37 protein-coding genes are annotated in these 42,633 nt (G+C 54.9%); 29 read left to right on the top strand and 8 right to left on the bottom strand.

The window, feature by feature from the left end:
- Positions 1-293 precede the first annotated feature (293 nt).
- Complete coding sequence (locus ACFFNA_RS39770; RefSeq protein ID WP_378925828.1) at positions 294-986, bottom strand: antitoxin Xre/MbcA/ParS-like domain-containing protein; 693 nt, start codon at positions 984-986, stop codon at positions 294-296.
- A gap of 400 nt (positions 987-1,386) precedes the next feature.
- Between ACFFNA_RS39770 and ACFFNA_RS41405 the strand changes: the two genes are divergently transcribed.
- On the top strand, positions 1,387-1,761 hold the full coding sequence (locus ACFFNA_RS41405; RefSeq protein ID WP_514132028.1) for a Y4lK-related protein: 375 nt from the start codon (positions 1,387-1,389) through the stop codon (positions 1,759-1,761).
- A gap of 365 nt (positions 1,762-2,126) precedes the next feature.
- Here ACFFNA_RS41405 and ACFFNA_RS39765 read toward each other — a convergent pair whose 3' ends face one another.
- Together ACFFNA_RS39765 and ACFFNA_RS39760 are read right to left on the bottom strand one after the other, a co-directional pair.
- Positions 2,127-2,414: a PilZ domain-containing protein gene (locus ACFFNA_RS39765; protein ID WP_378925826.1), complete on the bottom strand. Its 288-nt coding sequence runs from the start codon at positions 2,412-2,414 to the stop codon at positions 2,127-2,129.
- A 121-nt stretch (positions 2,415-2,535) separates the two neighbouring features.
- Positions 2,536-2,877 carry a hypothetical protein gene (locus ACFFNA_RS39760; RefSeq protein ID WP_378925824.1) on the bottom strand — a complete coding sequence of 114 codons (342 nt, stop codon included), beginning with the start codon at positions 2,875-2,877 and terminating at the stop codon, positions 2,536-2,538.
- Between the two features lie 228 nt (positions 2,878-3,105).
- Between ACFFNA_RS39760 and ACFFNA_RS39755 the strand changes: the two genes are divergently transcribed.
- From ACFFNA_RS39755 to ACFFNA_RS39745, 3 genes are all read left to right on the top strand, one after another.
- Positions 3,106-4,293 (top strand): tyrosine-type recombinase/integrase, encoded by a 1,188-nt coding sequence (locus tag ACFFNA_RS39755; RefSeq protein WP_378925822.1) that lies wholly within the window; start codon positions 3,106-3,108, stop codon positions 4,291-4,293.
- Positions 4,294-4,375: 82 nt separating this feature from the next.
- The gene (locus ACFFNA_RS39750; protein ID WP_378925819.1) at positions 4,376-4,771 is read left to right on the top strand and encodes a hypothetical protein; all 396 of its coding nucleotides are present in this window, start codon (positions 4,376-4,378) and stop codon (positions 4,769-4,771) included.
- Positions 4,772-5,746: 975 nt separating this feature from the next.
- Positions 5,747-6,094 carry an exopolysaccharide production repressor protein gene (locus tag ACFFNA_RS39745; protein WP_378925816.1) on the top strand — a complete coding sequence of 116 codons (348 nt, stop codon included), beginning with the start codon at positions 5,747-5,749 and terminating at the stop codon, positions 6,092-6,094.
- A gap of 156 nt (positions 6,095-6,250) precedes the next feature.
- On the opposite strand, the gene ACFFNA_RS39740 is transcribed toward ACFFNA_RS39745, so the two are convergent.
- Both ACFFNA_RS39740 and glmS read right to left on the bottom strand, forming a co-directional pair.
- The gene (locus tag ACFFNA_RS39740; RefSeq protein WP_378925813.1) at positions 6,251-6,607 is read right to left on the bottom strand and encodes a VanZ family protein; all 357 of its coding nucleotides are present in this window, start codon (positions 6,605-6,607) and stop codon (positions 6,251-6,253) included.
- Between the two features lie 83 nt (positions 6,608-6,690).
- A complete protein-coding gene (glmS, locus tag ACFFNA_RS39735) occupies positions 6,691-8,514 on the bottom strand; it encodes a glutamine--fructose-6-phosphate transaminase (isomerizing) (RefSeq protein WP_378925811.1) in 1,824 nt (607 codons plus the stop codon).
- 870 nt (positions 8,515-9,384) lie between these two features.
- Between glmS and nusG the strand changes: the two genes are divergently transcribed.
- The 18 genes from nusG (at position 9,385) to ACFFNA_RS39645 (ending at position 29,958) form a co-directional block, all read left to right on the top strand.
- Complete coding sequence (gene nusG, locus ACFFNA_RS39730) at positions 9,385-9,948, top strand: transcription termination/antitermination protein NusG (protein WP_378925809.1); 564 nt, start codon at positions 9,385-9,387, stop codon at positions 9,946-9,948.
- Positions 9,949-10,398: 450 nt separating this feature from the next.
- Positions 10,399-11,682, top strand: a complete 1,284-nt coding sequence (locus tag ACFFNA_RS39725) for a sugar transferase (protein ID WP_378925806.1) — start codon at positions 10,399-10,401, stop codon at positions 11,680-11,682.
- Positions 11,683-11,724: 42 nt separating this feature from the next.
- Complete coding sequence (locus ACFFNA_RS39720) at positions 11,725-13,017, top strand: lipopolysaccharide biosynthesis protein (RefSeq protein WP_378925830.1); 1,293 nt, start codon at positions 11,725-11,727, stop codon at positions 13,015-13,017.
- Positions 13,018-13,047: 30 nt separating this feature from the next.
- Positions 13,048-14,208, top strand: a complete 1,161-nt coding sequence (gene pseC / locus ACFFNA_RS39715) for a UDP-4-amino-4,6-dideoxy-N-acetyl-beta-L-altrosamine transaminase (protein ID WP_378925804.1) — start codon at positions 13,048-13,050, stop codon at positions 14,206-14,208.
- Positions 14,205-14,906: a pseudaminic acid cytidylyltransferase gene (gene pseF, locus ACFFNA_RS39710; protein WP_378925802.1), complete on the top strand. Its 702-nt coding sequence runs from the start codon at positions 14,205-14,207 to the stop codon at positions 14,904-14,906. The genes pseC and pseF overlap by 4 nt, the downstream gene beginning before the upstream one ends.
- Positions 14,907-14,937: 31 nt before the next feature.
- Positions 14,938-16,041: a UDP-2,4-diacetamido-2,4,6-trideoxy-beta-L-altropyranose hydrolase gene (pseG, locus tag ACFFNA_RS39705; RefSeq protein WP_378925800.1), complete on the top strand. Its 1,104-nt coding sequence runs from the start codon at positions 14,938-14,940 to the stop codon at positions 16,039-16,041.
- The gene (gene pseH, locus ACFFNA_RS39700; RefSeq protein ID WP_378925797.1) at positions 16,038-16,592 is read left to right on the top strand and encodes a UDP-4-amino-4,6-dideoxy-N-acetyl-beta-L-altrosamine N-acetyltransferase; all 555 of its coding nucleotides are present in this window, start codon (positions 16,038-16,040) and stop codon (positions 16,590-16,592) included. Before pseG ends, pseH begins: the two co-directional genes overlap by 4 nt.
- Position 16,593: 1 nt before the next feature.
- Entirely contained in the window at positions 16,594-17,658 is a 1,065-nt protein-coding gene (gene pseI / locus ACFFNA_RS39695; protein ID WP_378925795.1) for a pseudaminic acid synthase, read from the top strand.
- Complete coding sequence (locus tag ACFFNA_RS39690; protein ID WP_378925793.1) at positions 17,655-19,118, top strand: capsular polysaccharide export protein, LipB/KpsS family; 1,464 nt, start codon at positions 17,655-17,657, stop codon at positions 19,116-19,118. Before pseI ends, ACFFNA_RS39690 begins: the two co-directional genes overlap by 4 nt.
- A 70-nt stretch (positions 19,119-19,188) precedes the next feature.
- On the top strand, positions 19,189-20,355 hold the full coding sequence (locus tag ACFFNA_RS39685) for a glycosyltransferase (RefSeq protein ID WP_378925791.1): 1,167 nt from the start codon (positions 19,189-19,191) through the stop codon (positions 20,353-20,355).
- A gap of 18 nt (positions 20,356-20,373) precedes the next feature.
- Positions 20,374-21,402: a polysaccharide biosynthesis protein gene (locus ACFFNA_RS39680; RefSeq protein WP_095204565.1), complete on the top strand. Its 1,029-nt coding sequence runs from the start codon at positions 20,374-20,376 to the stop codon at positions 21,400-21,402.
- Between the two features lie 133 nt (positions 21,403-21,535).
- Positions 21,536-22,474, top strand: a complete 939-nt coding sequence (locus ACFFNA_RS39675) for a dTDP-4-dehydrorhamnose reductase family protein (protein WP_378925787.1) — start codon at positions 21,536-21,538, stop codon at positions 22,472-22,474.
- A 109-nt stretch (positions 22,475-22,583) separates the two neighbouring features.
- Entirely contained in the window at positions 22,584-23,714 is a 1,131-nt protein-coding gene (wecB, locus tag ACFFNA_RS39670; RefSeq protein WP_378925785.1) for a non-hydrolyzing UDP-N-acetylglucosamine 2-epimerase, read from the top strand.
- Between the two features lie 10 nt (positions 23,715-23,724).
- On the top strand, positions 23,725-24,918 hold the full coding sequence (locus tag ACFFNA_RS39665) for a glycosyltransferase family 4 protein (protein ID WP_378925782.1): 1,194 nt from the start codon (positions 23,725-23,727) through the stop codon (positions 24,916-24,918).
- A gap of 283 nt (positions 24,919-25,201) precedes the next feature.
- Positions 25,202-25,597, top strand: a complete 396-nt coding sequence (locus ACFFNA_RS39660; RefSeq protein WP_378925779.1) for a hypothetical protein — start codon at positions 25,202-25,204, stop codon at positions 25,595-25,597.
- Between the two features lie 179 nt (positions 25,598-25,776).
- The gene (locus ACFFNA_RS39655; protein WP_378925777.1) at positions 25,777-26,577 is read left to right on the top strand and encodes an AAC(3) family N-acetyltransferase; all 801 of its coding nucleotides are present in this window, start codon (positions 25,777-25,779) and stop codon (positions 26,575-26,577) included.
- Entirely contained in the window at positions 26,570-27,913 is a 1,344-nt protein-coding gene (locus tag ACFFNA_RS39650) for a DUF4910 domain-containing protein (RefSeq protein WP_378925776.1), read from the top strand. Before ACFFNA_RS39655 ends, ACFFNA_RS39650 begins: the two co-directional genes overlap by 8 nt.
- A 773-nt stretch (positions 27,914-28,686) precedes the next feature.
- Positions 28,687-29,958 (top strand): hypothetical protein, encoded by a 1,272-nt coding sequence (locus ACFFNA_RS39645; protein ID WP_378925773.1) that lies wholly within the window; start codon positions 28,687-28,689, stop codon positions 29,956-29,958.
- Between the two features lie 3 nt (positions 29,959-29,961).
- Here ACFFNA_RS39645 and ACFFNA_RS39640 read toward each other — a convergent pair whose 3' ends face one another.
- A complete protein-coding gene (locus ACFFNA_RS39640; RefSeq protein ID WP_378925771.1) occupies positions 29,962-31,836 on the bottom strand; it encodes a hypothetical protein in 1,875 nt (624 codons plus the stop codon).
- A gap of 763 nt (positions 31,837-32,599) precedes the next feature.
- Between ACFFNA_RS39640 and ACFFNA_RS39635 the strand changes: the two genes are divergently transcribed.
- From ACFFNA_RS39635 to ACFFNA_RS39605, 7 genes are all read left to right on the top strand, one after another.
- Positions 32,600-33,109 carry a hypothetical protein gene (locus ACFFNA_RS39635; protein ID WP_378925768.1) on the top strand — a complete coding sequence of 170 codons (510 nt, stop codon included), beginning with the start codon at positions 32,600-32,602 and terminating at the stop codon, positions 33,107-33,109.
- 339 nt (positions 33,110-33,448) lie between these two features.
- A complete protein-coding gene (locus ACFFNA_RS39630) occupies positions 33,449-34,261 on the top strand; it encodes a tyrosine-protein phosphatase (protein ID WP_378925766.1) in 813 nt (270 codons plus the stop codon).
- Complete coding sequence (locus tag ACFFNA_RS39625; protein ID WP_378925764.1) at positions 34,258-35,034, top strand: polysaccharide biosynthesis/export family protein; 777 nt, start codon at positions 34,258-34,260, stop codon at positions 35,032-35,034. The genes ACFFNA_RS39630 and ACFFNA_RS39625 overlap by 4 nt, the downstream gene beginning before the upstream one ends.
- Positions 35,035-35,079: 45 nt before the next feature.
- Positions 35,080-37,455: a GumC family protein gene (locus ACFFNA_RS39620; RefSeq protein WP_378925762.1), complete on the top strand. Its 2,376-nt coding sequence runs from the start codon at positions 35,080-35,082 to the stop codon at positions 37,453-37,455.
- Positions 37,456-37,462: 7 nt separating this feature from the next.
- Positions 37,463-38,602, top strand: coding sequence for a tetratricopeptide repeat protein (locus tag ACFFNA_RS39615; RefSeq protein ID WP_378925760.1), 1,140 nt, complete (start codon positions 37,463-37,465; stop codon positions 38,600-38,602).
- Positions 38,599-39,912, top strand: a complete 1,314-nt coding sequence (locus ACFFNA_RS39610) for an O-antigen ligase family protein (protein WP_378925757.1) — start codon at positions 38,599-38,601, stop codon at positions 39,910-39,912. Before ACFFNA_RS39615 ends, ACFFNA_RS39610 begins: the two co-directional genes overlap by 4 nt.
- A 76-nt stretch (positions 39,913-39,988) precedes the next feature.
- A complete protein-coding gene (locus ACFFNA_RS39605; RefSeq protein ID WP_143748446.1) occupies positions 39,989-40,225 on the top strand; it encodes a hypothetical protein in 237 nt (78 codons plus the stop codon).
- A 470-nt stretch (positions 40,226-40,695) separates the two neighbouring features.
- Here the strand turns inward: ACFFNA_RS39605 and ACFFNA_RS39600 are convergent, their stop codons facing one another.
- Both ACFFNA_RS39600 and ACFFNA_RS39595 read right to left on the bottom strand, forming a co-directional pair.
- Positions 40,696-42,042 carry an LLM class flavin-dependent oxidoreductase gene (locus ACFFNA_RS39600; protein ID WP_378925754.1) on the bottom strand — a complete coding sequence of 449 codons (1,347 nt, stop codon included), beginning with the start codon at positions 42,040-42,042 and terminating at the stop codon, positions 40,696-40,698.
- Positions 42,043-42,090: 48 nt separating this feature from the next.
- Positions 42,091-42,633: ABC transporter ATP-binding protein (locus tag ACFFNA_RS39595; RefSeq protein ID WP_378924970.1), on the bottom strand; the 543-nt coding region annotated here is incomplete at its 5' end.

Genomic DNA, 42,633 nt, shown 5'->3' with positions numbered 1-42,633 from the left:
TCGTTGAAAAAGTCGCGCACCGGCGCGGCTTCTTCGCGCTCGACATGGCCGACTTCGCTGCAGTGCACAAACGGAGATTGAAACTGGAAAGCGGCTCTTTGGCTCTTTAAGAAGTATTGTTGCGGAAATATCACGAATATGCGTCTAAATTTGGCACAGATTGCACAAGAGGGACAAAGGAAACGTGAACTAGCCTGAGTGGATTCTATTTATGACTGTTTTGCAAAGAGACGTTACTCGCAAAGGAAAACTGGTATTACAATTGCAAACTGATCGATTTGAAAATCATAAAGTCAAACTGAAGAGTTGATGCTGCCGGTCGATGAACAGTCGCGTGCGGCCAGTATGACCTCGTGCACCATGTCGTGCTTGAGCATTTCAATGGGAATGCGACCGTCGAGATCTGGCGAAGGGCGGGCCAACCAAAACCAGGCCAGCCTTGGATTGGGAATGAGGGACAGCACCGCACTGATCCCTAGCGCCGGCCTGCCGTCGATGAACTGGGCAAGCGGGAAGACATGCTTGCGGCCGCCCTTGCGCAAGGCAATGACTTCGTTGCGCCTTTGCCAGCGATGAAGCGTGGAGCGCGGGATGCGGAGCTTCTCTTCCAAATAGGTCGATCCGGCAACTCCGCCCGCCCAGTCCTCGATCACCATCGATTGGAGCTCTGCGGCTCCCTCGGCAACGTGTTGGAACGCAGGCTGGCCGGGTCCGGCCGCCGGCGCTGGCCTTCCCGAAGCGTAGTCCGCTCCGGCGGGGTGGCTGTGCGCGATCTTGTTTGCCATCGTGCGGAAGAACTCGGAGGCGAGCGTAGTCAAGTCGCCCTTGAAAGAGCCGATCGCGTGCCATTGTGCCTGCGGCAGGAAGGGCAGGGCGGCGGCCACACTGCCCGCAATCGCGCTGACGGAAACGAGCGCCTCGGCGTCCAGCAGGACACCATGCTGCGTCAATGCCTGTTGTACCGCCTCGCCCACCAGGCCTGCCAAGGCTTCGTGGGATATCCCAACCATCGGATTTGGAAATCTGGTCATGTATCTGACTTGCCGGCCACGCGCGCTCCTCCCCAATTGCGGCCGATTGAAAGGCTACAGCAGGAAGACGAAATGGTAACGACCATAGACACAGCGACCTGACAGGCAGCTGTCTTGCATTTTTTCATACCCCAACTGGCTGCCCCGAAATGTCAGTCGCGGGACGCCTCAGTGTGCGTGTAGGGGTGGTGTGTGACAGATGCACGACAGACCGCGTTGTTTGATGCCCTTTAGAGTGACGCACCTTTACTATTGCAGTCTTGCTGCTTGCCTTGTGGCGTAGCTTCGGCGCGGCCGCGGAGCTTGGCCACTGGAGGACATCTGAGGGAGCTGATTGGTGGTGTCCCAATGGTCGATGATGGTGGCAGCCGCGGGGGATCTCGAGCGCATAGGCAAAGAGTTTGGCGATCGTGACTTTTTGCTACCTGAGATCATTGCCTACCTGCGCTCGATTGGTCGGTACATAGAACCCCACTCGCCAGCGACGCATTGGTCAGAACATCAGAGAACACAGTACGGAAAGGTGCGCTCAGTCCACCTACGTGGCTTTTCGGCCTGGCTTACACCGTCCACCAAGTGGCGAATGCTATCGCGAAAACGGTTACCACGATCCAGAACATACACGTCTGGTCTCCGTTTCGGCCAGATTCGCCATCTTCGAACACGTCGTAACCCCCCATTCTTACCACAACAGGAACACTATCAAGCTGCTCGCGAGCGAGGGGAGTGACATGGGTTGGGCTAGCATCCGCTAGAAAACTCTCTGGACGAACCACTGGGGTCGGTAACGCGTATCCACGGCTCACCAGGTACGCGACCAGGCTTGAGGGGTCGCGGTATCGCCATCACCACTGCATGAACATGGCTTTGTGCCGCGACTGACACGCTACGGACGATCTTTGAGCCGTCCATCTCTTCGACTTTAAAACGTTCCATCGACCTGCTTTCTCGCAACCGACAATTACCAAAATCCGAAACGAATGGAACTGCCATGGACCGACCTTCGTGAGCGATTGCAAGGCTAAGAGCGGGCAAAAGAGTCCTAGTGTACTGCTGTCTCAAAAATGGAGCTAAGGCCGTTTCGAAAACCTATACTTAACCGTAGTGCCAATGTGGCTTTAGTTCTGTGCTCAAAAACATCACCCCGATCTTGTCTGCTCGTCGCCACTTAACAACAGACTTATAGCCTATGCCGTCAATCGGGATGTAGAGAAGGAATTCATCCGGGACGCGCGCTTCGATTGACACCTGCAACTCCGCACCTTTGGAATGCATATTTCGAACAGTGCACTTCACCTCGGAATTTGATATACCTGTCAGTATCGTCGCTCCTTTGAGAACACGTCGACGCCGCTGTTTTCGCAATTCTTCACAACCGTGCATAAAACACCCATGGACGAGTAACGCCGTATTTCCGCAAGCGCGTCTTTACGTTCGTTCGGCGTGGTCGGCAAGCCATTAGCCGCTTATTCACAGAATAAGTGGAAAGTCGCCTAAAACTGTTCTACTGGCGGCAGTAATAAGGACGGCCATTGACCATCTTCATGGTGCCGTAGGTGGATGGGCCGCAGGTGATGGCGGGGCCATCCGCCAGTTGCAGGACGGTGGCGGAGACGGTGCCGGAGATTTCCAGAGCAACCGCGGGGGTAACGGTCCCTATGCCCACCTTGCCGCCGAAATTGGCGGCGCCCAAATAGGTCTGGCTGACGCCCAGGCGACCCCAGGTGCTGGCGCCGTTTGTGAGGGAGCGCCAACCGTACGACAATTCGAGATTATTGAAATTCGTAATCATTTGTTTTCTGGTCATTTTTGTTGACGTACTCAACATCATTACATCACTGTCCATGTAACATTTGCTATAAATCGGTTACATGGAAGTTACATGAAATGCCTAAATTGTTTTTGACTGACGATCTTGTTTTTACTGCAAGTTGCCAACTTGGGAAAGGCCAGGAAATATACTGGGATTATCCAGTTGGAGTGGACTGTCGTATACGAAGTGACTCCGTTCCGGGCCTGGGGCTCCGTGTTACTGAGTTGGGGCACAAGGCCTTTGTCCATGCTTATAGGTTCAATGGCAGGCGTTATCGAACAGTGCTCGGGTCTACCGTCGTCCTCAACGTATCCTCTGCCCGGCTGGCGGTCGGCAAACGGCAACGCCGCCCTGGAGGTCGGGGATAATCCAGATTTCGACCGAACCGACACTCGCCGTGCTCATCTTCTAACGGTCCGTGAGGCGATCGACCGCTATTGGGAAAGCCATGTGAGCGGCCTCTCCGCCGGCTACCGCTACAATTTCGCGATCTTTGTGGCGCATTGGCTGCGGCCCACGCCGACGGTGGCAAGCAAGCGCGGCCACAACAGTCGGCGTCGTTACAAAGATTTCGGGACGATGTTCGCCGACCGGCCGCTTTCCTCGATCAAACCGCTGAATATCGAGGAATTCCAGAAGCAATTTTCGTCGGGATACGTGTTCAACAGCGCGCTGCGGCACGTACTGGCGCTCTATAACTGGGCCATCCGTATGCAGTTGGTGGACATGCGCAACCCCTGCACTCCTATCCGAGCCCGGAAGGTTATACGCCGACGCCGGGATTACTCAACAGAGCAGATCCGCCAAATCGCAGCTCACATCTTCTATCCGGTGTTCGAGGCGCCGCCTGAAATTGATCACCTGGAAGGGTTCGCCAAACGGAACATGGCTCTGGTCAAGGGGCAGGTGGCAACCGCCAACGACCAGATGGAGGAGCTCTCCAAATTTATGGGCATCCTGTTCCTGACCATGGCCCGCCCCAGCGATCTGACCAAGGCGGAATTCGACCATTTTGATCTGGAGAAGCTTGTCTGGCACAAGCACAACACCAAGGGCATCAAACTGTCGCGTTCGCTCTATGAATACGCATACCGTTCGGTGCCGATCCATCCTAGGGTGGCCGGGATGGTGCAGGCCCAACGCCTCCGCTGGCCTGAAAGCAAGTTACTGTTCCCCTCGCACACCGATATGACCCAGCCCCTCGACAATTTCCGCAAGGGGCTGGACAGGTTCAAAGCGATGCCGGGCGTTCCGGAGTATTTCCAGCTTTACGACCTCAAGAGGATTGCCATCTCCCTGATGTTGACAGCCCAAGGCGTATCGCACGAGGCCGTGTCACACTACGTCGACCACAAAGGAAATCTTGAAACGACCATGATCTACGACCTCGGCCTTGTAGACCCGATGCGCCCGGTGACTGAACGCCTTGGCGTCCTGCTCGGCGTCTAGCGCTTGACGTCATTTTTCGTTTGTGAGGCAATGGGCTTGCGGCGATCTTCAGCCGCGACAATCCACAACGAAAGCTATGCCCATGGAAGCCATGCACGCGCTTGTGTTGACCAGTACCCAGCTGCGCGACATGCTGACGGAAGCTGCTCGAGAGGGAGCGAGTTTGGCCGTCGCGTCATTGCGTGCGGAACTCCATCAGACGCCCGACGACGCCGCCCTCAAGAAACTCCGGGCCTACCTGGCGGACCCGGCCTCGCTTGCCACTCCGCAAGACCATTGGGCGCATAGCGAGCTCATCCGCCGGATTCAGCCGACGGCGCGCGGCAAGCCAAAATCCACGGCGTGGTTTATGCGATTCCAGAGGGAGACCGGACTGAACGAGTGCTTCACCCGTCCAAGTCCTGCCTATGGCCGCCGCAGAGAATGGTCTTTCGCCGATATCAGGCTGGCATGGGATGCCTACTACCGCAAAGGGTAAGCAGCGAGGCTACATCGCTTTATTATTTGTGCAAGGCTCGCGAAACTTCCGCAAAAGCCGAAGTGCTCAAACAAGCGCGCCAAAACTATAAGAGCGCCGGCTCACAAAACATTGCTCACGTACATAACTTACTTTGAAAGGTATGTCTTGACTTTCGGATTGGGAAGCGCTGTCTAGCCGTCTCTTGCTCCCAGGCTAGGGGTTCTTCAGTGACTGTTCGAATAAGGCTTCCCGGTGGCACGTTGAAGGTCAAGAATTATCGTGAACTGCGCGCTCGAGAACGTCAGAGGCGGCTGCCCGTAGTCAAGCTCGGTCCAATCTACCTTATTTGGTGGTCCAATAGGCAAAAGCCAATCAACGATTAACCGCTAGGCTGACGGAGGCATCTGCGATCGCTTCGAAGAGGTAAGCCATGCGTTGTGACTGGGGAAGTACATCATCACCAACGGTGAATGCCACGATCCTCTACCGACAACGCGAAGGGCATGGCGCTTTCGTGCGAATGGCGCGTGCCGCAGTAATGTTATACAGTAGGTCACCTAAGAATAAGCTTGGATGAGGTGAAGCCAAGGCTGACATTAAGATGTTAATGCTTATCTGGCATCCAACCGAAATAATTCCACAGACACGTCTTTAAAAACTATGAACAGCGAAATATGTGTTGACGCTGAGTTCGACTGGAAGCTTTAGCATTATCGACAGAAGTTGGACTTAAGAAGTGACATGGCCAAACAATACGCTGAGTGATAATACCGACGCGAGCAGTAAACGAGTCCAACGTGGTGACACGGAACGCCGCAATAGAATTGGTAGCAAATTTAGTTTCTATGGTGGTCACGTTACGCAGTGCATTGGTTCGGCCATAGAATAAATCAACCTCGCGATCTTTCTACGGAAACAATAAGACATCATGATCCATGATCAGGTCATGCCTCCAATGCTTGAGACAAAAGCAACTAAACGGAGACTGCTTGCTTGCAAGCTCGCGCGAAACATGAATATCTTAGTTCGCTTGTGCGGCCGGCGGGCAGGGCTTCGCGAGAGCGCGACGTTGGGGTTGGGGATATGTATTTTCCAAGGTTTCTTGTCGGTGCGACGATCACTCTGCTGGTCGTCGTGATCTGGGTTTACCATACAACCGATTCGATCTGGCGTACGGTAGGCTGGGCGATGCTCATCGCGACCATTCTCCAGATAGGGTATTTTGCCGCTGTAGTGTTATTGATCTATCTCGACATGTCCAAACCCGCCGAGACAATCGATTCGAGCACAGGCGATGAAACTGGGTCGCTTCCCATCAGGCGGGACGGCATATCTCTCTGATACCGTTGAAGGCGTATGACCTTCGGAACCGTTTTGGCGAGAATGTTCGAGGCAACCACTGCATCCGCCGCGAACGAGGCTGCCTTCCCACTGTCGAGGGCAACAAGCCGGACAATAGCGCGTTTTCCGACGCCCGGGGCATAATACTGTCGATCATCAGGCAGTCCTTTCCCCCCATCTCGCGGCGGCGAGGCCACATGCCACGCCGACGCAATCAGCAACCCAGTCGAGCATATCAACATCGCGAGCTATCAACGGCAACCCCTGGAGAACCTCGATGCCGGCGCCAACCAACACAAGGAAGATAATCAGCCTTATCTTTCGCTCGGGCCAGCCGAGGCTTCCAAGGAACATCAGGACGGCGAACGCCGTGATGTGGTTCAACTTGTCGTAGTGAAAGCCGATGTCGATGCCAAAATCCTTTAGGCGAGGCAACGGAAACAACGCGAGTGCAAGGACGACAACCAGCATAACCCCAAAAGCGACCCGTTCGGCGACTTCATAATATTTCATGCTGCTCCGCCCAAGTCTGAACCCTGACCACCCGTTCGCTACGGGTTAGAAGGTCGACTGCGGTGAACGCTGGGTTGAAAGGATCATTCGACGGTCACCGATTTGGCCAGATTGCGCGGCTGGTCGACATCCGTGCCCATGAACACGGCGGTGAAATAGGCGAGCATCTGGATCGGCAGCGCGTAGATGATCGGCGAGATGATTTCCGGCACGTCCGGCAGCACGATCGTCTCCATCGTCTTGACGCTCACTTGTGCCGCACCCTTGCTGTCGGTGATCAGGATGATCTTGCCGCCGCGCGCCGCCACTTCCTGCATGTTGGACACCGTCTTCTCGAAAATGCGGTCATGCGGCGCAATCACGATGACCGGCATGTTCTCGTCGATCAGCGCGATCGGTCCATGCTTCAGCTCTCCCGCGGCATAGCCCTCGGCATGGATGTACGAAATTTCCTTGAGCTTCAGCGCCCCTTCCATGGCGAGCGGGAAGTTGGTGTCGCGGCCGAGATAGAGCACATCCTTGTGGCGGGAGAGATCGCGCGAGATCCTTTCGATCTGCCCGTCGAGCTTCAGCACCTCGCTGGCGAAGCGCGGCGCTTCGGAGAGTTCGCGCACCAGCATCCGCTCCAGCTCGGGCGAGATGGTGCCGCGGGCGACGCCGGCCCGCACGGCCAGCGAAGCCAGAACCGAAAGCTGGCAGGTGAAGCCCTTGGTCGAGGCGACGCCGATCTCGGGCCCGGCGAGTGTCGGCAGCACGACGTCGGATTCGCGCGCCATGGTCGATTCCCGCACATTGACGACCGCGCCGATCTTCATGCCGGCCTTGCGGCAATAGCGCAGCGAGGCCAGCGTGTCGGCGGTTTCGCCCGACTGGGAGATGAACAAGGCCGCGTCGTTCGAGGATAAAGGCATCTCGCGGTAGCGGAACTCCGAGGCGACATCGATGTCGACCGGCAGCCGCGCATAGCGCTCGAACCAGTATTTGCTGATCAGGCCGGCGAGATAGGCGGTCCCACAGGCCGAGATCGCCAACCGGTCGATTTTGCCAAAATCGAACGGCAGGTCGAGCGGCTTCGAGACGCCGGAGACGAAATCCACATAATGCGCCAGCGTGTGCGAGATCACCTCTGGCTGCTCGTGGATTTCCTTTTCCATGAAGTGCCGGCGGTTACCCTTGTCGACCATGAAGCTGGTCGAGAGCGACTGCTGACGTTTGCGGTCTACCTTGTTGCCGTCGATGTCGTAGATCACGACGCTGTTGCGGCGCACCACCGCCCAGTCACCATCTTCCAGATAGGTGATCGAGTTGGTGAAGGGCGCGAGCGCGATGGCATCCGAGCCCAGGAACATCTCGCCGTCGCCGTGGCCAACGGCGAGCGGCGGACCGTTGCGGGCGCCGACGATCAGATCCTCGTCGCCCTTGAACATGACCGCCAGCGCGAAGGCGCCGTGCAGCCGCTTCAGTGCCTGATGCGCCGCCGCGACCGGCTTCAGTCCCTTGGCCAGTTCACGCGCCACCAGATGCGCGACGACCTCGGTGTCGGTCTGCGAGGAGAAAGTATAGCCGTCGCGCATCAGCTCATCGCGCAATTCTGCGAAATTCTCGATGATGCCGTTGTGGACGATGGCAACCCCGTCGGAAAAATGCGGATGCGCGTTGGTTTCGTTCGGCACGCCATGCGTCGCCCAGCGCGTGTGGCCGATGCCGATCGTGCCGTCGAGCGGCTCTTCCTTCAACCGGCGCTCGAGGTTGATCAGCTTGCCTTCAGCCCGGCGGCGGCCGAGCTCGCCATTCTCGATGGTAGCGACGCCGGCCGAGTCATAGCCGCGGTATTCGAGCCGTTTCAGGGCATCGACAATGAGCGACGCAACCTGCATTTGGCCGACAATTCCAATGATACCGCACATGCAGACAGTTCCTTCAATCCACTACAGAAAGCCGACCTAGTTCACAGCGTTGTCAGTCTTTGGCCACGTGGAAAATTGTGCCCGACCGTACCGTTGCGCAACATGTTGCTACAAATAACCAACAAATGTTAGCAATAGTAACAACAGAACTACACAACAGCCTTAGGAATTCCAGCCTAAACGCCATTCTTAAAACAACAGATAGTTCATGACGTTAACAGAAACGTGACAAGTCGCCTCGCTTTGCGATTATAAAGAATAAACCATCGGGCGCAAAAACACAGCGCTATCAACGATGCTGTCTCACGCGCTGAAACGAGTCACTCACTTTTATCGCTCTATCAGGATCCCTGGGCCTGAGGGCATCATTTTACAACCGACAAGAACGGATGCAAAACAAAGTCAGAGATTGAAGATCTAGTGCTAAGGCAGAGGAGCGAGAGGCGGCGCTTAACAACGCGTGGAAACCCTGTCAAGCCCGCCACAGACCTTCCTTGACGCGATTATTATTTAATCGATTGTAGCGATAAAGCGTATCGGTCAAGACTTGCGTTTAACGCACAAGCATCATATGGCTCCGCAATATCGGCACGGTCCAACTGTTCGTTAGACAAAGCTTTTACGCGCCTGCCATGCGAGAGAGAAATATGACAAATGCGGATATCACACAAGTATGAAATATCTTACATAACAATCGCTACAGCCAATAGATGAAATATTAGTGACGGCTAATTTGCCGTTATAGATAACAAAAGTATTTCATAATCTTTCAGGCAATGCCACTTCTTAGCCAAATCGTTCCTTGCGAGTCTGAAAGATGTAGCATAAATGATCTGCCCATAGCGGCCGAAGAAATGTGGAATCAGTATTGTGACTCTCTTAGGACAGGCGAGCACCGAGCGGAGTGCCTTTCAGAATTCGCCAGCCGCAGATAATGGCGTTAGGTGGTATGTTGCCGGTGTATCTATGGGCAAAGAGACCATAGCTGAACAACATCTCCACAGACAGGGATTTGTTTCGTTCGTGCCGCGCGGCAAGAGAACAGTTCGTCACGCTCGACAGCTCTCGACGCGGACGGCAGCATATTTTCCTGGGTATATGTTTGTCGCCATAGACGTTACCCTTCAACGCTGGCGCTCGATCAACGGAACTATCGGCATTCGTTCTTTGATCATGCGAGGGGATAGGCCATCGCCGGTCCCTATTGGGTTGGTCGAGCGCTTCATTGCATTAACCGGCAAAGATGGCCTGCTTGATTTCAGCGGTGGCCTCAAACCGGGATCTTCTGTTCGAATTCTATCGGGGCCTTTCGCGGAGTTGATAGGTCGCCTTGATCGGCTTGATTCCACAGGGCGGGCCCGCGTTCTTGTCGCCATCATGAATGGCGAAATTCCTATTGATCTGGAATCGAGCGGTCTTGTCGTAATTGCGTGATCAAAGCGCTTTATTGCTCGCTTGCTTGATCCCCCTCGTCGCATGTGAAAACTCCCCGCTTCACCCGGGAGTGCGGTAGCCGTGGTCTTGCACATTCGTCAAAGGACTTTGCCCAGCGTGGCAGAACAAGACCGTTAGTCCGGGCTGGACGGACTACACACTGGTTGGATTTCATTTCAAGATGGCCGAATGGTGCATCATGGATGAGCCTTCAGACGGAGCATGTTGTGCTGGTCGTTTAAGGCAGTAGCTGGAACGTCGTATCTGGTCGACTTGCAAACCGAGACAGATCAGGGTGACAAAAGACGTCAATCGTTCCCACGCTCGTGGCAAAACACCCGAGTGACACTTCTTCGCTGGGCAGAAGTCGGCGAGCGGCTCACGGCGTGTGCCATTTCATGCCGCCATGACGGCAAATATCTCCAGACCAAATAACCGGACATATAGCCTATGAACATGAATGTTCGCGCCATCAATTTGCCGAACCAAAGACATCTCCTGTTGCGGATGCGCTTTCAATTGGTGGGCGGTTTGATGTTTGCCATCGTTGTGCCTGCTCTGATCCGTCTTTCGATAGGGTACGGCGTTATTTATTCATCAAACATGCAGATCACGATCGTCGCTGCGGTTGTCGCACATATCATTGGCTACATGTTATACCGCCGGATCGCGAATTTTCCCGGGGTAGCAGCAACTGGATACATTCTGCCTACCTTTGCGTTAGCCTACGGCCTCGTGTTTTTGACTATTTTCTTTTTGCGAATTGACTACAGCCGGTTCCAGGCGGCCGCCAGCTTCTTTCAGTCGACATTTTGGTACTTTGCGATAAGCGTGGTGACGCGGCGGCTCGATCCGTACCGATTGGCTGTAGTCCCTGGGGGAAACGTCGATCGGCTCGGAAATATACCGGGCGTGGCCTGGCATTGGATACGTTCGTCTGACGAAATTGTAAAACATGCAAGCGGAGTGGTCGCAGACCTTCGGGCTGATCTTTCAGACGAGTGGGAGCGCTATATTGCCGATCGAGCGCTTTCCGGCACGCCGGTCTATCATATCAAGCAGATCAGCGAGTCCCTGACAGGGCGTGTCGAGATCGAACACCTTTCAGAAAACACTCTGGGCTCTCTAAATCCGAATCAGGCCTATATGAAGATAAAGCAGGTGATCGATTGGCTTGCGGCATTGGCTGCTCTGATTCTTCTTTCGCCGGCGCTCTTATTGGTCGCTGCGTTGGTTAGACTTGAGTCAAGTGGAGCTGCGTTGTTTAAACAGGAGCGGATGGGCTACCGAGGCAACGTGTATAGGGTCTACAAATTTAGGACGATGAGAGTTGACGCACGCGGTACTGATGAGAAGGAACAGGCAATTACAAAAGATGGTGACGCGCGGATTACTCGATTAGGGCGGTTGTTGAGAAAATCGAGGATCGACGAACTGCCACAAGTTATCAATATCCTGCGCGGAGAAATGAGCTGGATAGGACCTCGACCCGAGGCCCTCGTTCTTTCGATATGGTACGAGGCGGAATTACCATTTTATAGGTATCGGCATATCGTTCGGCCGGGAATCACAGGGTGGGCACAAGTGAATCAGGGCCATGTTGCCGCCGTGGGAGAGGTCCTAGAGAAACTTCACTACGATTTCTACTATATCAAGAACTTCTCGCCGTGGCTGGACCTGCTAATTGTGTTCCGGACAATTAGGACGGTCCTGACCGGCTTTGGCGCTCGTTGAATGGCTGGGAGTGCAAGGTCAAGCCGAGGCAGGGCGTTGAACATGGTATCGGCGCCCTTGGAGCGGGGAAATGAGCGCTTGGTTGCCGGAGCAGCCCGTCTGCTGAATATTGGTTTGCGTTTCGGCACTCTGTTGACCCGGTTTCTGTTCGTATTCTTCCTGGCCAGGTACATCGATCCGACGTCGGTCGGATACTACGGGCTTTTCACAGCCACCGTCAGTTACGGTCTATATATGGTCGGCTTGGACTTTTATGTCTTCCTTTCGAGGGAAATACTGCAGGTCTCTGACGAGCAGCGAGGGGCCATGCTGAAGGGCCAATTGACGTTATGTGGCCTGCTTTACGTGATTGTACTGCCAGCCTTTGTCCTGATCTTAATGCTCGAGGGCTGGTCAACGTCCCTTCTATGCTGGTTCGTTCCGATTCTGGCACTGGAGCATTTCAACCAGGAAGTGTCCCGTCTGCTCGTCGTGTTGTCGGACCAGGTTGCGGCGAGCATAACGTTATTCGTGCGCCAGGGCAGCTGGGCGATCGCCGTTGTAACCCTGATGATCGGATTTCCAGAAAGCCGGAATCTCAACGTCATTATGGCGCTCTGGGCTTGTGCGGGGCTTGCTGCAGGAGCGCTGGGTATTTGGAGACTAAGGCAACTCCCGATTGGTGGTTGGTCGAAACCGATCGATTGGCGCTGGGTCGGAAAAGGGATCTCGGTCAGCGCGGCCTTCCTGGTTTCGACCCTCGCTTTGCGCGGTATCCAGACAGCCGATCGATATTGGATGGAGAGCCTGGGCGGCATTGAAGCGGTCGGCGCTTATGTGTTGTTCCTCGGAGTTGCAGGAACGCTTATGGTCTTTCTGGATGCGGGCGTGTTCTCGTTCAGTTATCCCGCACTGATCAGTCACAGCCACAAGCAGGAATACAGTCTGGCCCGTAAGACGGTTCAGCAAATGTTTTTTCAGACCGTGGCCATGTCGGTTGCGTTTGGCCTCGTAAGCTGGACGTTGCTGCCTTACCTGCTTCAGTGGGTAGGAAAGGCGGTCTATCAAGATGCCGTCGGTCTATACCCATGGGTGCTACTTGCAGCGATCACCAATGCCGTCGGTATGGTACCTCACTATGCTCTCTATGCCCGTGGGTTCGACAAACCCATCATCTACAGTCATATCGCCGCATTGCCGGTATTTGTCATATCCACCTGGTGCCTCAGCAAAAGCCACTCCGAACTGGCTGTTCCCATCAGCATGACGATCTCGTTCACTCTGATCATGATTTGGAAAGCGGTTGCCTACCACCGCCTCGACACAAATCACTTACCGCCAAAATCGTCGGCATAATTCAAACTTTTGCTAAATACAGGCGAACCTATGATCCGCTACGGACAGCAAGATATTACGCAGGCTGACATCGATGCCGTTGTGGGCGTTCTGACGTCCGCCAACCTTACTCAAGGCCCCAATATCCCGAAGTTTGAGCGGAGTGTAATAGTGCGCACTGGTGCCAGGCATGGGGTGGCCGTCAACAGCGCCACCTCGGCACTTCACATCGCCTGTCTGGCGCTGGACCTCGGGCCTGGAGACTTTCTCTGGACCTCGCCGAACACTTTTGTGGCCACGGCGAATTGCGCGCTCTATTGCGGCGCTCAAGTGAGCTTCGTGGATGTCGACCCGCGTACTTATAACCTCTGTCCTCGGGCCTTGGAGGAAAAGCTCATTGAAGCTGAAAAGGTCGGCCGCCTGCCGAAAATTGTGGCCCCTGTTCACCACACCGGCCAGCCCTGCGACATGGAGGCCATTCACGCCCTTGGTGAAAAGTACGGGTTCAAGATCCTCGAAGATGCCTCGCACGCCATCGGCGCCCGCTACAAGGGAGAGCCGGTCGGAAGCGGCCGATACAGCGACATCACCGTGTTTAGTTTTCATCCAGTAAAGATCATCACAACCGCTGAAGGTGGGATGGCCTTAACGAACAATGATGAGCTGGCAACGCGCTTGAGCCTACTGCGAAGTCATGGCATCACGCGAGAGCCAGCGCTCATGACGCAGGAAATGGATGGCCCTTGGTATTATCAACAGGTGGCTCTCGGCTACAATTACCGTATGACGGACATGCAGGCTGCCCTAGGCGTGAGCCAAGTTGCTCGCCTGACCCATTACGTGAAGCGGCGACACGAGATCGCGGACCGTTACAACAAGCTCTTGGCCAACCTGCCGCTGACGCTGCCGTGGCAACATCCAGATAGCTACTCGGCCTATCATTTGTATGTGATCCGGCTGCAGCTGGAGGAGATAGGCGTGTCGCATCTAGAGGTTTTCGAGGCAATGCGCGCCAGGGACATCATGGTCAACCTGCATTACATCCCGGTGCATACCCAACCTTATTATCAGAAGATGGGTTTCCGGAACGGCGACTACCCGGAGGCTGAGCGCTATTACCGGGAGGCTATCAGTATCCCAATGCACCCGGCATTGACCGACGCGGACCAGGAGTTCGTGGTTAAGGTGCTACGCGAGGCTATGGGGCTATGAGGCTCGCCGTGATTCCTGCACGGGGCGGTTCGAAGCGCATCCCACGCAAGAACATCCGCACCTTTTGCGGGCTGCCGATGGTTGCGTGGTCAATTCGCGCAGCCGTACAGAGCGCCTGTTTCGATCGTATCATTGTCAGCACGGACGATACTGAGATCGCCGAGGTCGCAAAAGAATACGGCGCAGAAGTGCCTTTCTTGCGCCCGAGCGAACTGTCTGACGACCACACTGGAACTGTTCCCGTTGTGGCACATGCCATCCAATGGCATGCGACGGAGGGTGCTCCTGCCAGACAGGTCTGTTGCATCTATGCCACTGCGCCATTTGTGCAGGCGAGCGACCTGCGACAGGGTCTAGAGATCCTTTGGGCGACCGAGGCCGAATTCGCCTTCTCGGTGACGAGTTACGCCTTTCCCATTCACAGGGCGTTGCGTATCACGTCAGGTCAACGCGTGGCGATGTTCCAGCCGGAGCATCTTGGGAGCCGCTCGCAAGACCTTGAGAAGGCCTGGCACGATGCGGGTCAATTCTACTGGGGTCGCGCTGAGGCTTGGCTCGAGAACAAGCCTGTGTTGGGGCAGGGCAGCGTCCCTGTGTTCTTGCCACGCCATCGTGTGCAAGACATCGACACACCCGAGGATTGGAAGCGGGCGGAACTTATGTTCCAGATCCTAAACCAGGACACGGGACCGGAATGATCCAAAAATGTCCCCGCGGCGATTGAAACGCTTGCAGATCGCCTTTCGAACTGATGCCTCGATCGAGATTGGCACTGGTCATGTCATGCGCTGTCTTACGCTGGCTGACGCGCTTCGCGAGCGCGGGGCGGAATGCCAGTTCATTTGCCGTCTACACAATGGCCACCTTATGGATCTCATAGCAGAGCGCGGATACATGGCCGTCGCGCTGCCCAAGCCGCCTAAGGAGGCCATTAAGGCGTGTACGGTTCCACCCCATGCCTACTGGCTGGGGACGGACTGGGCTCGAGATGCGCAAGAGACGTGCCAGGCCATCGCAGCTGTGGATTGTCTGATCGTAGATCATTACGGGCTAGACCGCCGCTGGGAGGAAGAGCTTCGTTCTGCCTGTCGGCTCCTGATGATCATTGACGACTTGGCTGACCGCCCGCACAATTGCAATCTGTTGCTCGACCAGAGCCTCGGTCGCACCGAACAGGACTACAATGGCCTGCTGAGCGCCCACGCCATCACATTGCTCGGACCGGACTATGCGCTACTGCGGCCCGAGTTCGCAGAGTTGCGCGTAGAAAGTCTTGCTCGTCGGCTTCAACCGAAACTCGAGCACGTGCTCGTAACCATGGGCGGTGTAGACAGGGAGAACGTCACGGGCCTTGTATTGGATGCGCTCGATCTCTGCACCTCACCCACTAATCTGCGGTTCACGGTCGTCATGGGGCCGCATGCGCCTTGGTTGCCGCAGGTGCGTGCCAGAGCCCTTAGAATGCAGAGGCCCACCCAAGTACTGACAGGCGTACGCGACATGGCTCGGCTGATGGTGGGCAGTGATCTGGCGATCGGTGCGGCCGGGAGCACCACTTGGGAACGTTGCAGTCTAGGTTTGCCTACAATACAGATCGCGTTAGCTGACAATCAAAAAGAAATGGCTGCAGTCCTTGCCAAAAGAGGTGCGGTCATCGGCACTGCCTCTAAAGAGGACCTTTCAGCCGATCTTCCAAACTTGCTATCTATACTCGGCACAGATCAGTTAAAATCACTCGTAAGCTCTTCAGCATTGGTCTGCGCCGGCGGGGGAGCGGCAACTGTAGCGGACCATCTCTTGCGACTTTCGCTCGAAACGTTGGAGGGCACGTGAGCAGCTTGGGAAAACTCCGAGCCATAGAGGATGACGAGCTTGAACTCATGCGTTCTTGGCGCAATGCACCTGCTGTACGCGCCAACATGTATACCAGACATGAAATCTCACAAGCGGAGCATCTTTCCTGGTGGAAACAAACTAGCGGATGTGACGATCAAAAATACTTCATGTACGAATGCAACGGCATCGGGCATGGTATTGTAGGGATCACGTCAATAGATTTTCTTAATGCCAATTGTTCGTGGGCCTTTTATGCGTCAACGGACGCGCCAAAGGGCGTAGGATCCCGCATGGAATACCTCGCGTTAGAGTATGTTTTTGGTCAGATGGGATTGCACAAATTGCACTGCGAGGTTCTGGCTTTTAACGAGGCGGTGATCAAGTTGCATCAGAAATTTGGTTTTCGGGTCGAAGGTATATTTCGCCAACATCATTCGATCGACGGTAAATATGTCGATATCTACAGGTTAGGGTTACTCGCGCCGGAATGGTCAAGCATGCGTAACAACTTGTACGCCAAGCTATCTGAAACTCAAACGGGGCGGTGAAATGGGCCACGAAATCCAGATCGCCGGGCGCCGGATCGGCCCGGATCAGCCTCCCTATGTCATTGCCGAACTGTCAGCCAACCACAACGGCAGAATAGAAACGGCGTTACGCATCGTCGAGGAGGCCAAGAGGGCCGGAGCAGATGCCGTCAAGCTGCAGACCTACAAACCCGACACGATCACGCTCGATAGCGACGGCGAGGAGTTCCGCATCAAGGGCGGTTTGTGGGATGGGCGCACGCTCTATGATCTCTATCAGGAAGCGCATATGCCCTGGGATTGGCACAAGCTCCTCTTCGATCATGCCCGCAAAGTGGCCATTACCATCTTCAGCTCGCCCTTCGACAGTACGGCGATTGATCTCCTGGAAGACCTGAATGCACCAGCTTACAAGATCGCCTCGTTCGAAGCTGTCGATCTGCCGTTGATCAAATACGCCGCCAGCACAGGCAAGCCGATGATCATCTCGACCGGCATGGCGGATGCGGAGGAGATTCGGGAAGCCATCGACGCTGCGCGGGAAGGCGGCTGCAGGGAATTGGCCATTCTGCACTGCGTCAGCGGTTATCCGGCTCCGGCTGATGACTACAATCTGCACACGATGCGCGACATGATTGAGCGGTTCGGACTGGTCACGGGCCTTTCTGATCATACGCTGGACAATACTACCGCCATTACCAGTGTGGCCTTGGGTGCCTCGATCATCGAAAAGCACTTCACCCTCGACCGCGGCGGCGGTGGGCCAGACGATAGCTTCTCGCTGGAACCTACCGAAATGGCGGCCTTGTGCGCCGGCGCGAAAACGGCCTGGCAGGCGCTCGGCAAGGTGGACTACGGGCGCAAATCGAGCGAGCAGGGGAACGTCAAGTTCCGCCGGTCGCTGTATTTTGTAAGGGACCTAAAGGCAGGGGATGTCATTACGCGAGACAGCGTACGCAGCGTCCGACCCGGGTTTGGGCTTGCGCCTAAGAATCTCGAAGCAGTGTTAGGCCGTACAGTGACCCGGGACATTCGTTCGTCGACGGCCGTACTCCCTGAACTGATCGATAGCTGGCCGCCACGATGAACGTTCTCCTTCTGTCAAATAGCGCGCCGAACTACTTTCATTTCTTCAACGCACTCGCGGCGCGGTTCGGCAACGACGGCGCCACCGTAGCTGTTGCAGTAGACAGCGCGTTTTCTCGCGAAGAGAACGGCTTGGATTCCGCGGGCTTTGCTGCGATCTATGACTTCTCGTCCTTCTTTGCGAACCATCATGTCGATTTCGATATTCTAGCCCGCTATGCCGGATATGATTTGAACTCTGCCCTACTATCCGACTTCGAGCGTGCGCAGGTCTACGGGATCTGGGGAGAGGGTGCCGACCTCGATTTCTTCGATCACCTAAAAAGCGCCCTGCTAACGTATTTCGAGGAGATATTCGACAAGCATGGCACAGAGCTCGTCTTGTATGAAAATGTCTCCAACACGTTTGCGCATTTCGCGCTTTTCGTAGCCCAGGAACGGCACGCCGTTTATTTTGGTTTAGGCGGCTCTCGCCTACCCGGTCGCTTTTCCGTTTCTGCAGATCCTCTGGCGGATGACTCTGTCGAGAAAGCTTTTGCTGGAATTCGAAATGGTCAAAAGACAGTCGCGCCGGATGTTCACCAGTGGGTAGAGAACTACATCACCAACATAGAAACGATCGTTCCCGATTACATGAAAATCAATGGGCTGGAACGTATCACCTTGATTAAACGGTACTTTCGGCGTGGCCGCCTCAGTAGGATCAAGGCACTCATACGCCACGCGTCCGACAGCCGTACCAATTCGTTCCAGATCGGCAATCCCCTGCGCACACATGTAAGCCTCTTTCTGCGCAATGTGCGTCGTCGTCTCAAAGTCGGCAGAGTTCGCGGCATGTATCAAAAAGCGGTGGCTGGTGAACGGTTTCTTTTGTACCCGATCCACTTCCACCCTGAAGCCTCGACATCCATCCTCGCTGGGGCCTACCTCGACGAATATGAAGTCATCCGCAACATTGCCTTCAGTCTGCCCGAGGGCGTCCGCTTGTATGTCAAGGATCATATGAGCGCTTGGGCATACCCCTCGCTCAAATTTTACCAACGTATTCGGTCTCTTCCCAATGTAAGGTTGCTGGGGCCGGACGAACCGACAAAGCAACTGATCAAATCGTCTGTCGGAGTCATCACTCTCACAAGCACTGTCGGTTACGAGGCGCTTCTGCTTAAAAAGCAGGTGTTTCTCTATGGGCGTGTATTTTACGGATTTCACAAGGGCGTCGTCCCGGTAGTAAATCCTGCCAATCTCCGTCGCACTATATCTGACAGCCTGGCCTCTACGACGAGCTGGGACGACCAGTATAATCATGACTTCGTCTGCGCCTATTGGCTGTCGACCTTGCCAGGAGCACTTAATCTTATGCTCGATCGTGAGCCAGCCGCTCAAGCTGCCGAGCACATCTATCGTGAGTTGCTAAAGTCTGGGCGATTGCACGGATACCCACCGGTAAAGAGCGCAGCTTAAAGGGCGCGCCTAAGTAGCTACGGCTCCCGCCTTAAGGTGCGGAGACAGGCATATCGTTGCGTGTGCGGAAATGAAAAAGATCAAAGTTCTTTGTGTCGTCGACTTTTATCTGCCGGGTTTCAGAGGCGGCGGGCCGATCCGCACGCTTGCCAATATGTGTGAAGCTCTGTGCAGTAACGTTGAGTTTTTCATTTTTACACGGGATCGTGATTTGGGCTCCGATGAGCCATATCCGGGGGTCCGTGCCAATAAGTGGCTGCGCTCACCAAATGGTTTTATTTATTATGCCGACCCAAGAAAATTTAACGCCAGCCATATGGTCAAGGCAACGGAGTTGCATAGCTTCGATGTTCTGTATCTGAACAGCTTCTTTGGATACCGATCGTCTATTTCGATTTATCTCAAACAACGTTTGGTCCAGGGAAATGGCCCGAATGTCTGCATTGCGCCACGAGGCGAATTTTCTGGCGGTGCCCTCTCGATCAAGCGCCTCAAAAAACGGATGTATCTAAGCTGCGCCAAGCTGGTGGGACTGTATCGTAGTGTGCATTGGCACGCTTCCACCCCATTGGAGGCTGAAGATATTCAGCGTCAGTTTCCTTATTCAAGGGGGAAAATCCATCTTGCCGCCGATCCGGTGTCCGCGGCAGGTAAATACTCCATGCCCCCTGAACATTCGCGAAAAACAGCGGGCCAACTGGCGATCGCCTTCATATCGCGCATATCACCAATGAAGAATCTGGCTGGCCTGCTCGAGATCCTTTCCCGAGTCGACCGCAAAATCAAACTCACCATTTTTGGCCCTATAGAGGACGCTGCCTACTGGCAGAATTGCCAGGCCATGATTGAACGCCTCCCGTCCCACATAGCGGTCGAATATCGGGGAATGCTGGAGCCCGATGAGGTTTCCGCAACGTTTGCGGCATTTGATCTGTTCGCCTTTCCCACGCTGGGGGAAAATTTCGGGCATGTGATCTTTGAGGCTCTGCGCGCCGGTACGCCCGTTTTGGTTAGTGATCGGACCCCTTGGCGGGCCGTTGCATCTGGCGCAATCACAGTAGTCCCGCTCGGTTCTATCGACATATGGCGACAGCAACTGTCGGTCGCGGCGGACAGAGATTCCCAAGAGCAACGATTGCTCCAAATGGCCGCGATTGAATTCGCCAAACGCTACGCCGCATCAGACGCGGCGCGATCTGACACTCTGGCAATGTTCCGTTCTGTAGCAGCCAGTTGAAGTAGAAAAGGATGCTCGATGTTTACCGGCAAGACCCTCCTCATAACCGGCGGCACTGGTTCATTCGGAAATGCCGTTTTGCGCCGATTTCTCGATTCCGATTTAGCTGAAATCCGCATCTTCAGCCGGGATGAGAAGAAGCAGGACGACATGCGCAAGAAATACAACAACCCCAAGGTCAAATTCTATATTGGGGACGTGCGCGACTATCAGTCCGTCCTCAACGCCGTTCGAGGGGTGAATTTCATTTATCACGCCGCCGCACTCAAGCAGGTGCCGTCCTGCGAATTCTACCCGCTTGAGGCCGTCAAGACCAACGTGCTGGGTACGGAGAACACCCTGGAAGCCGCCATAAACTGCGGTGTGGAGCGTGTGATCTGCCTGAGCACGGATAAGGCGGTGTATCCAATCAATGCCATGGGTATCAGCAAGGCGATGATGGAGAAGGTCATCGTCGCGAAGTCGCGATCGAGCAACAAAACCGCCATATGCGCTACCCGCTACGGCAATGTGATGGCTTCGCGCGGCTCGGTAATTCCATTGTTCACAAACCAAATTCGCGCCGGCCAGCCCATCACAATCACTGACGCGGCCATGACCCGTTTCATGATGACATTGGACGACGCGGTCGACCTGGTGCTTTACGCTTTCGAGCATGGCAATCCCGGTGAGATCTTCGTGCAGAAGGCCCCGGCAGCTACGATTGAGACCTTGGCCAGGGCCCTGACCGGCCTGCTGGGGGCCCCTGAGCATCCGATCAGGATTATAGGTACGCGACACGGCGAGAAATTGTTCGAGGCTCTGCTCAGCCGAGAGGAAAGAGTGGCAGCGCAGGACTTGGGCAACTACTTCCGTGTTCCACCAGATTTGCGCGATCTGAACTATGGAAAATTCTTCGAGCAAGGCGAGATCGAGATTTCGCAATCGACAGATTACAACTCGCACAACACCACAAGATTGGACGTCGCGGAGATGCAGGCCTTATTGATGAAACTTCGGTTTGTGCAAGCTATTGTCCGTGGCGAGCATGTCGAACCCGAAGAGTGAGCCAGATGACATGCCCTTGGTCCCGTTTGAAATGGTCGTTGAAATCTGGCTGTTTGCTCGCGAGGACCAAACCGCCTGCGTCTAAGACAAAGATCTCTTATCGGTATGGTTTTAGGTTCGCACCAGAAAGGCGATGCGTAACGTGAAAACGAACAGAATCCTTGTCTTGGGCGCTGGAGGTATGCTGGGAAACGCGGTCTTCCGGTTCTTCTCGGCCGATCATCGATACGCAACCGTTGGAACCCTCCGATCATCGACCAAAAAACGCCATTTTCTGCCTCACGAGCATGGTAGCCTCATATCCAATCTCGATGTTCGGAACGACGGAGATCTGACAGCCGTGTTCGCCGAAATCCAACCGGATGTCGTGGTAAACTGCGTCGGAGTCATCAAGCAGCTTGAGGCTTCGCGAAACCATCTCACGTCGCTGTCAATCAACGCTTCTCTCCCTCATCGCTTGGCGCAGCTTTCCCGCGTGGCCGGGGCCCGTTTGGTACATGTGAGCACGGATTGTGTTTTCTCAGGTAGCAAGGGTAATTATCTGGAATCCGATTTTGCCGATGCCAACGATTTGTACGGGAGAACGAAGTTTCTGGGTGAGGTCGATTACCCGAATGCGGTGACACTCCGCACGTCAATCATCGGTCACGAACTGGAGAGCTCAAAAAGTCTGGTCGACTGGTTTTTGAGTCAGAAAGGCCAGGTGAAGGGCTACAAGAATGCTGTTTTTTCTGGCTTGCCCGCGGTAGAGATAGCGCGCGTGATCAAAGATTTTGTCGTGTTAAATGCCGAATTGAGGGGTCTTTTTCATGTTTCAGCTGATCCTATCAACAAATTCGATCTTCTGTCGTTGGTCTCGAGGGTCTACGGCAAGGAAATAGATATTATTGCCGACACGTCCGTCACGGTCGATCGCTCCCTGAATTCTGACCTATTTAGGAGGACGACGGGCTTTCTACCCGATCCGTGGCCGGACCTCGTGTCGACCATGCATAAGAGCTATCTCAAGTACAACCAGCAGGTCGTCGGCAGTAAAGAGCTTAACGCTTTGACAGATCAGGATCGCTCTTAGGAAGCGAATTACAGCGGCTTCTCTTTGGGGATTTGCTACGTAGCTCGCTTCCTCGGCAGGTGGTCTAAAACATCGCTCGGCCCGGAGAGTTCAAGTGGGGAGTGGATTGGTGAACAAGCTGAAGGTTATGACGATCGTCGGGACGCGCCCCGAAATCATCCGTTTGTCGCGTGTCATCGACCGGTTGGATCAATCGTGCGACCAATGTCTCGTGCATACGGGCCAGAACTATGACTATGAGTTGAATGGAATTTTTTTTGAGCAGCTTAAGATTCGCCGCCCCGATGTGTTTCTTGAAGCATCAGGAAACACTGCCGCCGAAACGATTGGTCGCGTAATCGAGGCGACCGACAAAGTGCTCCGAGAGCGCCAGCCAGAGGCGGTTTTGTTGCTTGGGGACACAAATAGCTGTCTCGCGGCAATTGCGGCCAAACGATTGAGGATTCCTGTTTTTCATATGGAAGCCGGCAATCGTTGTTTCGATTCTCGGGTTCCGGAGGAGATAAACCGCCGAATAGTTGATCATGTAGCCGACATTCATCTCACGTACAGTGACATCGCGCGAAACTATCTGCTACGAGAGGGGATTGCCCCCGATCAAATTATAAAGACGGGTAGCCCGATGCTTGAAGTCCTAAATTACTATATGGATGAAATCAACAAATCGGATGTCTTGGGTCAGCTCTCTCTTGAACGAGGGAAGTACTTCGTAATCAGTGCTCATCGCGAAGAGAACGTCGACTCACCGGATAAAATGACCCGGATTGCTGACATCGCCAATCACATAGCGCAGGAACACGACGTTCCGCTGATTTGTTCGACGCACCCACGCACCCGTTCGCGGCTGAACTCGTTGAACCTCCAAATGGACTCGAGGATCCACTTTATGAAGCCCTTCGGCTTCTTGGACTATGTGCATCTGCAGATGAATGCAAAAGCGGTTCTGTCCGACAGTGGTACGATCACGGAAGAGTCCTCCATCCTGAATTTTCCGGCGCTCAACTTGCGCGAGGCGCATGAGCGTCCCGAGGGGATGGAGGAAGGTACGGTAATGATGGTGGGCTTGGACGTCGACCGGGTATGTCAGGGCCTTGCAATCTTGGAAAACCAACCGCGTGGCGCGGAGCGTGGGCTTCGCCTGGTTGCCGACTATAACATCCCCAATGTCAGCGAAAAGGTGGTTCGCATAATCCACAGCTATACTGACTATGTGAATCGAGTTGTGTGGAAGAAGTACTGAGCGGCGCCAGATGCGGATCGCTTTGATTGCGGATACTTTCCCGCCGCTGCGAACGTCGGGCGCGGTACAACTGAGGGATCTTTCGCGCGAATTTGCGCGGCAAGGGCATCGGCTGACGGTCATGCTGCCGGCGGCCGATCTGGGCCGCCCCTGGGCAATTGAGGAGCTTGACGGTGTAACGGTGCTGCGCCTGCGAGCGCCGCCTACCAAGGAAATTGGCTATGTGAGGCGTACCTGGAATGAGTTCGTCATGCCTTTTGCCATGTTGCGCAATCTGCGCAAAAGCCCGCTGGCGGGCCAGCGATGGGACGGGATCGTTTGGTATGCTCCCTCTATTTTCCATGGGCCTATGGCGAGCGCACTTAAGCGCGAAAGCGGCTGCAAGGGATATCTGATCATTCGCGACATCTTTCCCGAATGGGCGGTTGATATGGGCCTGATGGGCCGCGGTCTGCCCTACCGTTTCTTTGATTCTATCGCGCGCTACCAATACTCGGTTGCTGACGTAATCGGCGTCCAGACGCCGGGCAACCTTGTTTACTTCGACCGGTGGCGGCGGAAGTCGGGGTGCGTCCTCGAGGTGCTGCAGAACTGGCTGGACAAGCCTTCAAACGTGCGTTGTTCAATCCGCGTCAGCGAGACACCGTTGGCCGGGCGTAAGCTGTTCGTGTACGCGGGCAACATGGGGGTGGCTCAAAGCGTCGGCATTGTACTGGACTTGGCGCAGAGAATGGCCTCACGGATCGACGTAGGTTTCCTGCTGGTCGGTCGGGGCAGCGAGGCCCGAAGACTTAGGGAAAAGGCGCAAGCTCTCGGCCTCACCAACGTGGTCTTTTTCGACGAGATCCACCCCGACGAAATTCCGGATCTCTACGCACAGTGCCGGATTGGGATCGTTTCGTTGGATCTTCGCCATAGATCGCACAACATACCGGGCAAGTTCCTGACATATATGCAAAACGGCCTCCCTGCACTCGTGCGCTTGAACCCAGGCAACGACTTGGCCGAGCTGATCCGAAACGAGCGGGTTGGCGAAGAGTGCCAGAGCGATCAACTGGATGAACTGGTGGCGAAGGCGGAAAGGCTACTGGTACAAGTTGAAACGGATGCCGACCTGCCCGGACGTTGCAGGCAATTGTTCGATCGCCAGTTTTCCGCCGAGCAGGCGGTGTCTCAAATCGTAGAAGCCCTTTCCAAGCCATAATTATTGCGCGCGATCTTGGTCTCAAGGGGAGGGCGCTGGCCTTCCCTTCGCGGTCGGACTGCTCCCTGTCTCCCGCAATAGCCGACCGCGACCATTCGGCTATAGGCCAGGCCTGCGGCGAACTATGATTTCGGGAGACGATTTTCTGCGGCGGGTTCCGGCGGTGCGTGACCAGGAGCCCTGCGCTCAACGACATGCCGAGGTTTTGTCGATGCCGTCTTCACAGCGACTTGGGGCTTCCTCTGTCATTTCTCTTTTTTGATCGCTGAGACGGATCGCCAGTATGGTTGCCGGAGAACCGAATGACGTGCGGCTGAAAAATGTCGACGATCAATGGATTGTTCAGGTCGTCGAAAACGGCAAAGTAACTCTGCATTTATTCAACGCTCAAGACCTTGCCCAGAGCTACGCCGAACTCCAGCGAATGAGACTCGGCCTGCCCGGAAAGCCACCAATTTGGAGGGAGAACACGGTGGATGAGCGCCCTAAGCGACTTCGAGAAATACAAGACTTCATCATCCACGATGTTCACGACCTCGACGAGTACTCTGATCGTGGTATTGTCGCTACCCTGGTTGATCCACACGGAGTCCGCCTCCGTCTCCACCTCACAGTCGTGACGTCAGAATTGCTCTGCGAACGCATCGCCGACGCGCTGGAGCGCCGGTACGGCAAATAGCGACTCCTAGAGCCAAATTGCTGTCGTGGATCCCGAATCCGTGATCAAGCTATGCGGTGGCTCTCAACTCTTCTTGGCCAGCGGCGGGCGCCCTGACCCGCCGCTGTCAAGCACCTCCCAAGCAGCTTTAATCCGAAGCCGCGTCAGATGGATGTTTAAACACGAGGAGAGAGAACTCTATGTCTGCAATCGATATTGCGACGCGTAGTCTAGCTGACGGATGGCGATCTAGCGGCCTCGAAAATCGTGATGTAGTACTAATTCATTCCAGCGCAAGGCGCACTCTCGGGCGACTTAAGGCTGCCGGAGTCTCTCCTTCAACGGAGATTATCCTGAGGAGCTTTTTAGAATCCGTGGGCCTCGAAGGAACGTTGGTGTTCCCGCTGTTCAATTTCGATTTCACGACAGGCTTGCCGTTCGATATCAGGTCGTCCCCGAGCAAAATGGGGGCTTTGACGGAAGCTGCTAGGCTTCATCCTGGCGCGGTTCGAACAGGCCATCCTATCTATTCGTTTGTTGCCATTGGGAAGAGAGCTGCCGAGTTCGAAGGGATCACAAATTTCAGCGGGTACGGCCCTGACAGCCCGTTTGCCGTCTTACGAGAGATGGATGGCAAAATCGCATCTCTCGATCTCCCCGATCAGCATTCGATGACTTTCTACCACTACGTCGAGGAAATATGCGCCGTTCCATATAGATACCACAAAGCCTTCACTGGTCCTTATACCGATGCCGCGGGCGTAACTGAAAGCCGAACTTTCGGCCTTTTTGTTAGGAACATCGAGGAAGGCGTCAAGACGTACGTCGATCCCATGGGCGAGGAGCTTTGGAATAGCAGCCTGTATTCAGGTTCCCGCCCGAACGAGGGCACCGGGCTTCGGGTAATTAGCGCCAGGGTGATGTTCGATGCAACCGAGTCCGTCATCACTTCAGGCCGCGCGCACGGTATGCTTTACCGCAAGGAAACCGACAGTGAATAACCAGAGTATGCATCAGTGGGCGCAGGATCTTTGGCCTATGTGCCGGAGTCTGACCGGCCAGGGTGTCCGGGATACACTGGACTACCTTGGCAAGCTAATACCGGGGATGCGGCGACATTTTGTTCCGACAGGCTATCAGGCATTCGATTGGACTGTGCCGAAAGAGTGGACGATCCGCGATGCGTACATCGAGGATATGAGCGGCAACCGAGCAATCGATTTCAAGCGCAATAATCTGCACGTGCTCGGCTATTCGACCCCCATCAACGCCGTCATTTCGCGCCATGACTTAGACAAGCATCTCTACACGCTGCCCGACCAGCCCTCCGCCATCCCATATGTCACCAGCTATTACAGCGAGCGATGGGGGTTTTGCCTGTCCGAAGTCCAAAGAGCCGCACTGACCGACGACCGATACAAGGTCGTGATCGACAGCGATCTGCGCGATGGTGTCCTCGACTTCGCCGACGTCATCCTGCCTGGTGAACGGAAAGAGGAAGTTCTTCTTTCCACCTATATTTGCCATCCGTCCATGGCTAATAACGAACTATCCGGGCCGGTGGTGACGACAGCGCTGGCCCGCTGGCTTGCATCTCTTCCCAATCGCAAATACACCTATCGTATCGTCTTCATCCCAGAGACGATCGGGTCGATAATTTACCTCAGCCAACACTTGGAGGCGATGCAGGAACGGACGATTGCAGGCTATATCGTCACTTGTGTAGGCGACGAGCGCGCGTGGTCCTTCTTACCCTCTCGATCGGGGAATACACTTGCTGATCGCGCGGCGCTGGCCGTCTTACGGGATCGCGAACACAAGGTTTACAGCTTTCTAGAACGCGGGAGTGACGAAAGACAATACTGCGCGCCGACTGTAAACCTTCCGGTCGCATCGATCATGCGATCGAAATACGGAACCTTCCAAGAATACCACACCTCTCTAGATGACCTAAAGTTTGTAACCCAAAATGGGCTGGAGGAAAGCTTTCAAGCCTACCGCAGTTGCATCGAACTGATTGAGAACAACGAGCGATGGCGAGCTACCACTTTCGGCGAACCGCAACTCGGGAAGCGGGGGCTCTATCCGAGTCTTTCTCGTGTCGGCAGTGCACAAGATGAGGTGCGGACACGGATGAACTTCTTGGCTTATTGCGATGGAACGAATGACATCATCGCCATTTCGGATCTGATCGGTGTGGCGCCCGGCGCATGCATTGAGTTGGCGGATATTTTTCACAAGCATGATCTTATCAAGCCTGTGTTGGGGAATCCTTTCCGGCTTCACGGGGCCAGACTGGATGCTCATCGCATCGCCTGCACCACGGAAGATCGATGAATAAGTTGATCGCTATTCCCATTGTCGGGCTGGTGTTTGTGGTTGGCTTCATGGCTGTCATTGTCTCGCAGAAAGGCAGACCACGTCCACCGCCATACGTCACGCTTTCGCCATTCACCGGGCACCTAAACATTCCTTCGATAGACGATCTTCGGGTTGGGGGCCGCAAGATTGTCCTGTGCGGTGCCGCGTCAACAAAACCGATGGCCTTACGTGGAATGGTTACGGACGCAGCGCGGCGAGATTTTCAGGGAATGGTTTTGAATTGCAAGCCGGTCGGCTCAGGAACTCCCTGCGATGGGAAGACCGGAACTAGGTTGGGAGATGCAGTGGTCGTCCAGTGTTTAATGCCGGACGGTGGTGACTTGGCTGCTGTTTTCACTCAAAAGGGCCTACTCTGTGGCCAACCTGGTCAGATTGGGGCGATTTACAAAGCTTGCTAATCTCGATTGATATGAAGAGCGGCGGAACGACGAAAAGGGAAGCTACGGACACTTTCCTTGTTCAACGCCGACCACGCGAGCTCGCTTGGTGTTTGAGGTGAAAATTGCAATCGAGCCTATTGCGCCAAGGTCAAAAAGCTGGACCTCGAACTGCTGGTCTTTCGGAGTTGATGCGGCAGCAGTGAGGTTCCGGGTGGCTTGGTGTGCAAGCGGTGACTCCTTGCGACGGCGTTTTCCGCCCGCTGTTTGCTTGGATCCCTGCTGGACGATAAGGAAGGCCTATGTTCGAACCGGCTAAGCGATTGAGGGACGGCAGGCGTGTCAGCAGCAATGTATAAGCCTACCGGTGTAAGCAACAAAGATGAGGGAGCGGCGCTCAGTTCAGCATTCACTATACTAACCTACGTTACGATTGCGCTTTGCTTTGTGGGGCAGTCGATCACCGAGATATATACATCTAAGTATTTATTCGCTCTAGTGGCGTTCCAAACCGCCAGACTTTGTCTCAGGTACTTTCGATCATCTCTCGATTTGGCGATTGGAGTTTCGTTCCTGCTGTTGTACGTGCCGTTCGCTCCGAACCTTCTTATTTTCGATGGAATAGATGCATCAGTAATTATTTCTATTTTCGTTATTTTCACTGACGTTCTGCGCCGGTTCGATAATACGCCTGACTTTATCCCGCTCTTATACGAGAGAAATACATGGCTTCAGTGGTGCGGACTCGCTGTTGGCCTGTTGTCCATCGTATTGGTGGGAGTTGTAGCACCGCGGCCTGAAATGAGCCTGATGATACCCATTGGTATTGCGTTGTATTTCCAGGAGTCGCTGATTCAGCGCGGTCAGGAAAGGCGTGGATCCGTTTTCGTATTTCTACTGTTTGAGATCGCCATTTTGGGGAACCTCTTTTTGTATTGGGGAGGCTACGGGAGGCTTGCCGTTGCCGCATATCTTATTATGCCGTTTGCGATGTTGTGCTCGTACCACCGGATCGGCATCAAGTTTTCATATCTCGTGCTGGCTATGCCCGCTCTGCTGGGGTGGGCAATGGTAGTGAGAGGTGAAGAGGTTAACAGCATAACCAGTGCCGCCGCCATCGGTGTCACTGACCATATGAGGTTCACAGAGTATCTTCGGTCGGGTTTGCGTTATGGCGACGTTGGGATGGCACCTTACCTTAAGCAACTGGAATTGTTTTTTTTAAATTGGTTTCCGCGAGACGAATGGCTTAGCAAACCAGTAGGGGCTGGATATTATTCTGTTGACCTCCTTTGGGGTCGTATTGGTGTAGGGGACGATTACAATGTGTCATTAGGGTTTGTAGGTGATCAGCTGTTCACCCTGGGGGATGCCTACCCCATAGGATTGATGGTTATACTTACAGCAATTATCCTGACGAGGAGAGCAATCGCTTGGCTTTCAGGAAATGACAGCGTAGCGGCTCTAATCGCATTTGATGCGACCCTTCTAACCTATTTTTGGGGCGGCATGGCTGCGTTTGGGGCCCGTGCGTGGTTCGTAATTTTCCCAATCTTGGCCCTCTCACGTTTAGGAAAAGTTTGGGAGCCAGGCGGCCGGCAGCCCCGGCCTCGCAACGGATAGAAACTACATATAGTCGACCATGATCAGGCCGACAAAACCGTCGCGCGCTCCTGATTTGACAATCTTCATTTTGCCGTCCCAGTCAAGGCCGTCGGCGATCCAGTTCACCAGAGCCTTTGAGGCGCCTCTGATGTTCGTTTCGAAGTGTCCTCCATCCGTTGGTTCGAGCGTGGCCACCAAAATGTCTTTGCCGGCCACAACAAAGTAGAGTTCCAATACGTAGGTCAAGCCGGCGTTAACGTCATCACGCAACAGCCGGAACTTACAGGGCCGTGCGTACTTCGGGAGGACAACCTGTAACGTGGCAGGGTTGCTTCCACTACCAAAGCCGCTGACGTCGTTCGGTGCCCACGTCAAGGTCTTGAGCTCGGCGACTTGCCAGTTCCCGGAGTAGATTGTCTTCCGGTCGGCAATGAGTTGGTAGTAGCCATCCACCACGGCCCCTGCATGGCCCTCCTGTTGCATGCTGATCTCAGCCGGAATAGCTCTTCGATCGGAGGCGAGGACAGCGCCGCTTCCATAGGCCGTCTGGTCTGCCACGCGCTTGTAATTCAAGAGCCGGCACCGATTTAGTTCAATTTTACCGTTCTCGGAGTTCGCGCCGAGGTTAACGGTCATGTAGGCCTGCACCTCCATGGAAACGTTGGTGTGCACATTGTCAAATCGAGCATACACACGGCCGCCAAACCTAGCCAGAACGGGAGCTGTGGAGTGGCTCCCCATGATGCCCATGTCTTCGAAGTGCAGCCGGAAGGCGTTGCTTGTCGTGATCACGCTCGCGGTATTGTGGTCGATAAAGGGGCCGTCCCCACGGGCCTCCATCCGAACACCTCTGCTTGCAAACTGTCCGGTTACCTGGAACGCACCACCGAAATCGGGGTAAGTAAAGGACACATAAGGACCATAGCCGATCACCGAGCCGCCTACGTGGTTGATGAAGGTACCGCGTTCGAACACGATCATCGGCCATTTTTCGGTTGCGTCGTCCGCCTCATCGTTCTCGATGTCGAGGCCAATCAACTGGTGATTGACGGCCTGGATGTTATTGTAGATGAGGCTCTTCCTGCAATTCTTGAACTTGCTGTGCAGGAACATCACCTCTGACTGATATGCATCTGCAACGATAGTTGCCCCGCCGTCGAACCGCACTCCCTCACGGAACCCAACAATACGAATACCCTTGAAGAGGTGCTTCCACGCCGGGCCGCCCGACACGGTGCCAACCAACTGAATTGCCCTTGATGTACCGGGAGTCTTGTCCAGGAGCTCAATGTCTTCAAAATTGATGTAGTTGACGTCGAGGTCACCGTAAAACATGTTCTTGTGGGCCACCGCATTGTCAAACCAGATGCGGGTCGAGTTGCCGCTGTCGCCAGTGACCTTGAACGCGAGCTTATAATCAGTGTCCGGCATGGATATGGTGTCGGTGATCCGGTATTGGCGACCTGGGAGGTGGACGTGAAGGCCGAGCGTCATGGCGGCCTTGAAGGCCGCCTGTATTGGCAATGTGTCGTCCGTGCCGATACCTGTGAAATTGTTGTAGTCGCCTGTGGCCCCGAACGCTAGGACATTGAAACCTCCCTCTCCTGGAAGAACATATAGCTTCACTCCACCTGCTGTTGTTATGTGCTGGTCCCTGGCAGCAGACGGCGCTACCTGGTAGCGGAAGCCTTGAGCCCGAACGATTTCACCGGCGCGGATCTGCGCCTTGCCAACGCCGTCTAAATACCGAAGCAAGGTATCAGCCAGACAGGCTGCGACAGTCGCAAAGCTGGATGGGGGTGATGTCTTCGCGTTTGTGGCGTCCGGTGGGCCGGTCGGGATCGACGTGGCCAGACCAAGAGCCGGCGTTGCGCTGAGAAATTGCCGACGGTCCATATTTCGTTCCCTTGTCGCAGTTCTGTGAGGGGTGCGCAGTACGTTATGATGGCGCTTCACCGTCGAGGTGCCGCTCAGAAGCCTGATGCCCAATACCCATAGTATGCTGCTTGAAATTAGGCAGATCTTAGTCGGACGTCACTCCCGGGAGCGTCTACAAGCTCTCGACGATGACATTCTGTGAGATGTTCCCCTCATGGCTTCTGCTTGAAGAGAGTGTCTCGTTCTCGCCAGCGCGCACATGGCGAAGAATACTGGGGATGCCGCGCGGTCGGTACCAAAAGAGTGCGAAGAATATATCAAGAATGGCAGTCAATAAAAGTGATCTCGCTGCGCATAGAGAATTGCCATAAAATCGACGGTAGCTTCTAATGGAATGACATACCACTTCATCGTCATGTTTAAAATTGAAAAGAAAGAGTCAGAAAGGCGATATCTTACGGGGAACCGACGAACCATTGTCCTGCGCGTAAACTTTCATCGACAGTGCGACGTTTATGACGTATCGACAATTTGACATTATTATTGTCATAATGAACAGGCGTTGAGCCAGTACGATGAAACTGTATGATTTACTTGAGATGCAGAAATATAACGTTAATTCGTTATGCCTAATATAGTGTGCTCAAACAGACACGGCTGAAATCAAAAGATTATCTCGCATGTGCGAAATAGGTTGGAATCAGAACCAAAAACTGTTACGCGCTAATCGCAAACATTGACTTGGGCGCGTCTTGACGACGCAAACAAAGGATCGAAGCAGATGAACGTTATCTTAAAGAGTGCGTTGGCCGGGTTGGTCACTTTGGTCGGTTTTGGCTCAGTTTCAGCTTTCGCTCAGGACGCGTCGTGTAGTTGTGCGACGGCTTATCCGGGGCCGGCAAAGCCGATCGGATCGATCCGAAATGTAACTGGCAACGTGATGGTTTCGCAGACGGCCGGTTATGTGCCTGCCAAAGCCGGAAGCGCTTTGGACTTCGGTAGTCGCTTGGTGGTTGGCGCCAAGGGCTCGGCGTCCGTTCAGGTTGGTGATTGCAGGCTGAGCGTGCCGGCGAATGCAAGTCTCGACATTTCGCGTATCGAAAACAAAATCTGTCTCAAGGTGGTGAATCCCGAACACACCGCAGCCGCTGTAAGCCCCGAGCACACGGGTGCCATTGACCCGTCCCGCAAGTTTGCATTTGGCTTGCCTGAGCAGTTTTTTGCAGGCGCGCTTATCACTGCTGGAGTTCTCACGGCAACTCAGGACGATGATAATGGCGTGAGCCGCTAGGGCGATTGTGAGGTAATGAGTTCATTGTCTTGCGTCGCTGAACGTCAATCAAATGCAGGCTGGTATGTGCGTGTCGCCCAATGCTCCAGGGGCGACAGTCACTGCTGCTAGTACCACCCCGGCTCGTGCCCCGTGCTGTTGGGCGATGGCTGTGGGTGGTGCAACTGCACTCCTCCCAAGACTTCAAGGTGACGAAAATTCTGACAGCAGGTAGCTGGAATTTCGCGGCCGCCACTGTGCGGGTTTCAACCGTTTCAATCGCGATCAAGCGGCGGATACGTTTGTATTCATCTTTCGCAGCGAAATCGCAGTTTTGCCCTCACGTGGCCAGAAACGCTTATGATCGACCTGCATTCTCATATCTTGCCTGATCTCGACGACGGCTCGCCCAATATCGCCGAATCGCTGGAAATGGCGAGGTTGGCGGTGGCCGACGGGACGACCCATATGGCGTGCACGCCCCATGTCGTACCCGGCATGTACGAAAACGGGACAGAGAATATCGTTCGAGCGGTCCATTCGTTGGAGCAAGCGTTGCGGCGCGCCGACATACCGCTGGCTCTCTATGTGGGTGCCGACGTCCATATAGCCCCAGATCTTCCTAATCAGCTGACCCTCGGCAAGGTGCCGACTTTAAACAGGTCGCGCTATTTTCTGTTCGAGCCGCCTCACCACGTGTTACCGCCGCGGTTGGAAGAACTTGCTATGCGCCTCATAGAGGCCGGGTTCGTCCCCATCCTCACTCACCCGGAGCGTTTAACCTGGATCAAGGCGAATTATGACGTGGTCGAACGGCTGAATAGGCTCGGGTGCCTTATACAGCTTACTGCAGACTCGGTTGTTGGCGCTTTCGGACGTACCGCCCACTACTACTCGGAAAAGCTGCTAGGCGAAGGCCGGGTCGATATTATCGCATCCGATACTCATGGTGCTAAGCGCCGTCGGCCTGGCCTTTCGCAAGCGTTTGATGTCGCCGCGAAGCGGTGTGGGGAAGATGAGGCTTACAATATGGTAGTGAGGCGGCCGAGCGACATACTGGCGAACCGGCCGCTTGAGCCTGTTGGAAAAAGTACGTTTGCAAAGATGCCAAGCCCCGACAAGGTCGGCCGCTTCGGGGGGATAGGTCGTTTGCTAAAGGGCGTATCCTCATGATGCGCGATTCGATGAACTGCGCCATGACCGCTATAGTCGTGATGCTCGGTTCCCTCACCATGTCGGCTTGCACCAGCAGCTCGCCGACGGCACCGACGTCGATCGACGCGCTGCAACTCACATCATCGTCGTCGGTTCCCTTATCGAGCGGTGGCGCTCTGCGGGTTGTGAAGGATCTTCCTGCTCCTCAAAATAGCCAGAACGGCAGCGAGCAGCCATTGTCGCCGAATGACGTGCTCGAGGTCGATGTGTTCCAAGTCGACAATCTGAACAGGACGGTTCAGGTCGACGCCAGCGGGCAAATTTCGCTTCCACTGATCGGAACAATGATGGCAGCAGGAAAAACCGTCCGTCAGTTGGAGAAGGAAATCGAAGCAGCTTACGGCGCGCAATATCTGCAATCCCCGGACGTGACAATTTTCGTCAAGGAATCGATTGGACAGCGCATAACCGTTGATGGCGAAGTCACCAAGGCCGGCATCTACCCCGTATCGAGCAACGCTTCATTGATCGACGCGATTGCTCTTGCCGGTGGGTTCAATACTATTGGCGACGCAGGAAAAGTCTTTGTTTATCGCAATATTGGTCAAAATACGCTCGTGACGAACTATAATGTCGAGAACATTCGCGCTGGTAAAAGCCCCAATCCACGCATCTACGGTGGCGACAAGGTGGTCGTGTTTCCTTCAAAATCGAAAATCGCCTTGAACAACCTGAAGGACGCCCTCGGAGTTGCGTCAACTGCAGTGAGAATTGGCGTACTCGCGCCGTGACGCGGGTGGCATGTGAACTCCTTATGAACCAGGACCGCCCGCACTATGCTCGATCGTAGCAGGCAACACCAAATAGCAGGTCCGGGACATGGCCAAGCCTTGTCTTCGGATCTTTACTATGACAGCGGCCAAAACTATAGCCCCTACGGCCGCGATGCTGAACAGGATCAGGGCTTTAATCCGCTCAAGCTGCTCTTCTACGCTGTCCACTATCGATGGCTGATCGCCATGATGATGGCAGCCGGGCTTGTTGCCGGCGTCGTCGTGACGATGATGCAGACACCCAAATATCAGGCAACGACGCAGCTGGAGGTCTTAGTCCCTTCGGCGAAGGTCTTCCAGGACATCGAGGTGGTTTCCGAAAGCAGCGATATCCGAGCCTTTCAGACCGCCCGTGAAAAGTTGAAGAGCCGAGCATTGGCGCAACGCGTTGTCTTCCAACTGGGCCTTAGCGAAAAGCCGGACTTCCTGTTTCCGACACCGGATTTTTCGATAAGCAACATTTTCTATCGTGCATTCAGAATCTCAAAAGCTCCCTCAATCGAAGAGAAAACTCCGGAACAACGTGAAGCCATTGCGATCAAGCGCGTTTTGAGCGATCTCACGGTTAATCTGGTAACCAACACAAGTCTGTTGTCGATCACCTTTTTGGACCAGAAGCCGAAATATGCTAGTGACGTGGCCAACCAAGTCGCACAGAGTTATATCGATCAGCGGTTGGATCAAACCAGCGCGACGTCTGATTTAGCGCGGCAATTCATCCAAGAGCAGGTCTTACAGGTCAAGCAGAAGCTCCAGAAATCCGAGGAGGATCTCGTCGCATACGCGAGGGATGCGGGCATTACGATCACCGGTAGCGACAAGTCGCTTATCGGATCGAACATCGAGGCCCTCAATGTGGCGCTCCAGACGGCAACCCAGGAGCGGTCCGATGCCGGATCGGTTGTGGATCAGATCGACAAGGGACGCGGTGCGAGCCTTGGCCCGGTGCTCGAAAGCAAGGGCCTGCAGGTGCTTAGTGATAAGTTGGCTGATCTCAACAGCCAGTATCAGCAGAAGCTCGGCATATTGAAGCCCGGTTTTCCGGAAATGCAGCAATTGCAGGCCCAGATCAGAGAACTGCAGCGCGTTTATAACAACGGCGTGCTGGCGATTACCGATTCGCTGCGGCTCAAGTACCAGGAAGCTCAAAACAAGGAAGCGGACCTTAGAACCAAACTTGTCGATATGGAAAGGCAGCAGGTCGATTTCAATGACAAGAATATCAAATATACGATCCTTAAGCGTGAAGTCGACTCAAACCGGTCTCAGTATGACAGTCTTATTGCCAAGTTAAATGAGGTCGGAGTCAGTTCCGAGCTCAAGACACAGAGTGCTGCGATCGTGGATTTCGCGACGCAGCCGACGGCGCCTTATTCTCCGCGCCTGAGCATCAATCTCACAATTGCATTGGCCCTCTTCATGGCGATCAGCAGCTCGATTATTTATGTGATCGAGCTGCTGAACAACACGTTTACCAATCCCGAGCAGATCGAAAAGGAACTTGGACTGGCGATGCTCGGTATCTTGCCCCACGTCGATGATCGCGAGCTCATTGCCAGCATTGCGGACCATAAGTCAGGTCTGTCCGAAGCCTATCGGTCGCTTCGAACATCTCTACAGTTCTCCGGCGCTGAAGGTGCGCCGCGCTCGCTTCTGGTCACGAGTTCTGAGCCGGCGGAGGGCAAGTCGACGACGGCGTTCAAGCTTGGTCAAGATTTCGCGGCACTTGGAGCAAGAGTGCTGCTTGTCGACGGCGATCTTCGAAAGCCGAACCTTCACCGACTGTTTGGTCTCGACAATACGATCGGGTTGAGCAACCTGCTGACTAACACTGTCCGCAAGGAAGACCTAGCTGGCCTCTTCCGGTCAACTAAATATCCCAATGTGACGGTTCTGACATCTGGTACCATTCCACCCAATCCTGCGGATCTTCTGTCTTCGCCGAAAATGGCGTTGATCGTGACCAATCTCAGTAAACGGTACGACCTGGTGATAATCGACGCTCCACCGATCGTCGGCCTGTCGGATGCCCCTATTCTCAGCCGGCTAGCCGAGGGTACGTTGATGGTCGTTTCGACGAAGCAGGTCACCCGCAAGTCGGCGAAGACAGCCCTGAAGCGTCTGCGTGCTGCCGGCGCCAACGTGGTTGGAGCAGCAATGTCGAAGTTTGCGGTGAACAAGTTTGACTACAATTATGCCTATAAGTACATGAACTATCAATATTATAACTATGGCACGAGTACCCAGAAACTTGAGGGTAAAGTTGATGACGGCGCAGACCAGCCCACTCGCCCAAGATCTTCGACGTTCAGGCATTTGGTTCGTCGCATCCGTTCTAGTATTAGTGGCTTCGTCGATAGGGCTAAGTCGACTCCTTGAGACAGATATGCCAGCCGTTTCAATGGCGCTGGATCCGGTGAATGTCGACGCGTTGATAGGCGAAATTTCCGATGACCTGAACGATACCGCCAATCCCCCTGATCTTGACGCGCTTGCCGCCAGGGCAAAAGGCGCACTTCGCTTTAATGTCGGAGATGCACGCCTCTATAGCTTAATCGGCGAGATAGAATACCGGCAGGGCAAGAAGGATGACGCGTACGCGCTCTTCGATCAGGCACGAAGGCTGTCGAAAACGGAGATCCATGCGCTCCAGAGATCCATAGGCCATTCGATCGAGATCGGTGATCTGTCGAAGGCTGTAAACGAGCTCGATACACTTCTGCGGCGCTGGCCGGATCAGTTTCCGGCCGTCGCCGAGGGCCTTCCGGCAATGCTTTCTAACCCTGACGGATATCACGCCGTGCTGGCATCAATTGCAGCGGGAGCACCGTGGCGGGCCAACTTGTTTTCCGCTCTTGGAAAAACACGCCCGGGGCTCGATTTTGCAAATCAGCTGCTCCTTGACTTGGTCGGATCCGGTGCGCCACCGAAATCGGGGGAACTGTCCTCCGTAATCACCGGGTATATCGCGCAGAAGGAATATGAACAGGCTTATCGGCTGTTTCTCTTCAGTCTGACCGATGACCAACGAAAGCTGGGTGGATATGTTTTTAACAGCACCTTTGAACCCGGGTTCGGGGGGAAGCCTTTCGATTGGCAGGTTCGCGACCAGTCAGGCCTCGAAGTGACGTTCGTGACATCCCAAAATGCTGTTGAAGGGGAGGGAGGGGCGACGGTTCGGTTTTTGGACACGCCGGTTAAGAACACTGCTCTCCAACAATATATCGAGCTGCCGCCCGGTTCCTACAGAATTTCCTTGGTCGCATCCGGACGAGACCTGAAGCTCCCCAAAGAACTGTTCTGGACCATTAGATGTGTGGGTTCGGCGGGCGAAATAGCGCGGTTTAACATTCCTGAGGGCACGTTCTATCGTCAGAGTCTAAGCCAGGGATTTTCTGTTGGACCGGACGTATGCCCCATGCAGTTGTTGCGGTTGGAAACCTCGGCAATAGCTGACAGTTGGCGGTTTCGCTATGTCGGTACCTTGGTCATGCACATATTGAACATTGAGAGAATCTCACCTTGAGCGCGCGACCGTCGGAATGGGACAAATATCTCCTCGGCTCGGTCCTGTTCACGTCCTTGCTGATAGGTGGCGGTACGGCCAGCGGCCTGTATACCGATACGCTGATCGAGATCATGGCATTTATCTCTGCGGCGGTTGCCTTGTCTCGAACGTCAACCCAAACAACGCCCGGGTCAGTTCTCTGGCTGCTTTTCCTGACGGCGGCGTTGCTTATACTTCAAATCGTTCCGCTGCCGGCAAGCCTTTTTGTCGGTCTGCGGCCGGGACTGCTGCTCGGTGGTCCCTGGCTGACTGATGAAACTCGGTTCATCAGCGTCGGGGTGGGGCGAACGATCGAGTGTCTGCTGTACGTGGTAGCATCGGCAGTTTTTTTCCTGGGTGTCATGCGTTTGCGCTCCGACCAAGTCTACGGTCTGCTCCCCTTCTTTTTCATGGGTGCAATCTGCAACGGATTGGCAGGAGCGATTCAATATTCGCTCTCAGATAACATCGCGATCGAGGGGTTGTTGCCATTCACGATCAATGCAGGACTTTTCGCCAACCGAAACCATTTTTCGGCTTTGCTTTTCGTCTCCATTCCCTTCGTTATCTACTACGGCCTGTTCCGTGGACATCTCCTCTCCGGGGCGATTGGTCTGATCGCACTTCTGCTGCTCCTTTTGGCGGCAGGGTCTCGTGCCGGCGTTCTTATCGGGTTGGCCATCACCCTGGTGTCCGTCATCTTTCTCTCGGCTCGCTCGAGTATAAGGGGCTTTAGCGTATTTGCCCTCTTCGTTGGGCTTTCCGTCTACACGATAGGAGCATGGACGACGATCGATGCAAAGGAGCTTGATTCTGCCTTCGGACGCGCGGAGTTTGCCCGCACGACCATCGATGGAATAGAAGAGAATTGGGTTGCCGGAGTCGGTTTTGGGAATTTTCAGAAGGCCTACCAGATATACGAAAAGGAAGGGATGATATTCAGATCGTATGTGAACCATGCCCATAACGAGTATCTTGAAATTGCCTTCGAGGGCGGCGTGATCGCTGCCCTCTTGATGGCTTTGTACCTATTCCTTCTTCTGTTTGCGTTTGCCAGAATTCGCCGGGACTCCTTTCAGAAAGCAGCGTTTCTTTCTGTAGCGTTCTTGCTTGTGCATTCTCTGGTCGACTACCCGTTGCGCACCGCCGCGCTCGTGATGACCTTCGCCTATATGAATGCCATCATCTTTCATCGCGGGATCACGGAGCGCATGGACCAAAAGCCGGTACTGGTAGAAGTTGACCACAATGGCGACAAGCTGCTTGTTCCCGTTGCAGCGTCTCCGTAGGCGCCGCACAGGCAGTGAATGGTGCACGTAAGTTCCAAGTTCCAAGAGCAGAACTTGACACTGTGGGGGGGGCGACATGGGGAAAGACTTTGATCTTCTCGGCGGCGAACGTATGGCGGCGTGCCAGATCGACGAGTTGATCGGGATTGCTCGCGGCCTCGCGGCTGACGGTTTGATCAATCAAGCCGAGGTTGAGTTCCTGCAGAGCTGGCTTGCCACCAACGCCGACATCAGCGACCAGCCAATCATTCGGGCTCTCTACGAGCGCACAAACGAAATCCTGCGAGATGCGAGATGGCATCGTCGACGATGAGGAGCGAGCCGAGCTGCTCGATACGCGCTATCCGGCGCTCCGTGCACTCGCCGCAGGTTCTCATCTGCTGCGCGCTTCGCCCTGCGGACAGCAGACAGCGAAGCCTCCACTGCCTCGAAAAGCTCGCGACGGTGGCTCAATTCCGTGACCGGCTCGCCATTTTGGGGAGGTAATCCGTGCACATGCCTGGCGTGGATCATCCAATCCATCTCCTGTCCCCTCCATTGGCACCGACCTCCTTCAGCCGGCGGATCCTTCCGACCGCCGGATCATGTTGACGATCCCTCGGGAGATTTGCCTCTTGTAAAGAGCGTAACGGTCTGAGCCGTCTTACCTGCGTTGCTGGTAACTCTACCGTAGAGGGGCCTTGGAAAATATGACAGATGGACCACATTAATCGGGTTTAAGCTGGAGACTTCTCAGCGAATCCCGAAAAAGGAAACAGCAGGCCTTTCGGTCTTCATGATGCATCAAGCGGTCGCTCTTTGCAGTCCGCTGAATGTGTTTTGCGGGCGCGGCAGACCGAAATGGTCCCGTAGCGTTGCCCCGTCATAGTCGTGCCGGAAAAGTCCGCGCCTGCGCAAGATAGGCACCACCTCCTCGGCGAATATGTCGAACCCGCCCTGTAGATAGGGCGGCATGATATTGAAGCCGTCCGCGGCACCATTGTCGAACCATTCCTGGATTTTGTCGGCGATCTGTTCGGGTGTCCCGGCCTGGACCCAATGCCCGCGCGCCCCGGCGAGGCGGTGCAGCAACTGGCGGATGGTTGGATTCTCGCGCTCAATGATGTCGAGTACGACGTGGAAGCGGCTGCTTGCGCCGCGCTCGCCCTCAACGCGGATGAGCTCGCGCGGAAATGGCCCGTCCAGATCGTAGCCGGAAAGGTCGGCGTCTACGATGCGGCGTAGCTGGTGAAGAGAGTATTCCGGCTGCGTCAGCTCATTGAACTCGTCATGCAGTGCCCGAGCTTCCGCCTCGGTTGAACCGATGAAGGGACTGATGCCGGGCAAGACCTTGACGTGATCAGGGTTGCGGCCAACCGACTTCACGCGCGCTTTGATATCAGCGTAAAATTCCTGCGCGTTGCCGAGTGTCTGATGGGCTGTAAATATCGCCTCGGCATAGCGGCTTGCGAATGATCGTCCGTCTTCCGATGAACCCGCCTGGACGTAGACCGGACGCCCCTGTGGTGAGCGCGGAAGCGTGAGCGGACCCTTCACCCGATGATATTTGCCGATGTGATTGATTGAGTGGATCTTGTCAGTGTCGGCAAAAATTCCAGAGTCCCGATCGGAGACGAGCGCGTCGTCCTCCCAACTGTCCCAGAGCTTGGTCACCACATCAACGAATTCGCCGGCGCGCTCGTAACGGTCGGCATGGGATGGATGTCGGTCAAAGCCGAAATTCAACGCCGCGGACGCATCACCCGTCGTGACGATGTTCCAACCGGCGCGCCCACCGCTCAGATGATCGACCGAAGCAAACAGCCGCGCGAGGTTATAGGGTTCGTTGTAGGTGGTCGAGGCGGTCGCGATGAAGCCGATGCGTTGCGTCACGGCGGCAAGCGCCGAAATCCAGGTCAGCGGCTCAAGCCTGAAGCGGCTTGCGTAACGGATGTTGTCGGCGAGCGCCGGCCCATCGGCAAAGAACAGCGCGTCGAACTTGCTCGCCTCGGCTTTTTTCGCCAGTTCCTGATAATAGGCGATGTCCAGCACTCTCTCAGGGGCGGAATCCTTGTAGCGCCAGCCAGCTTCATGATGGCCGCCAGGATAGATGAAAAGATTGAGCTTCAATTGTCGTGATTCGGCGGGCATATGTGGGTCCTCTTGGGTGGTGACTCTGAGCGACAGGTTTTCGACCGGTCAGACCGGCAGCACAGGCTTCGTCTCGACGCCGAGATGACGCAGAAGTTCGGAGCGAATCTCGCCGAACCGGCGATCGCCATGATCGCGTGGCGTTGGGATATCGATTGCGATGTCGGCGACGATCCCGCCCTTGTCGAGAACCAAAACCCGGTCCGCCAGCGTCACGGCTTCGTCAACGTCATGGGTGACCAATAGGACCGCCGGTTGGTGACGGGCACAAAGCTGACGCAGCAGATCGTGCATGCGCAGGCGGGTCAGCGCGTCGAGTGCGCCGAACGGCTCGTCCGCTAGCAGCAGTTCGGGATCACGGACCAGCGAGCGGGCCAATGCCACCCGCTGCTGCTCGCCACCAGAGAGCTCGACCGGCCAAGCGTTCTCACGGCCGCCCAGGCCAACTTCTTCGAGAGCAGCCCGCCCGCGTTTGGCGGCGTCCGGCAGGTCGAGACCAAGAATCACATTCTCCAGCACTCGTTTCCATGGCAACAGTCGGGCATCCTGGAACACCACCGATTTCTTATCGGGCGTTTCGAGCCGGCCGGA

This window comes from Mesorhizobium kowhaii (assembly GCF_042431665.1).
Classification (GTDB): domain Bacteria; phylum Pseudomonadota; class Alphaproteobacteria; order Rhizobiales; family Rhizobiaceae; genus Mesorhizobium; species Mesorhizobium kowhaii.
This window is presented reverse-complemented; position numbering and strand designations above follow the sequence as displayed.

Excerpts from the sequence above, each read along its gene's own strand:
- ACFFNA_RS41405 (WP_514132028.1), top strand. The coding sequence starts at position 1,387 with ATGATGGTGGCAGCCGCGGGGGATCTCGAGCGCATAGGCAAAGAGTTT.
- ACFFNA_RS39765 (WP_378925826.1), bottom strand. The coding sequence starts at position 2,414 with ATGCACGGTTGTGAAGAATTGCGAAAACAGCGGCGTCGACGTGTTCTC.
- ACFFNA_RS39760 (WP_378925824.1), bottom strand. The coding sequence starts at position 2,877 with ATGGACAGTGATGTAATGATGTTGAGTACGTCAACAAAAATGACCAGA.
- ACFFNA_RS39755 (WP_378925822.1), top strand. The coding sequence starts at position 3,106 with ATGGCAGGCGTTATCGAACAGTGCTCGGGTCTACCGTCGTCCTCAACG.
- ACFFNA_RS39750 (WP_378925819.1), top strand. The coding sequence starts at position 4,376 with ATGGAAGCCATGCACGCGCTTGTGTTGACCAGTACCCAGCTGCGCGAC.
- ACFFNA_RS39740 (WP_378925813.1), bottom strand. The coding sequence starts at position 6,607 with ATGAAATATTATGAAGTCGCCGAACGGGTCGCTTTTGGGGTTATGCTG.
- glmS (WP_378925811.1), bottom strand. The coding sequence starts at position 8,514 with ATGTGCGGTATCATTGGAATTGTCGGCCAAATGCAGGTTGCGTCGCTC.
- ACFFNA_RS39725 (WP_378925806.1), top strand. The coding sequence starts at position 10,399 with ATGAACATGAATGTTCGCGCCATCAATTTGCCGAACCAAAGACATCTC.
- ACFFNA_RS39720 (WP_378925830.1), top strand. The coding sequence starts at position 11,725 with ATGGTATCGGCGCCCTTGGAGCGGGGAAATGAGCGCTTGGTTGCCGGA.
- pseC (WP_378925804.1), top strand. The coding sequence starts at position 13,048 with ATGATCCGCTACGGACAGCAAGATATTACGCAGGCTGACATCGATGCC.
- pseF (WP_378925802.1), top strand. The coding sequence starts at position 14,205 with ATGAGGCTCGCCGTGATTCCTGCACGGGGCGGTTCGAAGCGCATCCCA.
- pseI (WP_378925795.1), top strand. The coding sequence starts at position 16,594 with ATGGGCCACGAAATCCAGATCGCCGGGCGCCGGATCGGCCCGGATCAG.
- ACFFNA_RS39690 (WP_378925793.1), top strand. The coding sequence starts at position 17,655 with ATGAACGTTCTCCTTCTGTCAAATAGCGCGCCGAACTACTTTCATTTC.
- ACFFNA_RS39685 (WP_378925791.1), top strand. The coding sequence starts at position 19,189 with ATGAAAAAGATCAAAGTTCTTTGTGTCGTCGACTTTTATCTGCCGGGT.
- ACFFNA_RS39680 (WP_095204565.1), top strand. The coding sequence starts at position 20,374 with ATGTTTACCGGCAAGACCCTCCTCATAACCGGCGGCACTGGTTCATTC.
- ACFFNA_RS39675 (WP_378925787.1), top strand. The coding sequence starts at position 21,536 with ATGCGTAACGTGAAAACGAACAGAATCCTTGTCTTGGGCGCTGGAGGT.
- ACFFNA_RS39665 (WP_378925782.1), top strand. The coding sequence starts at position 23,725 with ATGCGGATCGCTTTGATTGCGGATACTTTCCCGCCGCTGCGAACGTCG.
- ACFFNA_RS39660 (WP_378925779.1), top strand. The coding sequence starts at position 25,202 with ATGGTTGCCGGAGAACCGAATGACGTGCGGCTGAAAAATGTCGACGAT.
- ACFFNA_RS39655 (WP_378925777.1), top strand. The coding sequence starts at position 25,777 with ATGTCTGCAATCGATATTGCGACGCGTAGTCTAGCTGACGGATGGCGA.
- ACFFNA_RS39645 (WP_378925773.1), top strand. The coding sequence starts at position 28,687 with ATGTATAAGCCTACCGGTGTAAGCAACAAAGATGAGGGAGCGGCGCTC.
- ACFFNA_RS39640 (WP_378925771.1), bottom strand. The coding sequence starts at position 31,836 with ATGGACCGTCGGCAATTTCTCAGCGCAACGCCGGCTCTTGGTCTGGCC.
- ACFFNA_RS39635 (WP_378925768.1), top strand. The coding sequence starts at position 32,600 with ATGAACGTTATCTTAAAGAGTGCGTTGGCCGGGTTGGTCACTTTGGTC.
- ACFFNA_RS39630 (WP_378925766.1), top strand. The coding sequence starts at position 33,449 with ATGATCGACCTGCATTCTCATATCTTGCCTGATCTCGACGACGGCTCG.
- ACFFNA_RS39625 (WP_378925764.1), top strand. The coding sequence starts at position 34,258 with ATGATGCGCGATTCGATGAACTGCGCCATGACCGCTATAGTCGTGATG.
- ACFFNA_RS39620 (WP_378925762.1), top strand. The coding sequence starts at position 35,080 with ATGCTCGATCGTAGCAGGCAACACCAAATAGCAGGTCCGGGACATGGC.
- ACFFNA_RS39615 (WP_378925760.1), top strand. The coding sequence starts at position 37,463 with ATGCCAGCCGTTTCAATGGCGCTGGATCCGGTGAATGTCGACGCGTTG.
- ACFFNA_RS39605 (WP_143748446.1), top strand. The coding sequence starts at position 39,989 with ATGGGGAAAGACTTTGATCTTCTCGGCGGCGAACGTATGGCGGCGTGC.
- ACFFNA_RS39600 (WP_378925754.1), bottom strand. The coding sequence starts at position 42,042 with ATGCCCGCCGAATCACGACAATTGAAGCTCAATCTTTTCATCTATCCT.